The 56,460-nt window shown below is 62.1% G+C and carries 56 protein-coding genes and 1 other RNA gene (2 of these 57 cut by a window edge); 27 read left to right on the forward strand and 30 right to left on the reverse strand.

Going from position 1 to position 56,460, the window contains the following annotated elements; all coding sequences use genetic code 11:
- Positions 1-473, reverse strand: partial view of an ATP-dependent RecD-like DNA helicase gene (locus GVL52_RS17640; protein ID WP_160009457.1) — the 5' portion only. 655 nt of this gene lie to the left of the window's left edge; 473 of the gene's 1,128 nt are visible here — the first part of the coding sequence; its start codon is at positions 471-473; its stop codon lies beyond the left edge, outside the window.
- Between the two features lie 164 nt (positions 474-637).
- On the opposite strand from GVL52_RS17640, the gene GVL52_RS17645 reads away from it, so the two are divergent.
- Positions 638-1,336 carry a pentapeptide repeat-containing protein gene (locus GVL52_RS17645; RefSeq protein WP_160009459.1) on the forward strand — a complete coding sequence of 233 codons (699 nt, stop codon included), beginning with the start codon at positions 638-640 and terminating at the stop codon, positions 1,334-1,336.
- A 16-nt stretch (positions 1,337-1,352) separates the two neighbouring features.
- Here the strand turns inward: GVL52_RS17645 and GVL52_RS17650 are convergent, their stop codons facing one another.
- A complete protein-coding gene (locus tag GVL52_RS17650) occupies positions 1,353-2,864 on the reverse strand; it encodes a glycosyltransferase family 39 protein (protein ID WP_160009461.1) in 1,512 nt (503 codons plus the stop codon).
- Positions 2,865-3,210: 346 nt separating this feature from the next.
- On the opposite strand from GVL52_RS17650, the gene GVL52_RS17655 reads away from it, so the two are divergent.
- The 3 genes from GVL52_RS17655 to GVL52_RS17665 are packed head-to-tail and all read left to right on the forward strand — an operon-like array spanning position 3,211 to position 4,907.
- Positions 3,211-3,591, forward strand: coding sequence for a hypothetical protein (locus tag GVL52_RS17655; RefSeq protein ID WP_160009463.1), 381 nt, complete (start codon positions 3,211-3,213; stop codon positions 3,589-3,591).
- A 21-nt stretch (positions 3,592-3,612) separates the two neighbouring features.
- Positions 3,613-4,128, forward strand: coding sequence for an RNA polymerase sigma factor (locus GVL52_RS17660; RefSeq protein ID WP_160009465.1), 516 nt, complete (start codon positions 3,613-3,615; stop codon positions 4,126-4,128).
- Positions 4,125-4,907, forward strand: coding sequence for an anti-sigma factor (locus GVL52_RS17665; RefSeq protein ID WP_160009467.1), 783 nt, complete (start codon positions 4,125-4,127; stop codon positions 4,905-4,907). Before GVL52_RS17660 ends, GVL52_RS17665 begins: the two co-directional genes overlap by 4 nt.
- Positions 4,908-4,939: 32 nt before the next feature.
- Here GVL52_RS17665 and GVL52_RS17670 read toward each other — a convergent pair whose 3' ends face one another.
- The 6 genes from GVL52_RS17670 to GVL52_RS17695 all read right to left on the reverse strand — a co-directional run bounded on the left by GVL52_RS17670 (position 4,940) and on the right by GVL52_RS17695 (position 8,079).
- Entirely contained in the window at positions 4,940-5,311 is a 372-nt protein-coding gene (locus GVL52_RS17670; protein WP_160009469.1) for a nitrile hydratase accessory protein, read from the reverse strand.
- Positions 5,298-5,957, reverse strand: coding sequence for a nitrile hydratase subunit beta (gene nthB / locus GVL52_RS17675; RefSeq protein ID WP_160009471.1), 660 nt, complete (start codon positions 5,955-5,957; stop codon positions 5,298-5,300). Before nthB ends, GVL52_RS17670 begins: the two co-directional genes overlap by 14 nt.
- Positions 5,954-6,610, reverse strand: coding sequence for a nitrile hydratase subunit alpha (gene nthA / locus GVL52_RS17680; protein WP_160009473.1), 657 nt, complete (start codon positions 6,608-6,610; stop codon positions 5,954-5,956). The genes nthB and nthA overlap by 4 nt, the downstream gene beginning before the upstream one ends.
- Positions 6,611-6,739: 129 nt before the next feature.
- Positions 6,740-7,333, reverse strand: coding sequence for a LysE family translocator (locus GVL52_RS17685; protein WP_160009475.1), 594 nt, complete (start codon positions 7,331-7,333; stop codon positions 6,740-6,742).
- 124 nt (positions 7,334-7,457) lie between these two features.
- Positions 7,458-7,823 (reverse strand): type II toxin-antitoxin system PemK/MazF family toxin, encoded by a 366-nt coding sequence (locus GVL52_RS17690; RefSeq protein WP_160009477.1) that lies wholly within the window; start codon positions 7,821-7,823, stop codon positions 7,458-7,460.
- Positions 7,810-8,079, reverse strand: a complete 270-nt coding sequence (locus tag GVL52_RS17695) for an AbrB/MazE/SpoVT family DNA-binding domain-containing protein (protein ID WP_160009479.1) — start codon at positions 8,077-8,079, stop codon at positions 7,810-7,812. Before GVL52_RS17695 ends, GVL52_RS17690 begins: the two co-directional genes overlap by 14 nt.
- A 65-nt stretch (positions 8,080-8,144) precedes the next feature.
- On the opposite strand from GVL52_RS17695, the gene GVL52_RS17700 reads away from it, so the two are divergent.
- Entirely contained in the window at positions 8,145-8,993 is an 849-nt protein-coding gene (locus tag GVL52_RS17700; protein WP_160009481.1) for an aldo/keto reductase, read from the forward strand.
- Between the two features lie 36 nt (positions 8,994-9,029).
- Here GVL52_RS17700 and ilvN read toward each other — a convergent pair whose 3' ends face one another.
- Genes ilvN through GVL52_RS17720 form a run of 4 tightly spaced genes read right to left on the reverse strand, consistent with a single transcriptional unit; the run spans position 9,030 to position 12,200 of the window.
- Positions 9,030-9,602: an acetolactate synthase small subunit gene (gene ilvN, locus GVL52_RS17705; protein WP_160009483.1), complete on the reverse strand. Its 573-nt coding sequence runs from the start codon at positions 9,600-9,602 to the stop codon at positions 9,030-9,032.
- Positions 9,603-9,631: 29 nt separating this feature from the next.
- Positions 9,632-10,033, reverse strand: a complete 402-nt coding sequence (locus GVL52_RS17710) for a type II toxin-antitoxin system VapC family toxin (RefSeq protein WP_160009485.1) — start codon at positions 10,031-10,033, stop codon at positions 9,632-9,634.
- The gene (locus GVL52_RS17715; protein ID WP_160009487.1) at positions 10,014-10,352 is read right to left on the reverse strand and encodes an AbrB/MazE/SpoVT family DNA-binding domain-containing protein; all 339 of its coding nucleotides are present in this window, start codon (positions 10,350-10,352) and stop codon (positions 10,014-10,016) included. Before GVL52_RS17715 ends, GVL52_RS17710 begins: the two co-directional genes overlap by 20 nt.
- A 54-nt stretch (positions 10,353-10,406) precedes the next feature.
- Positions 10,407-12,200 carry an acetolactate synthase 3 large subunit gene (locus GVL52_RS17720; RefSeq protein WP_160009489.1) on the reverse strand — a complete coding sequence of 598 codons (1,794 nt, stop codon included), beginning with the start codon at positions 12,198-12,200 and terminating at the stop codon, positions 10,407-10,409.
- Between the two features lie 345 nt (positions 12,201-12,545).
- On the opposite strand from GVL52_RS17720, the gene GVL52_RS17725 reads away from it, so the two are divergent.
- Positions 12,546-14,639 carry an ATP-binding protein gene (locus GVL52_RS17725; protein ID WP_160009491.1) on the forward strand — a complete coding sequence of 698 codons (2,094 nt, stop codon included), beginning with the start codon at positions 12,546-12,548 and terminating at the stop codon, positions 14,637-14,639.
- A 25-nt stretch (positions 14,640-14,664) separates the two neighbouring features.
- On the opposite strand, the gene miaA is transcribed toward GVL52_RS17725, so the two are convergent.
- On the reverse strand, positions 14,665-15,558 hold the full coding sequence (gene miaA, locus GVL52_RS17730) for a tRNA (adenosine(37)-N6)-dimethylallyltransferase MiaA (protein WP_160009493.1): 894 nt from the start codon (positions 15,556-15,558) through the stop codon (positions 14,665-14,667).
- Here miaA and serB point away from each other — a divergent pair.
- Entirely contained in the window at positions 15,557-16,447 is an 891-nt protein-coding gene (gene serB, locus GVL52_RS17735) for a phosphoserine phosphatase SerB (protein ID WP_160009495.1), read from the forward strand. The genes miaA and serB overlap by 2 nt on opposite strands.
- 52 nt (positions 16,448-16,499) lie before the next feature.
- Here the strand turns inward: serB and GVL52_RS17740 are convergent, their stop codons facing one another.
- The 5 genes from GVL52_RS17740 to GVL52_RS17760 form a co-directional block, all read right to left on the reverse strand.
- Positions 16,500-18,095, reverse strand: a complete 1,596-nt coding sequence (locus GVL52_RS17740; protein ID WP_160009497.1) for a DegQ family serine endoprotease — start codon at positions 18,093-18,095, stop codon at positions 16,500-16,502.
- A 201-nt stretch (positions 18,096-18,296) separates the two neighbouring features.
- Entirely contained in the window at positions 18,297-19,241 is a 945-nt protein-coding gene (gene hflC / locus GVL52_RS17745) for a protease modulator HflC (RefSeq protein WP_160009499.1), read from the reverse strand.
- Positions 19,242-19,244: 3 nt separating this feature from the next.
- Entirely contained in the window at positions 19,245-20,339 is a 1,095-nt protein-coding gene (gene hflK, locus GVL52_RS17750) for an FtsH protease activity modulator HflK (RefSeq protein ID WP_160009501.1), read from the reverse strand.
- Between the two features lie 154 nt (positions 20,340-20,493).
- Positions 20,494-21,006: a dihydrofolate reductase gene (locus GVL52_RS17755; protein WP_160009503.1), complete on the reverse strand. Its 513-nt coding sequence runs from the start codon at positions 21,004-21,006 to the stop codon at positions 20,494-20,496.
- 12 nt (positions 21,007-21,018) lie between these two features.
- Entirely contained in the window at positions 21,019-21,813 is a 795-nt protein-coding gene (locus tag GVL52_RS17760; protein ID WP_160009505.1) for a thymidylate synthase, read from the reverse strand.
- Positions 21,814-21,928: 115 nt separating this feature from the next.
- On the opposite strand from GVL52_RS17760, the gene ssrA reads away from it, so the two are divergent.
- The 5 genes from ssrA to GVL52_RS17785 all read left to right on the forward strand — a co-directional run bounded on the left by ssrA (position 21,929) and on the right by GVL52_RS17785 (position 24,056).
- Positions 21,929-22,298: a transfer-messenger RNA gene (ssrA, locus tag GVL52_RS17765) on the forward strand.
- 128 nt (positions 22,299-22,426) lie between these two features.
- Entirely contained in the window at positions 22,427-22,945 is a 519-nt protein-coding gene (locus GVL52_RS17770) for an SspB family protein (RefSeq protein ID WP_160009507.1), read from the forward strand.
- Positions 22,946-23,007: 62 nt separating this feature from the next.
- Positions 23,008-23,202 (forward strand): DUF4169 family protein, encoded by a 195-nt coding sequence (locus GVL52_RS17775; protein WP_160009509.1) that lies wholly within the window; start codon positions 23,008-23,010, stop codon positions 23,200-23,202.
- A gap of 88 nt (positions 23,203-23,290) precedes the next feature.
- Positions 23,291-23,560 (forward strand): ribbon-helix-helix domain-containing protein, encoded by a 270-nt coding sequence (locus GVL52_RS17780; protein ID WP_160009511.1) that lies wholly within the window; start codon positions 23,291-23,293, stop codon positions 23,558-23,560.
- The gene (locus tag GVL52_RS17785; RefSeq protein WP_160009731.1) at positions 23,544-24,056 is read left to right on the forward strand and encodes a GrpB family protein; all 513 of its coding nucleotides are present in this window, start codon (positions 23,544-23,546) and stop codon (positions 24,054-24,056) included. Before GVL52_RS17780 ends, GVL52_RS17785 begins: the two co-directional genes overlap by 17 nt.
- A gap of 31 nt (positions 24,057-24,087) precedes the next feature.
- On the opposite strand, the gene GVL52_RS17790 is transcribed toward GVL52_RS17785, so the two are convergent.
- From GVL52_RS17790 to GVL52_RS17800, 3 genes are all read right to left on the reverse strand, one after another.
- On the reverse strand, positions 24,088-27,882 hold the full coding sequence (locus GVL52_RS17790) for an AsmA-like C-terminal region-containing protein (protein ID WP_160009733.1): 3,795 nt from the start codon (positions 27,880-27,882) through the stop codon (positions 24,088-24,090).
- Between the two features lie 201 nt (positions 27,883-28,083).
- Complete coding sequence (locus GVL52_RS17795; protein WP_160009735.1) at positions 28,084-29,496, reverse strand: FAD-binding oxidoreductase; 1,413 nt, start codon at positions 29,494-29,496, stop codon at positions 28,084-28,086.
- Between the two features lie 105 nt (positions 29,497-29,601).
- Complete coding sequence (locus GVL52_RS17800; RefSeq protein ID WP_160009513.1) at positions 29,602-30,636, reverse strand: aldo/keto reductase; 1,035 nt, start codon at positions 30,634-30,636, stop codon at positions 29,602-29,604.
- Between the two features lie 92 nt (positions 30,637-30,728).
- Here GVL52_RS17800 and GVL52_RS17805 point away from each other — a divergent pair, with 92 nt between their 5' ends.
- Together GVL52_RS17805 and GVL52_RS17810 are read left to right on the forward strand one after the other, a co-directional pair.
- Positions 30,729-31,631: a LysR family transcriptional regulator gene (locus tag GVL52_RS17805; RefSeq protein ID WP_160009514.1), complete on the forward strand. Its 903-nt coding sequence runs from the start codon at positions 30,729-30,731 to the stop codon at positions 31,629-31,631.
- 165 nt (positions 31,632-31,796) lie between these two features.
- Positions 31,797-32,891 carry an AbrB family transcriptional regulator gene (locus tag GVL52_RS17810; protein ID WP_160009515.1) on the forward strand — a complete coding sequence of 365 codons (1,095 nt, stop codon included), beginning with the start codon at positions 31,797-31,799 and terminating at the stop codon, positions 32,889-32,891.
- Here GVL52_RS17810 and GVL52_RS17815 read toward each other — a convergent pair.
- The gene (locus GVL52_RS17815) at positions 32,851-33,753 is read right to left on the reverse strand and encodes an AraC family transcriptional regulator (protein ID WP_160009517.1); all 903 of its coding nucleotides are present in this window, start codon (positions 33,751-33,753) and stop codon (positions 32,851-32,853) included. The two genes, GVL52_RS17810 and GVL52_RS17815, sit on opposite strands and share 41 nt — an antisense overlap.
- 28 nt (positions 33,754-33,781) lie before the next feature.
- On the opposite strand from GVL52_RS17815, the gene GVL52_RS17820 reads away from it, so the two are divergent.
- Positions 33,782-34,189, forward strand: a complete 408-nt coding sequence (locus tag GVL52_RS17820; protein ID WP_160009519.1) for a DUF2000 family protein — start codon at positions 33,782-33,784, stop codon at positions 34,187-34,189.
- A 52-nt stretch (positions 34,190-34,241) separates the two neighbouring features.
- Here GVL52_RS17820 and GVL52_RS17825 read toward each other — a convergent pair whose 3' ends face one another.
- From GVL52_RS17825 to GVL52_RS17835, 3 genes are all read right to left on the reverse strand, one after another.
- Entirely contained in the window at positions 34,242-34,907 is a 666-nt protein-coding gene (locus GVL52_RS17825) for an OmpA family protein (RefSeq protein WP_160009521.1), read from the reverse strand.
- Between the two features lie 284 nt (positions 34,908-35,191).
- Complete coding sequence (locus GVL52_RS17830; protein WP_160009523.1) at positions 35,192-38,347, reverse strand: efflux RND transporter permease subunit; 3,156 nt, start codon at positions 38,345-38,347, stop codon at positions 35,192-35,194.
- Positions 38,347-39,558 carry an efflux RND transporter periplasmic adaptor subunit gene (locus tag GVL52_RS17835; RefSeq protein WP_160009525.1) on the reverse strand — a complete coding sequence of 404 codons (1,212 nt, stop codon included), beginning with the start codon at positions 39,556-39,558 and terminating at the stop codon, positions 38,347-38,349. Before GVL52_RS17835 ends, GVL52_RS17830 begins: the two co-directional genes overlap by 1 nt.
- Before the next feature lie 324 nt (positions 39,559-39,882).
- Between GVL52_RS17835 and GVL52_RS17840 the strand changes: the two genes are divergently transcribed.
- Positions 39,883-40,704, forward strand: coding sequence for an alpha/beta fold hydrolase (locus GVL52_RS17840; RefSeq protein WP_160009527.1), 822 nt, complete (start codon positions 39,883-39,885; stop codon positions 40,702-40,704).
- An 80-nt stretch (positions 40,705-40,784) separates the two neighbouring features.
- Here GVL52_RS17840 and GVL52_RS17845 read toward each other — a convergent pair whose 3' ends face one another.
- Entirely contained in the window at positions 40,785-40,955 is a 171-nt protein-coding gene (locus tag GVL52_RS17845; RefSeq protein ID WP_160009529.1) for a hypothetical protein, read from the reverse strand.
- A gap of 67 nt (positions 40,956-41,022) precedes the next feature.
- Here GVL52_RS17845 and GVL52_RS17850 point away from each other — a divergent pair, with 67 nt between their 5' ends.
- From GVL52_RS17850 to GVL52_RS17860, 3 genes are all read left to right on the forward strand, one after another.
- Positions 41,023-41,706, forward strand: coding sequence for a YoaK family protein (locus tag GVL52_RS17850; RefSeq protein ID WP_160009531.1), 684 nt, complete (start codon positions 41,023-41,025; stop codon positions 41,704-41,706).
- Between the two features lie 86 nt (positions 41,707-41,792).
- Positions 41,793-44,318, forward strand: coding sequence for an ATP-dependent helicase (locus GVL52_RS17855; protein ID WP_160009533.1), 2,526 nt, complete (start codon positions 41,793-41,795; stop codon positions 44,316-44,318).
- 361 nt (positions 44,319-44,679) lie between these two features.
- On the forward strand, positions 44,680-45,543 hold the full coding sequence (locus GVL52_RS17860) for a hypothetical protein (RefSeq protein ID WP_160009535.1): 864 nt from the start codon (positions 44,680-44,682) through the stop codon (positions 45,541-45,543).
- A 5-nt stretch (positions 45,544-45,548) separates the two neighbouring features.
- Here the strand turns inward: GVL52_RS17860 and GVL52_RS17865 are convergent, their stop codons facing one another.
- Entirely contained in the window at positions 45,549-45,896 is a 348-nt protein-coding gene (locus tag GVL52_RS17865; RefSeq protein WP_160009537.1) for a hypothetical protein, read from the reverse strand.
- Positions 45,897-46,176: 280 nt separating this feature from the next.
- Here GVL52_RS17865 and GVL52_RS17870 point away from each other — a divergent pair, with 280 nt between their 5' ends.
- The 5 genes from GVL52_RS17870 to pncA all read left to right on the forward strand — a co-directional run bounded on the left by GVL52_RS17870 (position 46,177) and on the right by pncA (position 52,361).
- A complete protein-coding gene (locus tag GVL52_RS17870; protein WP_160009539.1) occupies positions 46,177-47,001 on the forward strand; it encodes a siderophore-interacting protein in 825 nt (274 codons plus the stop codon).
- Between the two features lie 368 nt (positions 47,002-47,369).
- Positions 47,370-47,882, forward strand: a complete 513-nt coding sequence (locus tag GVL52_RS17875; protein ID WP_160009541.1) for a hypothetical protein — start codon at positions 47,370-47,372, stop codon at positions 47,880-47,882.
- 227 nt (positions 47,883-48,109) lie between these two features.
- Positions 48,110-49,750 (forward strand): Na+/H+ antiporter, encoded by a 1,641-nt coding sequence (locus GVL52_RS17880; protein ID WP_160009543.1) that lies wholly within the window; start codon positions 48,110-48,112, stop codon positions 49,748-49,750.
- A 592-nt stretch (positions 49,751-50,342) separates the two neighbouring features.
- Complete coding sequence (locus tag GVL52_RS17885) at positions 50,343-51,629, forward strand: sugar MFS transporter (RefSeq protein ID WP_160009737.1); 1,287 nt, start codon at positions 50,343-50,345, stop codon at positions 51,627-51,629.
- Positions 51,630-51,734: 105 nt separating this feature from the next.
- Entirely contained in the window at positions 51,735-52,361 is a 627-nt protein-coding gene (gene pncA, locus GVL52_RS17890; protein ID WP_160009545.1) for a bifunctional nicotinamidase/pyrazinamidase, read from the forward strand.
- A 37-nt stretch (positions 52,362-52,398) separates the two neighbouring features.
- Here the strand turns inward: pncA and GVL52_RS17895 are convergent, their stop codons facing one another.
- Positions 52,399-52,647: a DUF2164 domain-containing protein gene (locus tag GVL52_RS17895; RefSeq protein ID WP_160009547.1), complete on the reverse strand. Its 249-nt coding sequence runs from the start codon at positions 52,645-52,647 to the stop codon at positions 52,399-52,401.
- A 132-nt stretch (positions 52,648-52,779) separates the two neighbouring features.
- Here GVL52_RS17895 and GVL52_RS17900 point away from each other — a divergent pair, with 132 nt between their 5' ends.
- Together GVL52_RS17900 and GVL52_RS17905 are read left to right on the forward strand one after the other, a co-directional pair.
- Complete coding sequence (locus GVL52_RS17900) at positions 52,780-53,496, forward strand: AzlC family ABC transporter permease (protein ID WP_160009548.1); 717 nt, start codon at positions 52,780-52,782, stop codon at positions 53,494-53,496.
- A gap of 1 nt (position 53,497) precedes the next feature.
- Positions 53,498-53,806 (forward strand): AzlD family protein, encoded by a 309-nt coding sequence (locus GVL52_RS17905; RefSeq protein ID WP_160009550.1) that lies wholly within the window; start codon positions 53,498-53,500, stop codon positions 53,804-53,806.
- A 47-nt stretch (positions 53,807-53,853) separates the two neighbouring features.
- Here the strand turns inward: GVL52_RS17905 and GVL52_RS17910 are convergent, their stop codons facing one another.
- Positions 53,854-55,689: an aminopeptidase P family protein gene (locus tag GVL52_RS17910; RefSeq protein WP_160009552.1), complete on the reverse strand. Its 1,836-nt coding sequence runs from the start codon at positions 55,687-55,689 to the stop codon at positions 53,854-53,856.
- A gap of 287 nt (positions 55,690-55,976) precedes the next feature.
- On the opposite strand from GVL52_RS17910, the gene GVL52_RS30425 reads away from it, so the two are divergent.
- The gene (locus GVL52_RS30425; protein WP_200847848.1) at positions 55,977-56,150 is read left to right on the forward strand and encodes a hypothetical protein; all 174 of its coding nucleotides are present in this window, start codon (positions 55,977-55,979) and stop codon (positions 56,148-56,150) included.
- A 241-nt stretch (positions 56,151-56,391) separates the two neighbouring features.
- On the opposite strand, the gene GVL52_RS17915 is transcribed toward GVL52_RS30425, so the two are convergent.
- Positions 56,392-56,460: the end of a 50S ribosomal protein L11 methyltransferase gene (locus GVL52_RS17915; RefSeq protein WP_160009554.1), read on the reverse strand. Its footprint extends 810 nt past the window's final position; the window shows 69 of its 879 coding nt (coding positions 811-879); its start codon lies beyond the right edge, outside the window; the stop codon is at positions 56,392-56,394.

The raw sequence follows: 56,460 nt of genomic DNA on the forward strand, positions 1-56,460 counted from the left end.
GTGAAATAGCCCCCACCGGATACCGGCGGCAACTGCCCGGGATCGCCGAGCACCAGGATCGGCGTGCCGAAGCTCATCAGATCCTTGCCCAGCGCCTCATCCACCATCGAGCACTCGTCGACGATGATCAGCGCGGCCTTCGCCACCGGGCTCTGCCGGTTGATGGTAAACATCGGCGCGATCGAGGTCTTGCCGGTCTCTTCGTCCTCGACGGCCTCTTCGCCGCGAGGCCGGTAGATCAGCGAATGCAGCGTGCGGGCATTGCTGGCACCCCGCGTACGCAACACCTGTGCCGCCTTGCCGGTGAACGCCGCAAACAGCACGTCGCCATCGACATGTTCGGCAAAATGCCGCGCAAGGGTGGTCTTGCCCGTACCGGCATAGCCGAACAGGCGGAAAATCGGTGTCTTTCCCTCTTTCAGCCATTTTGCAACGGCTTTCAGGGCTTCGTCTTGTTGCGGAGCAAATTGCATGATCAATCGACTTGGCAGGATTCGCGCGGGATAGGCAACCGCAAAAATCCGGGGTTTGCGGGAGAAAGCCATCCAAACAGGCATGACAGCCGAGATCGGCACGCCTACAAACGGACGAACGCCGCCTCGCCTCACACGGCAGCAACAATTGGATCTCGTCCGACATGACCGACGTGCAAAATGCCAACCCGATCGTCGTCGAAGACCAGCGCCTGGAGCGGCCCGACATCGAGGCGCTATCGGCTAAGAACACCGCGGTCAAACTGTTGCGCTGCGATCTGGAGGAATGCGACCTGTCGCGGCTATCGATGCTCGGCTGGCTGTTCGACGGCTGCATCCTCAAGCGAACGAACCTGATCGGTGCCAAACTCGAGGGCTCACGCTGGGAGGGCTGCCGCGGCGGTTTTGCCGATTTCACCGGCGCCGATCTGTCGGAGACCAGAATAACCGGATGCGACTTCAACAACGCCAACTTCCGCGGCGCCACGATGACCTCTTCGATCATCAAGCGCAGCAAGATGACCGGCGCCAACCTTTCGGAAACCAAGTCGCTGAACGCCAGCTTCGAGGAAGTCCTGTTCGCCGACGCCCGACTGCCGAACTTTTCCTTCCGCAAGATGCGGCTGATCAAGCTCGAGTTCCAGAACGCCGACCTGCGCAAATCCGATTTTCGCCTGGCAGTCTTCGACGGCTGCAGCTTGCGCGATGCCAATCTGGTGGATTGCCGCTTCGAAGGCGCAGACCTGCGCGGCGCCGATCTCGGCGGCATCAGGCTCTTCAACGCCAAGCAGTTCAAGGGCGCAACCATTTCGCGGAGCCAGGCCGGCCAACTGCTGGCCGAGCTTGGCCTGAACGTTCAATAGCTGCGCTCTTTGGTTGCTACTGAAATAAGGTAACCCGGATACCGACTTGCTCAAAGGAATGCTGCAATTTGCGGGAACCGGCTATCTGCTTGGCAACGATACCCTCAGGATCGAAGAGATCAGATCTGAGTTCGACCAGCCAGACGCGCGAATGAACTGCCAAGGCGCGCTGCACGGCCGGTCTATCCTCGCTGCTCACGACCGGAGTAGCGGTAAATCGTCGATGCGTCGGATCGATAACCGGAAACGGCCCCGGCACGACAAGCAGATCAGGCAAGTTGGGCACACCCGGACCATAATAGGCGAATGGAAGATAAACTTCGCTTGAATTGCCGATAATGAGATCACCGGGTTCACTCTGTTCCGCGATCTGCCTGATGATGCCTCGCCAGTCCTCAGTTGACCACGTGTAGTAGGCCCCGGTCGAAAATGCACAAAGAGAGCCAACCAAGACAATCGCCGCCAATCGAAGCAATGGCTGCGTCAGTCCTGCCACAATGCCGAAGGCCACCAGTGCAAGCACCGAAGGCGCCATCCATGCGAATAGCCGGTCAATGAAAATCGGCTTGGCAAGGTAGCTCACCAGCAGCACAGAAGCCCAGGGAAGCAGGAGAACGGTGACAAGCAGCACGGCCAGGGGTGGCGCCAGGCGCCACAAAAGCACCACCCCCGCGACTCCAAAGAATGCGATCAGGATCAGCGATGGAATGGTGCCTGCAATCAGATACCACGCGCTGAGAAGATCATGCGCAGTGAAGACGATCCAGAACGGCGTGCCTGAGAAGCCGGTTACCTGGCGGACATAAGTCGGAATGTAGGGCGACCATATGAGCAGCGCACCAAGACCAGGGAGGATGACGGCAAGCAGTTTATGCCAGCGATTTCCCCCCGGCAGCAAAAGCAGCGACAGACCAAGGCCCACCCATATTCCGAACGCGATGAACAATGCGGTGTTGTGTAGCCAGAGGGTCGCGCCTGTGCCGACCGAAAGCATAACGATGCCGGGCAAAAGCGCGCGAAAATCGGAACGCTGACGGTCACTTTGAAAAAGCAAGAGCCGGACAACCAGAAGCGCGCCCAGCACAGCAAATGACGCCGTCAACGTCTCCAGCGCGTAAGGCCGGGCCTGCTGGGCATATCTGATATTGCCGAAATTGAGCGCAAGAAAAAATGCAGCGAGAAGCGCAACTTTATCGCCGGTCGGCCCTGCCTTCAGAACCCTGCCTGACACCGCGACCAGCACGATGGTCAGTAGGCTGGCCAGCACGGTGGGGCCGCGCAGTGCCACTTCCGATGTTCCAAAGAGCGCCGTCCAGCCTTTCAACAGCGTATAGTAGAGCGGCGGATGCCCCTCATAGGTGGGCACGACCGTCCACAGATCATGTAGCGATCTGGATGCGAACCAGGCGCTGTAGGCCTCATCCAACCACACCGACCGCGTCAGTGACGGTATGCGCAGCGCCAATCCCAATAAGGCGACCAGAGCAACGGCAAGCCAAAATCGGTGCGAGCCGCGTGGGGAACGCATATCAGTGCCACTATCCGTCTGCAGCGCGCTGCTCATAGTGCAATGGCGCGCTTGGTGAGGTGGAGATGCAGCTTGGGGAAATACGCGCATTCACGCTCGACGGGCAGATACAATTCGCAACCTGTTTCCTGCATGCATGCCCCCCTACTTTCCTATGTATGAAAGCTACTCAAGCACGGTAAAATTTGTCCTAAGCGTCAATCGGACAACAGCGCCGAACGACCCGCAATGGATGGACGAAGCTCCGATCCAGAAAATCCTCACGCCCCCGGGAATAAAACCGTCCCCTCTCGTGTCTCATGTCAGGCAACGCAAAAAGTGTCTGCCCAACCCGAGGAGAGAGCCGATGAAATCCGCAAAATTCCTGATCGTCATGGCCGTCGCATCCGCAGCCGCCACCGCAGCCTTCGCAGCCCCGCCGTTGAAGACCGTCGATTCCGCCAAGGGCAAGGTACTGGCCGGCGAGAATGGCATGTCGCTCTACACCTTCAAGAAGGACACCATGGGCGTGTCCAATTGCGATGGCGATTGCGCCAAGGCCTGGCCGCCACTGATGGCCGATGGCAATGCCAAGGCAGAAGGGGCATACTCGATCGTCGACCGCAAGGACGGCAGTAAGCAGTGGGCCAAGGACGGCATGCCCCTCTACTTCTGGATGAAGGACGCCAAGATGGGCGATGTCACCGGCGACGGTTTCAAGGATGTCTGGAATGTCGCAAAGCCATAAGCGGCATACGGGATATCGGGCATGAAGCCACCCGCACACGAAAGCTTCGAGGGCCAGATCCTGGCCCTCCTCCCGGCGCTTAGGCGCTATTCCCGCAGCCTGACCCGCTCCGATACCGACGGCGAGGACCTGCTGCAGGACTGCGTCGAGAAGGTGCTTGCCCGCCGCACTCAATGGCGCGGGCTGAACCTGCGCGGCTGGATCCTGACGATCATGACCAATCTCTACCGCAACCAACGCCGCAGCACCATCCACAGCAATCTCGTCGATCTCGAAGGCGCCGGCGAACTCGCCGCCCCCGAGGTGCCGAACGACCCGCTCGAGCGCGCACGGCTCGAAGCTGCTTTGAATAGCCTGTCGGAAGATCATCGCGCCGTGCTGATGCTCATCGTCATCGAAGGCTACACCTACCAGCAGGTCGCATCGGTGCTCGATATCCCGATCGGCACGGTCATGTCGCGCCTGTCGCGCGCCCGCCAGCAGATCGCCGATCGCCTGAAGGCAGACAACATCATTACGCTTCGGAGACCGAAATGACCGAGATCAACCCCACCGTCACCGAAGCGGACCTGCACGCCTATGCCGACGGCCAGTTGCCGGATGCAGACCACGCCCGCATCGAAGCCTGGCTGCACGACAATGCCGAGGATGTCGCCAAGGTCGAGGCATGGCAGGCACAGAATGCCGGGATCAGGTCGATGTTCGCGGGCTACGAGAAAACCAAGCCTGCAGATGCCGATCTGGTGGGTCAGTCACCCCGCCTCTCCTCGTCGTCGAAGCGCCTCGCCGCTGTCGCGGCAACCATCGCCGTCTTTGCCGCCGGCACCCTCGCCGGCCACTACGGCCCGATCCTGTTCGAACAGCCGGCGCTACAACTGACGGCGTCGGAAACCTTCCCGAAGCAGGCACAGAACGCCTTCCTGGTTTACGCTGGCGAAGTCCGCCATCCCGTCGAGGTATTCGCCAACGAGGAAGCGCATTTGGCCACATGGCTCGGCAAGCGGCTGGCCATCTCGAACCTCAAGGTTCCAGACCTGCAGAGCCTGAATTACCACCTAGTCGGCGGCCGTCTGCTGCCTGTCGATGGCAAGCCGGGGGCGATGTTCATGTACGAGAACCAGACAGGCGAACGCCTGACCGTTCTGGTCGGCCGCAACGCCAGCAACAGGACGACCAGCTTCCGCTTTGCCTCGTCTGATAATGTCGAGACCTTCTACTGGATCGACGGCGAACTCGGCTATGCCGTCACCGGCGAGATCTCGCGGGACGCATTGCAGAAAGTCGCGGAGGAATGCTACCGCCAGTTCCCGTCATGACGTCACCTGGCAGTGACACGCCCTATTGACCGCTAACGCAGCGGATCATTCTCCCGCACGATCGGCTTGCCATGCGGCGTGGCTTCGGCCGCCCGCTGCCAACTTTGCTGCAAGGCGAGGATCGTATCGGCATCGGCCACGCCGCGGCTGACAAGGATCGCCGAAAGTGCTGCCACCCAGCAGTCGAAATAATCGCCGCCGTCTTCAGCCCGGCCGGGCTTGTGCAACTCGGCGGACAGGCTCTCCGCCCACTCGCTCCACGAAAACAATCCGCGCTCGTGCAGATGCACGGTCATCGCAAAGGCTTCCGCCGCCCAGGGCTGCGGAAACACCGGCTCGCCATCTGCAGCGCGCGGCAGCTGCGGCGATTGCGCCAGCGGCGACCGGGTTTCACACGCGCTCAAGATAGCTCTCCCAGGCATCGATGGACACGGTGAGCGAAGGATCAGCCCCCTCGCCCCAGATCTCGCCGCCGTCGAACACGACGGTGTAGACCCATTGCGGGTTCTCGCCCTTGCCATGCGCATTGTCGTCAGGAAACACGAAAGTGCCCTGCACCGCCTCGATCATCCCGACCTTGGCACGCGCGTAGCGCGGCAGCCGCGTGTGTGTCACCGGATTGAAATTCCGCGTCTTCACCCGGTCGCCGACCGCAAACCGCGCCGCAGCCTCCACCGGACGATCGCACGGCCCACCCTTGGCGAGCACCCCTGCCACCATGTCGGCCGTCAGCACCCGCTTCGGTGTCGCCCCGTCGAACTGCTTGTGGCCGGCCTCGATCTCCTCGGCCCTGAGGAACCCGTGCCGCTGGAGCAGCACTTCCAGCGCCCGCGTCCAGATCTCGTAGTAGCTGGCCGAGAGATAGCGCGCTGGCGGAATGCTTTCGCGCGCGTGCCGGCTCTCGTCGATGGTCCAGGCACCGAAGGCACCGCAGGAAAGCGTTAGCCCGAGCGCCCGCTTTTCCCACTCCGCATGAAAATACGGCTCGTCCTTCTCCGGCGCCACCGGCCCAAAGCCCATCTGCCCGCCAAGATCATGCGGCCCGTTCATGCCGCTGCTCCAGGCAGTGCAGCGGCAACACCGGCACCGATCATCGCATCGCGGCTGACCAGATCGGCGAGCTGCTCCTCGCTCCAGCCCTCGGTGCCCGCAGGTCGCTGGGGAATGACCAGATAACGCAACTCCGCCGTCGAATCCCACACCCGGATCTTCTGCCCCTCGGGCAGCGTCACGCCGAATTCGGCAAGCACGCCGCGCGGATCGATCACCGCCCGCGAGCGATAGCTCGGCGCTTTGTACCAGACAGGCGGCAGGCCGAGGACGGACCACGGATAGCAGGAGCACAGCGTGCAGACGACGAGATTGTGCGTCTCGTCGGTGTTGAACACCGCGCGCATGTGCTCGCCCTGCCGTCCGGTATAGCCGAGGCTGGCAATCGCCGCCGTCGCATCCGTCTTCAGCCATCCAGCAAATTCGGGATCGCTCCAGGCCTTGGCCACCACGCGCGCGCCGTTTCGTGGCCCGATCCTGGTCTGATAGGTATCGACGATCACATCGATGGCCTGAGGATCGATCAGCCCCTTCTCGGTCAGCACCGTCTCCAGTGCCTTCACCCGCGCCTGCATGTCGGAATAGTGGTTGTCGTGGTCATGCCCATGGGGATGAACGTGGTCATCGCCGTGATGGTGATCGTCGTCGTGCACGAGAGAACCTCCGCCAGTTGATCACACCATCTTTAGGCGCTTCGAAACGCACCGCCAACCCCTGCCATGCTCATGCGTGTTCTCGACCTGACCACGCTTACGCTGGTGCTGACGAAACCGTCGATCACGCTATTTCAGCATCGGCCAAAGGCTCAGAACCAGAAGCACCGCCATGCTGATATTGAACCATTTCAGCCGCACCGGGTCCGACAACCATTCGCGCAAAGCCGAGCCGAACCCCGCCCAGGTCGATACGCTCGGCACGTTCACGGCAGCGAACACCAACCCGACGACCAGCACGCTAGCGAAATAGACATCCGCGATCGTATAGGTCGCCATCGCCGTCACCGCCATCACCCAGGCCTTGGGATTGACCCACTGGAACGCTGCCGCCGACAGGAACGCCATCGGCTTCACCGCCCCCTCGCCTTCACTGAGCGACCGCGACGTGCCGATCTTCCAGGCGATCCAGACGAGATAGGCACGGCCGGCAAACTTCAGCACGGTGTAGACGATGGGCACGGTATGCAGCACCGCACCAAGCCCCAGCCCGACGCCGAGCAGCAAGGAAAAGAACCCGACGCCAATCCCCAGCATGTGCGGGATCGTCCGGCGGAAGCCGAAATTCACCCCCGACGCAAACAGCATCATATTGTTCGGGCCCGGCGTGATCGATGTGGTGAAGGCAAACAGAACGAGTGCCAGAAATGTATCCAGCGGCATGAGACCTCCCGACCCCGCAATTGATAAAGCGGGCCTTGTTGATTTAGGTCAGTATGCCTGACCTAAATTGGAGGTACTACATCTGCATTGTCACGGTGACAGGATTGGATGAAACAGCAAGCAACTAACCAGCACTATCCGGCAACTCGAGCCCCAGCAGCCTGCCGAGATAGCTGCGAACCTCGCCAAGAAACGCTGGCGACGTTGGCTCGATGAAGCGTAACAACCGCTCCGCCTTGTCGATCGATCGAACCTGATCAACAAGCACCATGCCACGCGTCTCAAGGTGATCAGGCAAAGCAACCTTGGTCATCCACGGCTGCATGTTGCTGGTCACCGGGCAGACGATCACACGCTTCAAGCGACAGTTCATCGTCTGCTCGGAGATTACGATGACGGGACGGACACCAGACTGCTCGCTGCCGCGAATTGAGTTCAAATTGGCAAGATAGATATCGCCGGCCGAAGGTCCAGGTTCAATCGTGCTCATGCAATCGTTCGGAGCCGACATCAGGCCCCCAATCGACCGCATCAGGCTCGTTCTCCCAGCCGACCCGGTCCATCTCGGCGATCATCTCGTCCAAAGATGGCGCTAACCTCCGCGTCGGCTTCTGTAAGGTCACCTTGCCATCGCTGACGTCGAGGTTCACGACGTCGCCAGCACTGAGACGCAGCTCATCAGTCACTGCTTTTGGCAAGCGAATAGCGATGCTATTACCCCACTTGGAAATCGTGACTTTGGTCATATCTCACCCTTGATATCCGATGTTATCACCCATCAGAGACACCGGCAACAAGACGAGGCCGCACCATGCAGGACGATCCGATCCCCACCATCAGCCTGCCCGATGGCACTGAAGTCCCGGTCATCGGACAGGGCACCTGGAACATGGGCGAGAACGCCTCCGAGGCAAAGCGCGAGATTGAAAGCCTGCGTGCCGGCCTCGACCTTGGCATGGTGCTGATCGACACCGCTGAAATGTATGCCGAGGGCGGCGCCGAAAGGATCGTTGGCGAAGCGATCCGCGGCCGCCGCGACGAGGTCTTCCTCGTCAGCAAGGTCTATCCCTGGAACGCCAGCCGCACCGGAACGATCGAGGCCTGCGAAAGCAGCCTGTCGCGCCTGGGCACCGACCGCATCGACCTCTATCTCCTCCACTGGCGCGGCGACCACCCACTGGCCGAAACCGTCGAGGCGTTCGAGACGCTGAAGGCATCCGGCAAGATCCGCGCCTGGGGCGTCTCCAATTTCGACACCGACGATATGGAGGAACTGCTGGCCGTTCCAGCAGGCAAAAAAGTCGCCGCCAATCAAGTGCTCTACAATCTCTCCCGCCGCGGCATCGAGTTCGACCTGCTGCCCTGGTGCCAGAGCCGCAACATCCCAATCATGGCCTATTCCCCAATCGAGCAGGGCCGTATCATCCGCCACCCCGAAATCATCCGCATCGCAAAGGCCAACCAGGCAACGCCGGCCCAGCTTGCGCTGGCCTTCCTGCTGGAGCGTGACGGCGTCATCGTCATCCCGAAGACATCGAGTGCCGCGCGGGCGGCTGAAAACCGCGATGCCGTCTCGCTCGACATCAGCGACGAGGACTGGGCAGCCCTCGACGCCGCCTTCCCGCCGCCGTCACGAAAAAAGCCGCTGGAGATGCTCTGATCCCCAGCGGCTTCGAACGCTTCGAAATCGGTGGATTTACATCCCCTGCGAACCACGGTTCATCGCCGCAATACCGGTGCGGCAAACCTCGACGAGGCCGAGCGGCTTCATGATCGCCACGAACTGGTCGATCTTCGACGACTTGCCGGTCAGTTCCAGAATGAAATGCTCGACGGTGGCATCGACCACCTTTGCGTGGAAGGCATCGGCCAGACGCAGCGTTTCGGCACGCATTTCGCCCTCGCCAACCACCTTGATCAGCGCCACTTCGCGCTCGATCGGCCGCTCCTGCCCGAGTTCGCGGGCGCGCACCGTCAGATCGACGACGCGATGGACGGGCACGATGCGCTCGAGCTGCGCCTTGATCTGTTCCAGCACCTGCGGCGTCCCACGGGTGACGACGGTAATGCGCGACAGATGTGCCTGATGCTCGGTCTCCGACACCGTCAGGCTCTCGATGTTGTAGCCGCGACCGGAAAACAGGCCGATGACGCGGGCAAGCACGCCCGGCTCGTTATCGACCAGAACCGAAAGCGTATGGTTCTCGCTCGCCGCCGTTTCCGGCGAAATGAAGTAGGCAGAGCCCGTCGGCTGTAGATGTGCGTTCATGTCTTCGGTTCCGTTTCCTCAGATTTTTTTCAGGACGCCAGCTCGACGCTGACGGTATTGATATGCTTTTGCGCCAGCTTGACGAGATCACGGTCGAACGTGACGAAGGTTTCGCCATCACCGGTGAGACTGATATGCAGAGCGTCGGCGAAATCCATGCCAGCTTCGAAACATTCCAGCGACCGCGCTATGCGTTCCCTCTCAGCCACGATAATCGCGTCGGAATTCAGCATTCCGCGAAAGAGCTCAAGGATATAGCTACGCTGAAGCTTGAACTTGCTACGAAGTACCCATTCGGTTTCGAGAATGACGGTCGGCAGCACGATTAGATGAAAGCTTTTCGAAAGCGCAGCGGCTGTCGCCCATTGGTCACTGTCATCGTTCGCCAGCAAACGAACAAGAAAATTGGTATCAATCGTTCTTGTCTTCATTCCACTGACGCTCCAGTCGCTCCCAATCTTCAATAGCCTCTTGGTCGATAGCTTCTCGGATCGCCTCGCTCGTAAGCTCGATCGGAGGCCCCTTGTATTTCGGAATGCTGTCCAGGAACTCCTGAGCCGTCAGCTTCTTCACAGGCGTATCAGCGTCAGCGAGCGTGCCCGCATGAGCCGGCGTCTCGACCGGCCGCAACGTGATGACGCCACCGCCGTCGATCACCTCGAACTCGACTCCCGGCTCAAAACCATGCGCATCGCGAACTGCCTTTGGCAGCACGATCGCACCTGTCTTGGACATCTTCGTCGTGTTCATCTGTTCGCTCCGGTGACTGGGACGCGGCAACTCTACCGCGTCCCCTCTGTTCGATCAAACGAGCGCGCGGCCCTTGGCATCGATCGCGTTGGCAACAGCCTCGTCGGTGGCCTCATCCGGCAGCAGCATCTCGTTATGTGCCTTGCCCGATGGGATCATCGGAAAGCAGTTGGCGAGATTGGCGACACGGCAATCGAAGATCACCGGCTTCTTGACATCGATCATCTCCTGGATGGTCGCATCGAGATCGGCTGGCTTTTCGCAACGCAGGCCGACGGCGCCATAGGCTTCCGCCAGCTTGACGAAATCGGGCATCGCCTCGGTGTAGGAGTTCGACAGCCGGTTGCCGTGGAGCAGCTGCTGCCACTGGCGCACCATGCCCATATACTGGTTGTTCATGATGAAGATCTTGATCGGCGCATCATGCTGGATCGCTGCCGACATTTCCTGGATGCACATCTGGATCGATGCGTCGCCGGCAATGTCGATGACCAGGCTCTCCGGATGGGCGATCTGCACGCCGAGTGCCGCCGGCAGGCCGTAACCCATGGTGCCGAGGCCACCCGATGTCATCCAGCGGTTCGGCTGCTCGAAGCCGAAGAACTGCGCTGCCCACATCTGGTGCTGGCCGACTTCTGTCGTGATGTAGGTGTCGCGATCCTTGGTCAGCGCAAACAGGCGCTCCAGCGCATATTGCGGCATGATCACGTCTTTGCTCATCGTGTAGGCAAAAGAGTTGCGCGCTCGCCAGCGAGTGATGTCAGCCCACCACTCGGCAGTCTGGCTCTTCTCAGGCTTCTTCGGCAGCGCCCGCCACAGGCGAACCATGTCTTCGAGGACGTTGCCGACATCGCCACGGATCGGAACATCGACGCGCACGTTCTTGTTGATCGACGACGGATCGATGTCGATGTGGATCTTCTTCGAGTTCGGCGAGAACGCGTTCAGCCGGCCGGTGATGCGGTCGTCGAAGCGGGCACCGATGCAGACCATGACGTCGCAATCATGCATCGCCATGTTGGCTTCGTAGGAGCCGTGCATGCCGAGCATCTTCAGCCAGTTCGGGCCGGATGCCGGATAGGCACCGAGACCCATCAGCGTCGAGGTGATCGGGAAGTTGGTCAGCGAAACCAGCTCGCGCAGCAGCTTGGAAGCCTCCGGCCCCGAGTTGATGACGCCGCCGCCGGAATAGATGATCGGACGGCGCGCACCGGCCATCAGTTCGATCGCCGCATGGATCTGGTTGATATCGCCCTGGACCTGCGGCTGGTAGCTCTTCTGGATCGCATGCGCTGCTGGCGGCGTGTAGGTGCCGGTGGCAAACTGCACGTCCTTCGGAATATCGACCAGAACGGGCCCCGGACGGCCGGACTGGGCAATGCGGAAGGCCTCATGAATGACCGCCGCCAACTCGTTGACATCCTTGACCAGCCAGTTGTGCTTGGTGCACGGCCGGGTGATGCCGATCGTGTCGGCTTCCTGGAAGGCGTCGGAGCCGATCAGCGATGTCGGAACCTGGCCGGTCAGGCAGACCAGCGGGATCGAATCCATCAGCGCGTCCTGCAGCGGCGTGACGGCATTGGTGGCACCCGGACCCGAGGTGACGAGCATGACGCCGACCTTGCCGGTCGAGCGGGCATAGCCTTCGGCCGCATGGCCGGCGCCCTGCTCGTGGCGAACCAGGATGTGCTTGATGTCGTCCTGCTGGAAGATCTCGTCATAGATCGGCAGCACAGCGCCACCCGGATAACCGAAGAGATGCTCGACACCATTGTCCTTGAGTGCGCGGATGACGATCTCCGCGCCGGTCATACGATTGTCGTCCGTCTGCTTGTCCGTGCCCGTCATGTTTTTTGTTCCGTTTTGACTGCTGGGATTTGAAGGTCTGTAGCCGGGAAGCCTGTGTTTCAGGCATAAAAAAAGGCCCCTTCGGGAGCCTGTTGTCTAGCGCATGGGTGGCTATCGCCGGATGGTTACACCATCCTGCCCATGCGCTGTCCCACCACAATAAGAATTGCTGCTATCTTCATGGCGGCAAGTGATAGACAGAAAATTTCGCAGCGTCAACGCTTAAAGCAATAAAAAGCCGAGCATGCGTTCGGCGTAATAAACGCAGCGGCACAAGCGCTTGTGCGCAAAAGGGTTTGTTAAACGTTCGCTTATATCCTTGCCGCAATCGCAGGGAGTAGCCCTTTGCACGACAACGACTTGCAGACGTCAGGCGACGCAGGCGAGCATGACCGCCGCGACAGCCATGTACCCGGGAACCGTTTCCTCGGCCGCGTCGTCGCGTGCAGCGGGTCGCGCGCCACCATCGCCGCAATCGCCGAAGCCGGCGGCACCGATCTCACCGAACTCTGGTCCGTCGGCCGTCTGATCTCCATCACCGTTGGCCGCAACCGTGTCGTCGCGCTTGTCTATTCCATGAACACCGGCAGCCATGCCTGGGGCGAAGGCGAAGACAACTATTTCAAGATCGAGACCGAGCTGCTCGGCGAAGTCCGCGTCGATGAGGATGGCACCGAGCAATTCTCCACCGGCATTTCCCGCTACCCCTATCTCGGCGCCGTGGCCCACCGCATCCGCTCCGCAGACCTGATGCGCATCTACGATGCCGGCACCGGCACCACGGCCGTCATCGGCAAGCTGACCCAGGACGACAGCATCGACGCATCGATCCACATTCCATCGATGCTATCGAAACACTTCGCCATCGTCGGCTCGACCGGCGTCGGCAAATCGACTGCTGTCTCGCTGCTGCTGCACAAGGCGATCGAGGCCGACCCGAAGCTGCGCGTCCTGATCCTCGATCCGCACAACGAATTTGCCGCTGCCTTCCCGCATCACTCGGTCGTCGTCGATACCGACACCCTCGATCTGCCCTTCTGGCTGATGCGGCTGGAGGAATTCGCCGAAGTGGTCTTCCGCGGCAGAACGCCGGTGCCGGAAGAACTCGACATCCTGCGCGACATCCTGCCGGAGGCCAAGCGCGGCTTCCGCGGCAGCGACAATTCGTTGGTCCGCCGCACCACCGAGAAGAGCTCGATCACCGCCGACACGCCGGTTCCCTACCGCATGGCCGACCTGCTGGCGCTGATCGACGAGCGCATCGGCCGGCTGGAAGGCCGCACGGAAAAGCCCTTCCTGCGATCGTTGAAGATGCGCATCATCGCCGCGATCAACGATCCGCGCTACCACTTCATGTTCTCCAACAACACGATCTCGGACACGATCATGGAGACCGTGGCCGAGATCTTCCGCGTCCCCGGCGACAACCGGCCGATCTGCACCTTCCAGCTCTCCGGCATCCCGTCCGAGGTCGTCAATTCGGTCGCTTCGGTCCTCTGCCGCATGGCATTCGAAATCGCGCTTTGGAGCGATGGCGCCATTCACATGCTTGTTGTTTGCGAGGAAGCCCACCGCTATATCCCGTCGGACCCGAACCTCGGCTTCGTCCCGACCCGCCAGGCCATCGCCCGCATAGCCAAGGAAGGCCGCAAATACGGCGTCTCGCTCGGCATCATCACCCAGCGCCCCGGTGAACTCGACCAGACCATCCTGTCGCAGTGCTCGACGCTGTTTGCCATGCGCCTGTCCAACGACCGCGACCAGGAAATCATCCGCTCGGCGATCCCGAATTCCTCGATCTCGACCACCAGCTTCATCTCGTCGATCGGCAACGGCGAGGCCATCGCCTTCGGCGAGGCGATCAGCGTGCCGATGCGCATGCGATTCTCGCGCGTCCAGGAAGAACTGCTGCCGAAGGCCAACGGCGCCACGCCGAAACTCACCGAAGACGATCCTGACAATGTCGATCTGCGCAAGATCGTCTCGCGCATGCGCGCCGTCAGCGGTCCTGACATCTCCGCCTTCCAGCAGAGCTACAAGAGCGCCGGCCTCGACTTGTCCGAGGAAGAGGACGCCGAATACGATCAGATCTTTGCGGCCGACGTCTATCCGCCGATCATCCCCGCGCCGATGCCCAGCACACCGCCGCTGGCCCCGATCGAACCCTATCGGCAGGACATGTTGCCCCGCACGTCCTACCCGCCGCGCGAGCCCCTCGCTCCGCCCACCTCATCGCGCGAATCCTTCGGCGTCGCGGCCGATACCTCGATCGACAGCCGGCTTGAAGCGCTGCGACGCGAGATGCGCGGCGAACAGAGGCCTGCACCGAGACCGGCTGAGCCACAGGCACAGCCGACGAGTATTCGCCGCGAGCCAAACGTGTCGCTGCGCGACAGCATCCTCAGGAAGCCGCTGAGCAGTCTCTACGACAAGGATTGAGAAAACCCCTCGGGCGCCATCTCGTCTAACTCCGTCGTTCCCAGCTCTCGTCCATCTGGTTGCGAAACCAGGTCATCTGCCGCTTGGCATATTGCCGCGTCGCCGCCGCGCCCTTTTCGAGCACGTCCTTGCGCGTCATCGTGCCCCCAAGCATCGCCGAAATCTGCGACACCCCGATCGCCTTCATCACCGGCATCTCGGCCGGCAGCGACAGATCAAGCAGCGCCCTCACCTCATCCTCCGCGCCCTGCTCAAGCATCGCCTCGAAACGACCGTTGATGCGCGCGTGCAGGATATCACGCTGCGGCAGTACCACGATCTTCTGCGCCCTCTCCGGATTGACGATCACTGGCCCGGCCTGCCCCTGCAACTCGGCGATCGATCGGCCCGTCGCCTCCAGCACCTCCAGCGCCCGCACGATCCGCTGCCCGTCCTGCGGATTGAGCGTCGCCGCCATATCCGGATCAAGCGCGCCCAATTCCCCATGCAGCACCGCTCCGCCCTCGCTGAGCAGGCGCGCACGCAACCGCGTGCGAATCTCCTCCGGAATAGCGGGCATATCGGACAGTCCGCCGGTCAGCGCCTTGAAATAGAGCCCGGTACCGCCGACGAACACCGGTAGCCGCCCCTCGGCGCGCAGCCGCGGCAACAGCGCCGTCACATCCCGCAGCCAGGCCCCGGTCGAATAGGTACTGCCGGCCGGCACATGGCCGTAGAGACAGTGCGGCACGCCCTGCATGTCCGCGTCGGACGGCCGTGCCGTCAGCACCCGCAGCGTATCGTAGACCTGCATGCTGTCGGCATTGACGACGACGCCGTCGTAACGTTTCGCCAGCTCGACGGCCAGTGCGGACTTGCCGCTGGCGGTCGGCCCGGTTATCAGGATCGCGTCCATTGCGTTCAGAAGGTTTTCCATCATGGCCCTCGTTGCCACGCTTGTTGCCAATCCGTCAAATCCTGTTCTGACACCCGAGATCGCAGAGAAGGCTGCGGACGCCGCAAAAGCCTCCGGTCTCTACTGGCTGGCCGACGGGATCGCCTGCGATATCGCGCTCCGCGACGGCACCGATGCGGACGCTGCGCGAGACGCTATCTCGGCCGTCATCGGCACGGCTGCGATCGATCTGGTGATCCAGGAGCAGGAAACGCGGCGCAAGAAGCTGCTGATCGCCGACATGGATTCGACCATGATCGGCCAGGAATGCATCGACGAGCTGGCCGCCGAAGTTGGCCTCAAGGACAAGGTGGCGACGATCACGGCGCGCGCCATGAACGGCGAGATCGCCTTCGAGCCGGCGCTGCGCGAACGCGTGGCGCTGCTGAAGGGCCTGCCGATCTCCGTGGTCGACGAGGTCATCGCCAAGCGCATCACCCTGACACCAGGCGGCATGGAACTGATCGCCACGATGAAGGCGAAGGGCTATTATACGGCGCTGGTCTCCGGCGGCTTCACCGTCTTCACCAGCCGCATCGCCGAGACGCTCGGCTTCGACGAAAACCGCGCCAACATCCTGCTTAAGGAAAACGGCTATCTGACCGGTTTCGTCGCCGAACCGATCCTCGGCAAGCAAGCCAAGGTCGATGCGCTCGAGGATATCTGCGCAAGGCTTGGTATCTCGCCTTATGAGGCGATGGCCGTCGGCGACGGCGCCAACGATCTCGGCATGCTGCATCTGGCAGGGTCAGGCGTCGCGCTCCACGCCAAGCCGGCAGTCGCGGCCGAAGCCAAGATCGAGATCAACCATTCGGACCTCAGCGCCCTGCTCTACATCCAGGGCTACCGCAAGACGGATTTCGTCACGGTCTGAAAACGAAAACCGGGCCATAAAGGCCCGGTCCCGTGATCCATTGTATGCCGGTCTATTCCATCGGCACCGCGACGAAGCGCAGGTCGCCATTGGCCGAAGCGATCATCATCTGCGCATTGCGCCGACCTTCCTGCTTCAACGACTGCACTTTGGCGACGACCGCATCGGGCGAGCGCATGAATTCCTGCGCCACTTCGACGATCACATCGCCGGCCTTCAGCCCCTTTTCGGCAGCAAGCGATCCGGGCGTCACGTCCGCCACCAGAACACCATCGACGCTCTCGCCGATCCCGAAGGTCTTGCGCGTTTCGGCGCTCAGTGCCGACAGCGAAAGCCCGAGGACATTCTTGGCATCGGCGGCATCCGGGGCCGGCTGGTCCGGCTTGCCCTTGGCATCCGGCATCGGCTGTGCCGGATCGCCGTCCGGCTGGTCCATATCCTGGTTTTCATCCGGATCCGGATTGATGACGCCGCTGTGCTGCTCGCCACCATCAGGGGCAGCGGCAGCCTGATCGCTGTCTTCGAGACGGCCGAGCGTCACCTTGACGGTCTGCTCCTTGCCATCACGCAGAACCAGGACATCGACAGCCTTGCCGACAGGGCTTTCGGCAACGACGCGCGGCAGGTCCCGCATCTCGTTGACGGCCTTGCCGTCGAATTTCAAAATGACATCGCCAGCCTTGATCGAGCCGTCATCGACAGGTCCACCCTTGATGACGCCGGCCACCAGCGCGCCACGGGCGCTCGACAGCCCGAGGCTGTCGGCAATATCGTCGGTGACGGGCTGTATGCGCACGCCGAGCCAGCCGCGACGGGTTTCGCCGAACTCGCGCAACTGCTGCACGACACCCGACGCCAGTTCCGACGGCACCGAGAAGCCGATACCGATCGAACCGCCGCTCGGCGAGATGATCGCCGTGTTGATGCCGATCACTTCGCCCTTCATGTTGAACAGCGGTCCGCCGGAATTACCCTTGTTGATCGCCGCATCGGTCTGGATGAAGTTGTCGTAAGGGCCGGCATTGATGTTGCGCCCGCGCCCGGAAATGATGCCCACCGTCACCGATCCGCCGAAGCCGAACGGATTGCCGATCGCCATCACCCAGTCGCCGATGCGCATGCCGCTGGAATCGCCGAATTTCACGAACTTCAGCGGCGCCTTCGGTTCCACCTTCAGAACGGAAAGATCGGTCTTCGTGTCGGTGCCGATCAGCTTCGCCTTCAGCTTGCTGCCATCGGCGAAATTCACCTCGATATCGTCGGCGCCTTCGATCACATGGTTGTTGGTGACGATAAAGCCCTGCGGGTCGATGACGAAGCCGGAGCCGAGCGAGCTGACATTGTGGTTGCCGCCCTGCTTGCCCTTCTGCTTGTTGAAGAAATCGTTGAAGAACTCCTGGAACGGCGATCCGTCGGGCGCGCGCGGCGCCGGACCGGCCCCCTCGTCGTCCTTGACGTTCTGCGACGTCGAGATGTTCACCACCGCATCGAGCAGCCCCTCGGCCAGATCGGCGACGGATGCCGGTCCGTTGGTCGGCGGCGTGCCCTGTGCCTGGACCAGCCCGGCGAACCCGACATTAGCCAGAAGTGCAGCGCCGGCAACAAGCGCAAGCGATCGTCTGTAGGTCGGGCGGATCGTGGGGGCCATCAAGCATCCTCATGTGTGTCAAAAACGCACTCTGATCACGAGCATAAGGCGTAATGATGGAGGGTGAAATCACCTTTTCGCGAAATCCCGTGCAATCTGCGTGGGACGAACAGGAAGCCCTGAAATGGTCAGCCGTACCGCCAACAGAAAAGGGGCCGGCAAGATGCCGACCCCCATGATCTCAAAGCGTCGCTGCGGCGTTTAGTTGGCCGGAGCAGTCGGTACCGCTGGCAGGTTGAGCGCTGCCGGCGGAACGCCACCCGGCAGGCCGGACGCGCTGTTGAAGTAGCGGAAGAACTCCGAGGTCGGCGACAGCACCAGCGTTGTGTCCTGCGAGGACATCGCCGTGGTGTAGGCTGCCATCGAGCGATAGAACTCGAAGAAGTTCGGGTTCTTGTTGAAGGCGTCGGCGAACAGACGGCTGCGTTCCGCTTCGCCCTGACCGCGCAGGATTTCCGAGTCACGCTGGGCTTCCGCAGTGATCTCGACAACCTGTCTGTCGGCGATGGCGCGACGGCGCTGTCCTTCTTCGCCACCCTGCGCACGCAGAAGCTCGGCTTCGGCAAGTCGCTCGGCGCGCATGCGGTCGTAGGTCTTCGGCGCAACTTCGCGCGTCAGGTCGGTACGACGGATACGGACGTCCTGGATGTTGAGGCCAAGCGCCTCGGCATCCCGGTGCAGATCGTCGCGCACTTCGAGCATCATCGCGACACGCTCTTCGGAAAGAGCCGCATCGAAATCACGCAGACCGTAGACACGGCGCAGCGACGAATCGAGCTGGGTGCGAAGACGGGCTTCGGCCGACTCGCGGTCGCCGGAGACCGTTTCGCGGAAGCGGCGGACGTCCTTGATGTCGTAGATCACGAAAGCATCGACGTCGAAGGTCGCACCACCGCGCACCTGGACGCGAATGTTGTCGAGGTCGAAGCGCAGTGCCTGCTTTTCGACGATCTGGACGCGATCGGCGTCCATGAAGGTGAAGGGCAGCTTGAAGTAGATGCCGGGCTCCGTCTTTACCGACTGGATCTGACCGAAGCGGACGACAATCGCCTGTTCACGCGCATTGACCACGAAGATGGACGAATAGACCGCCACCAGAACGACGGCGAGAGCGATGAGGAAGATCGGAAGTTTGTTCGAAGTCATGGATCAACCTCCCTGCTGCGATGGTTTGCCGATTTCGTTGAGCGGCAGGTAAGGGACAACCCCCTGCTTCTCATCGATGATGACCTTCTTGGAATTCTTCATCACCTGTTCCATGGTTTCCAGGAACAGTCGCTTGCGGGTCACTTCGGGAGCCTTGGTGTATTCGTCGTTGACGGAGTTGAATCGCTGCGCCTCACCTTCCGCTTCCTTGACGACGCGATCCTTGTATGCGGCAGCCGCTTCACGGATCTGCGCCGCGTCACCGCGTGCCTGGCCGAGTTTCTGGTTGGCATACTGGTTCGCTTCTTCGACGAGACGCTGCTTGTCCTGGTCGGCACGCTGTACTTCTTCGAAGGCATCGGCGACTTCACGCGGCGGCGCTACGTCCTGGATCGTGATCGCATTGATCGAGATACCGCTCCTGTAGCGATCCATCGTGCCCTGCACGATAGCAGCCACTTCGGTTTCGATCGGCTGGCGATTGTCGCGGAACGCATCCTGCGCAGGACGACGGCCGACGACTTCGCGCATCGCGCTTTCGGCAACCTGCTGCAGCGTTTCAGCCGGATTTTCGACGTTGAAGAGGAACGCCTTCGGATCTGTCACGGTGAAAAACACCGAGAACTGCACGTTGAGAATGTTCTGGTCGCCCGACAGCATCAGCCCGTTCGACGACGAAGACGACGTCGCGCCAATGTTCTGCTGCTGCACCGTCACCTTGACGATCTCGACAGTCTCCATCGGCCACAGGTGGAAGTGCAGGCCAGGCATCGAGACTTCCTGCTTCGGATTGCCGAAGCGCAGTTCGACGCCGCGCTCGTCCGGCTGGACCATGTAGATGCACTGGAAAAGCCAGAATGCCACGACGATCGCCGCAACAATCAGAAGCACGCCCGTATTGAACCCGCCGGGCACGACGCCGCGCAGCCGGTCCTGACCACGGCGGATGATCTCCTCGAGATCGGGCGGTCCGCCCTTGCCGCCACCGCCGCCGCGTGGACGGTTTGGCCCCTGCCCCCACGGTCCCTGATTATTTCCTCCACCGCCGCCGCCGCCCCAAGGGCCGCCGCCGCCACCATTCTGATTGCTCCAGGGCATCAAAACCTCGTTGTTCGTTACATCATGCGATCGCTTTACCCACGGGGGCGGCGGATATTCGCGTTCGAGACCGTTATAGGTATCGCCGCATCGGCTTTCAACGCGGCATCGGGAAGTTGACGGTATTTCTTGGAAAATAGTTGGTTTTCAGTGCTCAACGCCTGTCATAGACAACGAACCGCGTCGGATAGCTGTCCTTTTCACCGGCAGGAACCTCGACAGTTTCGCCAGCCATCCAGATAGCCGGGTCAATATCGGGAAAAGACGCGTCCCCCTCCACATCGACCTCCACATGGGTGAGGCATATCCGATCGGCGGCATCCATTGCCTGCCGGTAGATCTGGCCGCCCCCGATGATGCAGATTTCGTCCTCGCCCTTTTCAATTGCCAGCGCTTCCCCCACCGAAATCGCCTCGTCGAGCGAGGTGACCGTACGCACATCGGGATGATCGATCACCGTCGAACGGGAAATCACCACATTCGGCCGCCCCGGTAGCGGCCTGCCGATCGAATCATAGGTTTTGCGGCCCATGATGACAGGCTTGCCCGATGTCAGTACCTTGAACCGCTTCAAATCCGTCGAAAGGTGCCACGGCATGTCGCCGTCGCGGCCGATGATGCCGTTGCGCGCCGCGGCAACCACGATCGTCTTGCGAATATCCGACATGAGCTTCCCTGATCAGACGGCGATCGGCGCCTTGATGCTGGCATCGGCTTCATAGCCCACCAGCTCGAAATCCTCGAAGGTGAAGCCGAAGATATCCTTCACATCTGGATTGATGCGCATGAACGGCAAAGGCTTCGGCTGGCGCGTCAGCTGCAGCTTCGCCTGTTCGAAATGATTGTGATAGATATGCGTGTCGCCGAGCGTATGGACGAAATCGCCAAGCTTCAGCCCTGTCACCTGCGCCACCATCATCGTCAGCAGCGCGTATGAGGCAATGTTGAATGGAACGCCCAAAAACACATCCGCGGATCGCTGATAGAGCTGGCACGACAGCTTGCCGTCGGCGACATAGAACTGGAACAGGCAGTGGCAAGGCGGCAGCGCCATGTTGTCCACCTCAGCCGGGTTCCAGGCCGAGACGATATGACGGCGCGAATTCGGGTTTTTGATCAGACCGGACACCAGATTGGCGATCTGGTCGATATGGCCGCCATCGGGCGCCGGCCACGAGCGCCACTGCGCGCCGTAGACCGGGCCGAGATCGCCATTCTCGTCGGCCCACTCGTCCCAGATCGAAACCCCATTGTCCTTGAGGTAGCCGATATTGGTCTCGCCCTTCAGAAACCACAGCAACTCGTGAATAATCGAGCGCAGGTGCAGCTTCTTGGTGGTGAGAACAGGAAAGCCTTCCTGCAGGTCGAAGCGCATCTGATGGCCGAACACCGAGCGCGTACCCGTGCCCGTGCGGTCACCCCGATCGGTTCCGGCTTCCATCACATGGTTCAAGAGATCGAGATATTGCTTCATCGCCCGCCGCCGATTCCATTTTTCCGATGTTTAAGCGCATCAGCCGCCAAAACCAATCACGCTCGATGCTTTTCCCGATAAATCTGCACCCGCCTGCAATGCTTTTATGACGATGGCCCTTCCCAACCGAAACGGAAAACACTATATCAGCCTTGCCAGTCCTCGGATTGGCTATGGTGATAAATGAGCGGTGTAATAAGCCTATTGGACCCGGGGGCGGTACCCGGCGCCTCCACCAAAAACCGGCGGCCTGACAAGGTGTTGGCCGGCTTTTGATGGGGGCGAAACAGGATCGACAAGGGTGTAAAGATCGTCTTTTTGCTCGGCATTGTACCGCCGTTATCGGGCTAAAATTGTAGTTGCAAATGACAACTATGCGGAAGCTCGTCTCGCTGCTTAATCGCAGTGTGACACTTCAAATCAAGTCCTGAAGGTTCGCACCTTAAGGCGGGGTCCGAAGGCACCTGGCAACAGAAGCCTTCACCTTCTCCCCCAAGCGCAAATCATGTATGATTTGCTAAAGCATGACTCGGCTCCGGGCTTTTCCAAGTCTTCCGGGCATGGCATATAGCCTTGGGAAAAGACGTACGGACGAACGAAAGACAGGAAAAGCATGGGGCAGGATCACATCCGTTACGACATTCTGGCACAGGACGCGCTTCGCGGCGTCATCCGCAAAGTATTGTCCGAAGTCGCAGCGACCGGCCGCCTGCCGGGCGAACATCACTTTTTCATCACCTTTCTGACCGGCGCGCCGGGCGTTCGCATCTCCCAGCTCCTGAAGTCCAAATATCCCGAGCAGATGACCATCGTCATCCAGCACCAGTTCTGGGAAATGAAGGTCACTGATTCGCACTTCGAAATCGGCCTGTCCTTCTCCGACATCCCGGAAAAGCTGTTCGTTCCATTCAACGCCATTCGCGGTTTCTACGATCCATCCGTCAATTTCGAACTCGAATTCGACGTTCCGCTGGCCGACAGCGACGAACTGCCGGAAGCCGAGATCACCGCCTATCCGGTTGCGGCTGAAAAGGCTGAGAAGACCGACGACGCCACGGCCAAGCCGGCCGACGGCGAAGAGAAGAAGCCGGGATCGGTCGTCTCTCTCGACGCCTTCCGCAAGAAGCAGTAAAATTCGAAGGGAAGCATCTGCTTCCCTTTTTCATATGGCCGTTATCCATATCGGGGGCACCCGTGAGCGCCGACATCGTCAATCTCCGTCAGTTCAAGAAGAAGCAGGCCCGTTCCGACAAGGAAAAGCAGGCCGAGCAGAACCGCATCTCCTTCGGCCGTACCAAGGTCGAGAAGCAGCTGACCACGGCGCTGAACGACAAAGCCGAAAAGGCCCTTGATCAGGGCCATATCGACAAGAACGACGACGGGAAATGACGCCGCCCGACGGCCAAAACGAATCCGGGTTCAACGGCTTGGCGGCATTTCCGGATTCAGTTTGTGAGCGCCGCGAAATGGCAATGCGATGATCCGCAAGCACTCCACCACCCTGCACGGCCACCGCACCAGCTTTACGCTGGAAGACGAGTTCTGGAATGAACTGACATCAATCGCCGCCGCCCGCGTCATCCCCCTCGCAGCCCTGATTTCCGAAATCGACGACAACAGGGACGCCGACAGCAATCTCTCTTCGGCGCTGCGATTGCATGTACTTGCCTGGCTGAAATCGGGGAAGGATCGGGACAGGCTCGATGAACGGGATGAGGGAGGCCGTGGCGATGCCCGAGCGGGTTGAGATCGCAGCCTATGACCCCGCATGGCCCAACCGGTTCCTGAGGATCGCGGCCGCCTTGCAGGCGTTGCTAGGACAACACGTGCTCGCCATCCACCATGTCGGCAGCACCGCGATCCCCGGCCTTTCGGCAAAACCGCTGATCGATATCGACGTGATCCTGCCCACCGCCGAGCACGTGCTCGCTGCAGGGGCCGCGATGGAGGCAGCGGGCTACGAGCCGCGCGGCAACCGCTACGACCACGACATCTTCGCCTTCATGAAACGACAGGAAAGCCCAGGCCAGCGTGTCTACCTCTGCCCCGATGGCCACGACACCCCACACCGGCGCATGCTCTTCCGGGACTACCTCAGAACCCACGTCGAAACCGCCGCCGCCTATCAGGCGCTGAAAGTGAAACTCTCCGAAGACTACGCGTATGACGGCGATGGATACACGGCGGCAAAAGCCGCCTTCGTCAATTCGACCGTTGAGCGGGCGCGTCTAGCACGGACCTGAAAACCGCCCTCGCCCTTTAGACACCGCCGCCCTACTGCGGCACCTGCACGCCCGGAAGCCCCGGCACCGTGTTGAAATTCAACGAGTTCTGCGGCGGCGTGGCCAGTTGTTCCTGCGCCTTGCGTGCCGCATCGGCAGCAGCCTTCTGGTCGGCCTCGGCCTTTGCTTGGGCAGCAGCATCCGCATCGGCCTTGGCCTTTGCATCGGCGTCCGCCTTGGCCTTTGCGGCCGCTTCGGCTTCCGCCTTCGCCTTCGCCGCAGCGTCGGCCGCTTCGCGCTCGGCCTGCTGCGATGCAATCACGCGCAGGCGTTCTTCCTCGGCCTGTCGCTGCGCCTCGATCGCCGCTGCCTTTTCGCGTTCCTGGTCGTTGAACTTGGCAAGCGACACTTCGCGGCGCAGGCGCTGCTGCTCCAGCACGTTCGACTGCAGCTTCTCCACCCGCCGCCGCTCGCGCTCGAAGGCGCGCAGCGACAGATAGCCGGTGATATCGGTCACATCCATCACCCGGCCGGGCGACCCCAGCACGCCGGAAAAGTCCAGGCGGATGGCCGGGTCAGCCCCGGTCAGCGCGTCGCCCACAGGGTTGAGGCCGATATTGAGCGATGCGGTGATGCGCTCCTGCGGCAGGTCGATCTGGGCATTGCCGGTCAGCTTCGCCTGATCGGTTGCGATGGCGACGTTCTGAACCCGCAGCACGCCATCCGTGACGTTGAAGGGAACCGCCGTCGCCGGCAGCTTGGCTTCGCCATTGTTGAGCAGCGTCTCGACGATCGGATGAACCTTGCCGGCATTCAGCTGATCCTGCATCGGATCGGTCGCCGAGAGCAGCGGCGCCAGCATGCCGAGATTGAGGCCGCGCACGCTGGTCTCGCCGAGCGTCAACTCGCCCGAACCGTTCAGCGAGCTGGCAATCTCCTTCATCGACTTGCCGGATGCTTCCATCGACAGCGACAGCCCGAACTTGCCGTTTGCCACCGGCGCGCCGTCGCGCTGCCAGACGACACCTGCAAGATCCGCATTGGCAAGCGCAAGCTTGGTCTGCAGGAAGCCCGTCCCTTCGGCATTGGTGAATTTCACATTGCCATCGACCGTGCCGCCGTCCCAGGTGCCCTTCATCTCGTTGAGCTGCAACTCGTCGCCCTTGTAGGCGACGTTGGAAGTGAAATCGGTGATCGGGTTCGCCCAGCCCGGCCAGAACTGCTTGGCCGACAGCTTCACGTTGACATCGGTATCCTTGAACACCGGTATGCCGAGCGCGGCAGCCGAAAGATTGCCGTTCGCCGCATCCGTCATCGGCCCGTAGACCGCCTCGCCAAGCCACGTCGCATCGGCCTTGGAAAGTGCCAGGTCGCCGGATGCCGTCGTCTTGTCGGCCTTGCGGTCGAGTGTCATGGCGCCGGTGAATTCATTGTCCGCCGCATGTCCGGCAATGTTGCCGAAAGCGACCTTGTCGCCATCGACAGTCGCGGTCGTCGTCAGCTTGAACGGCAGTCCGGTGCCCATCTGCGGCACGCCGATCCCGTTCATCACAAGATAAGGATCGAGATCCGCGCTCTCCAGCGACAGCGCCAGCTGCCCGTTCATGAAGGTCTGCGGCCGGATATCGACCTTGCCGGTCGCGGTAAACGAGGTGCGGTCGGTGGCAAAGGTCAGCGCAGCGTCGGCAGGATCGGTCCCCTCGGCCTGCACCTTCAGCGTCATGCGGCCATTGGCATCGGCATCGACAGGCAGCGGGTCGAGCCCGGCCTGGCCGAACAGCACCGACGTCACATTGTTCTCGAGCGTCGCCTCGAGGCTGGTCGTCCCCTTGCCGGTCAATGCCAGCAGGTCGGACATCCGGTAGTCGAGGTTCATGCGGCTGCCATTGGCAACGCCTGCGAGCGTCACGGCAAGACCGTCGCCCTGATCGCCGCCGAGTGTCACGGCACCGCGCAGCGCCGTATTGGTGTACCAGGCGGCATTGCGCACCAGCCGGTCCATGACGGGATGATCAGGCAGATGCTGCTTCAGCATCGCGAAGAACGGGCCGGGATCTGCTGCCTTGAAGGTGATTTCGCCGGAGCCCTTGTAGTCGAGCAGCGAACCCTCGGCACGACCCGTCGCCGTAAACTCGGCCCCCGCCAGGTTCTTCACCGCAAGCTCGTCCACGGCAAGCGCACCGTCAGCGATCGTGAAACTGGTCTCGACGTCACCGGCTTCAACGCCGAAAGCCGTGAACTTGGCGGCCTTCAGCTGCGCCTTGATCTTGTGGTCGAGCACATTGTTGCCGGCGTCCTGCCCGGTAAACAGTCCGGTCAGCGCCCGGAGCGCATCGAGATCCAGCGCGTCGCCTGATAGCGCCACGTCGAGCGTCGGCGCCTGGTTGGCCAGGGCCTGGCGATCGAGCTTGCCCTTCAGCGTCGCCGGCCCGACGGCGATCTCCAGATTGTCGAAGGTCTGTCGCTCATGCGTCAGGTTCACATCGGCCGAAAAGCCGGCCTGCTGCAATTGCCGGATGGCCGGATCGACATCGCCCGAAAGCCAGGAGGCAAGCCCGGTCGGCTGCTTCGACGCCACGGTAATCTTGCCGAGAAACGATGGCTGCCCCTGCAGCGTCAACCGCCCGTTGCCCTCCACCAGTGTCCGTCCGGGGAGCGTGCCGAAAGCATTGTCGATCGTCCAGCCGCTTCCGGCCGGTTCGAGATCGAGCTGCACGTCGCGAATGGTGGTGTCGCCGGCCACGATCGCCGGAAGCCGGACGCTGGCCTTGCCGGGCACCTGCGGCACCGGGATCTGCGACACGATCTGGATCAGCGCATTCAGCCGCTGCTTGGCGGAAAGGCTGGGGTCACGGGTGGTCTTGCCGCCGGCGCCCTGATTGCCGATACGGCTGACGTCGATCTGCTGTCCGTCGGCTGTCAGCAGAAACTGCGGCTTCACGCCGGTATCGAGCGTCGCCTCGCCGGTGACCACGTAAGGGTCCTCGGCGGCGCCGATTTCCAGACGGTATTCGGGAATGCGGATGCTCTCATTGGTCAGCTCGAACTTGCCTTTGAGCCGCGGCGGCAGTTCGCTCTTGTCGGTGCCCTTGGCCTGGTTGGTGCTGGCACGTTCGATCTGCGCCGACATCGTGCCCTGATAATTGGGCTTGCGATCGACCAGCTTCAGCTCGCCATCGAGATCGACAGTCACAGGATGCCTGTCCGGCTGCAGCCGGGTGCGCATCCTGAGCACGCCGTTCTCGTCCAGCTGATTGCTGGAGAAGAGGAAATTGCCATGCTCGCCGTCAAGCGCCGCATCGCCCTCGATCCGCCAGGGACCGGCCAGCGACTTCGCCGACATCTCTGCGTTCAGTCCCGTGACATGGCGTGTCCGTCCCGACTGGTCATCGATGAACTGCACATCGCCGCCGCTGACATGAACGTTTTCCAGAACGACGGTCCTGGCCGGAATTTCCGGCTGGCTGCCGCGCGTCCAGTCCAGCGTCCCGTCCTTCAGCAGCCGGAGCTTGACCTTGGGATTGACGACGCGCATGTCGAAAATAAGGGCCTCGCCCGACAGGAATGGCGCCAGTTCCGCATCCATGGAGAATTGCTCGACCTGCACGATCGGCGAACCGTCCTGCTCCTGGCCGACGCGCACGTCATGCATGGTCACCGATGGAAACGGCAGTAGCCGCGCATCGACGGCGCCATGCACCACGACCTTCTTGCCGATGATCCGGCTTGCCTGATCCTCGAAATTCTGTCGGAATCCGGTCCAGTCGATGAACATGGGCGCAAACAGCGCCACGAACAGCGCCACCACAACCAAACCACCCAGTACGACGAGGAACCGGCCTACCAAGTCAATCATTCTCCATTCGGGCTATCACTGCAGACACTAGATCAAGAACCCGAAGAGTGTGAAGCGGCTTTCAGGCAACATCATGCGCAATTCCTTGTTACGGCCACGCTTTTCGGGCCGCACCTCGATTCGCCGAGGCTCTTCTTCGTCTCTATCGGCATTCATGCCGCAAGCAAGCCAAGATCAATAGATTGTTGATTTTCAGGCAGAATGGAAAATCTTCCCCGGATTGAAGATATTGTCGGGATCGAGCGCCTGCTTCACCTGCCGCATCAAGTCCACGGCGCCGCCAAGCTCTTCCTGCAGGAACGCCATCTTGCCCTGACCGATACCATGCTCGCCGGTGCAGGTGCCATCCATCTCCAGCGCCCGCTTGTTGAGCCTGCCGACGAAACTCTCGGCTACCGCAATGCCCTCCTCCGTCTTGTCGTCGAACAACAGCAGCACGTGGAAGTTTCCGTCGCCGGCATGGCCGACGATCATCGCCAGCAGTCCATGCTTCTCGATATCGGCCTGCGTCTCATCGATGCAGTCGGCCAATCGCGAGATCGGCACGCAGACGTCGGTGGACAGCGCCGCCATCTCGGGCGCAAGTGCCCGCGACGCCCAGTAGGCATCGTGGCGCGCCTTCCACAGCCTGTTGCGCTCTTCGGCGTTGACGGTCCAGGCAAACTCGCCGCCGCCGCATTCCGCGGCGATTTCGCCGAACTGCGCCGATTGCAGCGCAACCGTCTCGTCCGTGCCGTGAAACTCCACGAACAGCGTCGGCTTTTCATCATAGTTCAATTTCGAATAGGCATTGCAGGCGCGGATCTGCAGCGCATCGAGCAACTCGATGCGAGCAACCGGCACGCCCATCTGGATGGTCATGATCACCGCATCGCAGGCCGCACGCACGGTCGGAAACGCGCAGACCCCACCGCCGATCTTCTGCGGAATGCCCTGCAGTCTGAGCGTCACCGAGGTCAGGATGCCAAGCGTTCCCTCGGCGCCGACGAACAGCCGCGTCAGGTCGTATCCGGCCGAAGACTTGCGGGCGCGCCGCGCGGTCCGGATCTCCTCGCCGTTGGCGGTGACCGCCGTCACCGCAAGCACATTGTCCTTCATCGTCCCGTAGCGAACGGCATTGGTGCCCGATGCCCGCGTCGAGGCCATGCCGCCGATCGAGGCGTTGGCGCCGGGGTCGATCGGGAAGAACAGGCCGGTATCGCGCAGATAGGTATTGAGATCCTCGCGCGTCACGCCGGGCTCTACGATGCAGTCGAGATCTTCCATATTGACTTCAAGCACCCGGTTCATCCGGCTGAAATCGATCGAGATGCCGCCATTCGGCGCATTGACCTGCCCCTCCAGCGACGATCCTGTGCCAAAGCCGATGACCGGCACCTTGTGCTCGGCGCAGATCTTTACCGCAGCCTTCACATCGTCGGCGCTTTCGGCAAACAGCACGCCGTCGGGAAGCTGCGAGGGAATATAGGTGGTCGTATGCGAATGCTGCTCGCGGAACGACTGGCCGGTCTGGAAGCGCTCGCCAAAGCCCTGTTTGAGGATGCCGAGAACAGTGCCGATGCCTGCCTCGTTGCGTGTGCCGGCCTTTGCGTCTTTGAGCGCCATCTCGTTGATCTCCTTACCGTCGCTGCCCCGGGGCAGGTTGGTATGAGACATGAGACGGCGCCTGTCTAGTGCAAGAATCGCAACGGCGGCTCCGACATACAGCTGTCAGACGAGCGGCGGATTGAGCCGCGCAAAGCCCGCCTGCCGGTGGTAGGGGAAATACGGATAGGCCGCGGTGACGGCACTTGCCCTGTCGAGCTTTTCCACCTGCTCCTTCGACAGCGACCAGCCGACCGCGCCAAGGTTCTGCCGCAACTGCGCCTCGTTGCGCGCCCCGATGATGACGCTCGCCACCGTCGGCCTACCGATCAGCCAGTTGAGGGCGATCTGCGGCACGGTCCTGCCGGTCTCTTCGGCAACGGCATCCAGCGCATCGACGATATCGTAGAGCTTCTCGTCATCCACCGGCGGCCCGTACTCCGCCGTCTGGTGCAAGCGGCTTTCCTCCGGCAGCGGCTGCCCGCGCCTGATCTTCCCCGTCAGCCGTCCCCAGGCCAGCGGGCTCCACACCAGCGCCCCGACACCCTGATCGGCCGCCAGCGGCATCAACTCCCACTCGTAATCGCGGCCGGCCAGCGAATAGTAGACCTGGTGCGCGACATATCGCGAATAGCCATGCCGTTCCGAAGCAGCCAGCGACTTCATCAGTTGCCACCCCGAAAAATTCGACACGCCGACATAGCGGATCTTGCCTGCGGCAATCAGCCCGTCCAGCGTGGAAAGCACCTCTTCGATGGGCGTCGAGGCGTCGAAGGCATGCAGTTGCAGGAGATCGATATAATCCGTCCCGAGCCGCTTCAGCGCTGCATCGGTCGCGCGAAGCAGCCGTGCCCGCGACGTGCCCCAATCGGCAGGACCGTCCCCCATCGGCAGCGCCATCTTGGTCGAGATCAGCACCTGATCACGCCGCCCCCTGATCGCATGGCCGAGCACCTCTTCCGACGCACCGGCGGAATAGACATCAGCACTGTCGAACAGGTTGACGCCGGCCTCGATCGAAATATCCACCATCCGCCGCGCCTCGACCGCATCGGTATTGCCCCAGGCCCCGAACAGCGGCCCCGAACCGCCGAAGGTTCCTGCACCGAAACTCAACACCGGCACCCGCAGGCCGGACGCACCAAGCTGTCTGTATTCCATCATCTGTCTCCTGTTGCTTCCACAGAGATAGACACCCCAGACACGATGAAATAGATTGCCCTCAGGCACACCATCAATGAATTGAACTCATCATGAGCAGGCAGGACATCAATCGCTCCGGGGAGATGGAGGTGTTCGTGCGCGCCGTCGAGCTCGGCGGCTTCACGGCGGCTGCCCGCGCCTGCGGCATGACACCATCGGCCGTCAGCAAGCTGGTCGCACGGCTGGAAACGCGCCTCGGCACCCGCCTCGTCAACCGCTCCACCCGCAAGCTGCAGCTGACGCCGGAGGGCTGCGCCTTCTACGAGCGCAGCATCTCCATCCTCGCCGACATCGCCGAGGCAGAGCGCTACGCCTCGGCTGGAGAGCAGGCGACAGGCCCGATCCGCATCAATACCAGCGCCTCTTTCGGCAACCATGTTCTGGCGCCCCTGCTGCCCAAATTCCTCGCCTCGTACCCAGCCGTTACCCTCGACATCTCCCACACCGACAAGGTGGTCGATCTGCTGGAAGAACGCGCCGACGTCGCCATCCGGGCCGGGCCGCTGAAGAGCTCCAGCCTCATCGCCCGCAAGCTCGGCGCCATCGGCAAGGTCATTGTCGCCTCGCCCGCCTATCTCAAGCGTCACGGCAAGCCGACATCGGCAGCGGAATTACAGGCGCATCGCCGCATCGGCTTTTCCTACGCAAGGAGCGTCGAGGGCTGGCCAGTCGGCCAGGATGGCGAGACCGCTGTCGTGCCGGTCACGCCGGGCGTGCAGGTCGGTGATGGCGAAGCGATGCGGCACATGGCACTGTCAGGCGTCGGCCTCGCCCGGCTCGCCCGCTTCACCGTCCGTGCCGACATCGAAGCCGGCCGGCTGATTCCGGTTCTCGAGGACATCAACCCCGGTGACATCGAGGAATTCTACGCGGTCTATATCGGCCAGGGCGGCCCGCTGCCCGCCCGCGTTCGCGCCCTGCTCGATTTCCTCGCCGAGCACGTCAGGCTCTGAGCAGGCAGCCCGACGGAGGATTTCTCATTTGACCCCCGGCAGCCCCGGAGCCTATATGCCCGCAAGCCATCCGGCCGCCCGCCGGTTTCCTCGCTCAGCCTTTGCAGCTCGTCCTTAACGTCGCATCGACCGCGGTTCCAGCATCGGCAAGACTTGCATGGGATCATGCCGTTGAAAGACGCAAGCCGCCTGTTCAAAACCGCCAGCCTGCCGCGCTGGGCGTTGCTGCTCGGCCTCTCGACCCTCCTCGTCGTCGGCCTGGAATTGCTCGGCCTGCCTGCCTCGCTGCTGATCGGCCCGATGGTGTCAGCCATCGTTCTGGTCGTCTCCGTCGGTCAGGGATCGTTGCGCGTGCCGCGCTGGCCGTTGCTTTTCGGCCAGGCGCTGGTCGGCTTCATGATGGCGCGCTCGATCACCGTCGATATCCTGCAGACGATGGCAACCGACGCGCCGCTGTTCCTGTCGATGATATTCGCGGTCATCATCATGGCCGGCCTGCTCGGCTGGGCATTGACCCGCTGGCAGGTGCTGCCGGGCACCACCGCAGTCTGGGGTTCGTCGCCGGGTGCGGCGTCCGCCATGGTCATCATGTCGGAAGCCTATGGCGCCGATGCCCGCCTCGTCGCCTTCATGCAATATCTGCGCGTCGTCTTCGTCGCCATCGCCGCCTCCGTCGTCTCGCGCCTGTGGGTGGCCGCCGATGGCGGCGAGCCGCCCGCCATCATCATGTTCCCGCCGATCGACTGGCCGGCGCTGGCCGCAACCATCACGCTGACATGCCTGTCCGCCTTCGCGGCCGTCCGCTTCCGCATTCCCGGCGGCACCATCATCGTACCGCTCGTCGCCGGCTCGCTGCTGCAGGGCTTCGGTCTGTTGAAGATCGAGCTGCCGATGTGGCTCCTGGCAATCAGCTACGCGCTGATCGGCTGGAGCATCGGCCTGCGCTTCACCCGTGGTATCATTCGCCATGCCGCCCGCGCCCTGCCGCGCGTCGCCGGCTCCATTCTGCTGCTGATGTCGCTCTGCGGCTGCATGGCCTATGCGCTGCACATATTCGCCGGCGTCGATCCGCTGACCGCCTATCTCGCCACCAGTCCCGGCGGCGCCGATTCGGTCGCCATCATCGCCGCCTCCAGCGATGTCGATGTCCCCTTCGTCATGGCCATGCAGACCGGCCGCTTCCTGATCATCCTGTTCACCGGCCCGATGCTGGCCCGCTTTATCGCCCGCCACTCCGGTCTGGCCGAAAACCCCGCCTGATCCCATCCTGCCGCAATGAGGCCCACTGGCCGGGCGTCACCCCGTATGCCTTCTTGAAATGCCGGTTGAGATGGCTCTGGTCGGCAAAGCCGGTCGCGAAGGCAGCATCCGAGAGTGCCTCGCCCGCCCCGATCATCGCCCGTGCCTGCTGCAGCCGCCGCATCAGCAGATAGCGATGCGGGCTGGTCGCAAACGCCGCCCGAAAGTGCCGCGCCAGCGCAAACCGGTCGAGCCCGGTCACTGCTTCCAGTTCGCCCGATGTGACCGCCCGCGTCACATGCGCCTCGAGATAATCCCGTGCCATCCGCGCCCGCGTCCAGGCGATCGCGCCGATCGGCCGCTGCGGCGCCCGCGCATGACGCGCCAGGCCGCTCGCCACACGGGACACGAAATCATCGACGAACAGCTCGTCCAGCTCGCGATCCAGCTCCGAGAGCGCCGCCAGCAGCGTCCCGGCCAGAACCGGGTCAGAGATCACCGGCTGATCAACGAACGGCAGCCCGATCCGCGCCGCATCAAGACATTCCAGCAGCATAGCCGGCTCCAGATAGAGCATCCGATACTGCAGCCCGTCATCGGTGCCCGCCCCGCCATCATGCTCCTCGTCGGGATGCAGCACGATCACCTGGCCGGGCATGCTGAAGCGCCGCTGGCCGCGGTAGGAAAAGGTCTGCACGCCCTTGATCGTCACCCCCAGCGCATAGGTGTCGTGCCGATGCGGCTCGAACGCATTGCCGGCAAACTGCGCCTCGATCCGCTCGATGCCGGGAAAGGCCGGTGCCGTCAGGATGCCGTCCGCACCCGGTGCCGTGCACAAACGTTCAAGACCCTGATGGGCGTGATGGCTTAGATCCTGGTCCAACGCGAAACCCGCATGAAGAGAGACTGGAATGTTTGATACCAAAATTGCGATCGTGCTGCGCAACAATCTTCAATCCTGGCAGACGCTGAATGTCACCGCCTTCCTGATGAGCGGCATCACCGGCCAGAACCCCGATATAACAGGCGAGGCCTACAAGGATCGCGCCGGCAATCTCTACAACGCGCTGTCGATCCAGCCGATCATCGTGCTGTCGGCCAACGACGAGGCCATATCGACGATCCACCGCCGCACGCTGGAGCGCGGCATAACCGCCTCGCTGTTCATCGAGGAAATGTTTGCCACCGGCCACGACGCCGCCAACCGGGCCGTCTTTGCCGAGTATGCGCCGGATGACGCCAGGGTCGTCGGCATAGCCATCCGCGCCGACAAGAAGATCGTCGACAAGATCACCAAGGGTGCAACCATGCATCGCTGACGCAAAACGGCCGGGCAATGCCCGGCCGCTTGTATCCTGAAACGGAGCGCGATCAGTTCTGGGTGATCGGCGCGATCTGGATTTCGACGCGGCGGTTCTGCGAACGGCCGGCTTCCGATGCGTTGGACGCGACCGGCTGCGACGGACCGAAGCCGACAGCCGACATGCGGCGCTGGTCGACACCCTGGCCACCGAGGTAACCGGCAACCGACTGGGCGCGGCGTTCCGAAAGATCCTGGTTGTGCTGCAGGCTGCCGGTCGAATCGGTGTGACCGTTGACGTCGATCAGCGTCCGGTTGAACTTGCGCAGCACGATCGCGACCGAGTTCAGGGTCGGATAGAAGCCCGGCTTCACCGCATCCTGATCGACGTCGAAGGTGATGTTCGACGGCATGTTGAGGATGATGTTGTCACCGTTGCGGGTAACCGAGATGCCGGTACCCTGCAGCTGTGCGCGCAGTTCCGTTTCCTGCTGGTCCATGTAGTTGCCGATCGCACCGCCGGCGAGCGCGCCGACACCGGCGCCGATCAGCGCCGCATTGCGCCGCCCGACCGGCGAACCGCCGACAGCAAGGCCTGCAAGGGCGCCGACGCCGGCTCCGAGCAGAGCGCCGCCCGACGTGTTCGACATCTTCTGCTGGCCCGTATAGGGGTCGGTTGTCGTACAGGCGCTCAGGTAGGTCGCGACGACGGTCACAAGGATAATTTTCTTGATCATGGACAGGCGTATCTCCAATTCGATGGTGATGCGAGCAGTATTAAGGAATGCGGCAAGAAGATGAAGCGGATGCATTGGTTAGCGGAAAATCGCTGAAATGCACAGCCGTAAGCCGCATCCGCCGAAAATATCGCCGGCCACGGATGCAAACAGCGCCGGTAGCCCTGACAGGCGCCGTCTGAACCGCAGACGCCCGGTTCAGATGTTCTGGAATAGCTGCCGCACCGTGTCGTAGTCATCCTCAGAGCCCCGCCCGCGAAGGCAGGGCATCGGAGACGATATCGTCACTCCGCCGCTTCGAGCTGGCTCGGCTTGGCAACCACCTTCGGCCGCTCGGCATGCTCCATCTCCTGATGCAGCCGCGCCTCTTCATGCGCATGCGGCTTGGCGAAGCGGGCGATCAGCAGATAGGCGACCGGCGTGATGAACAGTGTCACCAGCGTCGCAAAACCGAGACCACCGACGATCACCCAGCCGAGCGCGACCCGCGCTTCGGCACCCGCGCCATGCGCAAACACCAGCGGCACACCGCCGAGGATGGTGGCGATCATCGTCATCATCACCGGGCGCAGACGCAAAGCGCAGGCCTTTTCGATCGACGTCCGGACATCCTCGCCTTCATCGCGCAGCTGGTTGGCGAACTCGACGATCAGGATGCCGTTCTTCGCCATCACCCCGACCAGCAGCACCAGGCCGATCTGGCTGTAGATGTTGAGGCTGGAGCCGGTAATGATGAGTGCGAAGATCGCGCAGGCGAGCCCGAGCGGCACCGTCGACATGATGATGACAGATGACAGCATGCTCTCGAACTGCGCCGCCAGCACCAGGAAGATGATGACGATGGCAAAGCCGAAGGTCAGTGCCATGCCGTTCGAATTTTCCTCAAGCGTCGCCGCTTCGGCAAGCGGCATCAGCCGCGAACCGGCCGACAAGATCGGCACGGCAAGCTCGGTGGCCTCCTTGACGGCATCGCCCAGCGAAATCCCCTCCTTCAGCCCTGCCGTGATCGCCACAGACGCCAGCTGCTGCTCGCGGTTCAGCTGCGGCGCCACCGCACCCTCTTCGAGCGAGGCAATCACCGACATCGGCACGATCTTGCCGTCGCCGGTTTTCAGGAACACGTTTTCCAGATCGGTCGGATCGTCGAGCGGCCGGGTGTTGGAGGTCAGAAGCACAGGATAGGCCTCGCCCTTGACGAACACATCGACCACCGAGCGCCCTTCGAGCAGCGACTGGATGGCCGTCGAAAGACCGGTGATATCGATGCCGAGATCGGACGCCCGTTCGCGGTCGATCGAGATCGACACCTGCGCCTGCGTCGGCTCGTTGGCCAGCCGCGGCGTATCATAACGACCGGTCGCGTCGAGCGCCGCCACCAGCTTGATGGCGGAAGCCGTCAGCGCATCGTAGTCGCTGCCGATCAGCGCCATCTGCAAGCCGTTGCCGGCGCCGCGAATGCGCAGGCTGTTCGACTGGATGGCATTGCCGCGCAGTGCCGGAACCTTCGAAGCCGCCCGGTTGATGTCATCGACGATCTCGCCCTGCGTGCGCTCTCGCTCGCCCCACGGCGCAAGCGTCAGCACCATGAAGCCGCTATTGGCCTGACCACCCTGCCCGGAGACCGAAAAGACGTTGCGGATATCACCGCTATCGACCAGCGGCTGCAGATATTCCTCGACCAGCTGCAGCTTGTCGCGGGTGTATTCGAGGCTCGATCCCTGCGGCGTGGTCAGCCGCATCATCACCATCGCCCGGTCCTCGTTCGGCGTCAGCTCGCTCTTGACGCTGGAGAACGCCAGCACCGCAGCGCCCGCGAAGATCACCGAAAACACCACGACGACGTAAGGCGCATTCAGGCAGCGCTGCAGGCCCCACTGATAGGCACTGGAAAAGCCATTGCCGAACCGGCCGAGCAGGCCGTGATCTTCCTTCATCTCCCTGGTCAGCATCCGCGATGCCAGCATTGGGCAGAGCGTCAGCGCCACCAGCGACGACAGTCCGACCGAAAACGCCAGCACGAACCCGAACTCGCGGAACAGCCCGCCGACCTGCCCCGGCAGGAACGACAGCGGAATGAACACCGCCGCAAGCGTCGCCGTCGTCGCGATCACCGCGAAGAACACCTCGCGCGTGCCGAGCACGGCCGCCGCCCGCGGCCCCATGCCCTGCGCGCGGCGGCGGACGATATTTTCGAGCACCACGATCGCGTCATCGACCACAAGACCGGTCGCCAGCACGATGGCCAGAAGGGTGAGAATGTTGATCGAGAAACCAACCATGTAGATCGCCGCCAGCGTACCGATCAGCGCGACGGGCATGCTGACCGCCGGAATGATGGTCGCCCGCCAGTCGCGCAGGAACAGGTAGATGACGGCCGTGACGATAACCGCCGCCAGTATCAGCGCCAGCACCACCTCATGGATGGCGCCCTGGATGAACACCGCGTCGTCGCTGGTAATGGCGATCTTGGTGCCCTCCGGCAGCGTCTTCGACAGCTGCTCGACGGCAGCCTTGATGCCGTTGGAAATATTCAGCGTGTTCGACTGTGCCTGGCGGATGACACCGAGGCCGATGCCGGGCACGCCATTCGAGCGCAGCGCCGTCTGCCCGTCGCGCGGTCCGAGCGTGATCGTCGCCACATCGCCCAGCCGCACGCGGTCCTGGAGGATGACATTGGCGAAGTCCTCGGGCTTCTGCAGGCTGGCGGTGGCCCGCACCACGATATTCTGCGTCGGGCTCTTCAGCGAACCGGCCGGCACGTCGAGTGCTGCATTCGACAGGGCATTGGTCAGATCGCCGATCGTCAGCCCGCGGCTGGCCAGTTCGCCCTGATCGACATCGACCCTGAATACCTTCTCCTGGTCGCCATAGCTCTCGACATCGGCAACGCCATCGACGGATGCCAGCCGGTCAATCACCTCGTTTTCGACCAGCAGCGTCAGGTCGTCCATGTCGAGCGTGGTCGAGGTCACCGCCAGCCGCATGATCGGCTGCGAATCCGAATCCGCCTTGACGATCTGCGGCGCATCCGCGTCCTCGGGCAGCCGGTCGGTGATCCGCCCGATCGCGTCGCGCACGTCGTTGGCAGCAACCGCCAGATCGACCGTATCGGAAAATTCCAGCGTCACCCGGCTCTGGCCGAACTGCGAGCTCGACGAGATCGATTTCAGCCCGCTGACCCGCGCCGATGCCCCCTCGATGACCTTGGTCACCTCCTGGTCGATCGTCTGCGGCGAGGCCCCGTCGAACACGGTCCGCACCGTCACAACGGGGCGATCCACGTCGGGCAGCTCGCGCACCTCGATGCCAACATAGGCCGCCAGACCGGCGACGATCATCAGCGTATTGAACACCAGCGCCAGGATCGGCCGGCGCACGAACAGCGCCGTGAATGTCTGCTTGCCGGATGGCGGTTTCTCGTGGGTTCCGCTCTCGCTCATCAGGTGACGGGCTCCTTGGCGGCCAGCTCTCCGCCTTCGGACCTGACGGGCCCGCCTTCGCGCACCCGCTGCAGCCCCTGCGTGACGATCAGGTCGCCATGGCTGAGATTGCCCTTCACCAGAACATAATCGGGATTGCGCTGCACGATGCTGACCCGCACCTTGTGCGACTTCTGATCGACCACCCGCCAGACGAACGACCCCTGACTGTCCCACTGCACCGATTGCGGATCGACCGCCGGATATTCGTCGCCGTCAAATCGCATGCCGACGCTGAACGACATGCCGGCACGCAGCTCGTCGGCCGCATTGTTGATCCGCGCCCGCATCCTGAGCGTCCGGCTGGCGGCGTCGACGCGGTTGTCGATCGCCTCTACGGCGCCGGAAAACACCTGCCCCGGCCGCGCCACCGACGTCGCCTCGACCGCCTGCCCGACGGCGACGGAATTGGCAAACCGCTCCGGCACCCAGTAATCCACCAGGATCTCGCTGCGGTCGTCGAGCGTCACGATCGGCGTCGTCGTCGAGACATTGTCGCCGATGTTGATCGGCATGATCCCGACGATCCCGTCGATCGGCGCCAGGATGTTGCGGCGATCGAGGCTGAGCTGCGCCGCCTGCAACTGCAGCCGCGCGCCCTGCTCGGCGATCTCCGAATCGAACACATCCATCCGCGAAACGGTGGATTTGATATTGTTGTAGAGGCTGGTCTTCTCGACCGCGGATTTCAGCGCCACTTCGGCCTGCCCGCGGGCGATCACCTGCTCCTCGCTGTCGAGTTTGGCAAGGATCTGCCCCTGCTTGACCATGTCGCCCGACTTGATGAGGATTTCGCGGACGATGCCGCTCGCCTGCGGCGTCACCACCACCGAGCGGATCGCATCACCGGTGCCGATCGCGCCGAGCCGGTCGTTGACGATACCGGGTACCACCGCCTGCGTGACGACGAGCACGGCGCCGTTGCGCCCCCCGCCATTGCCCCCGCCACCGCCATTGCCACGATTGCCGCCCTGCCGCCTGCTGCCATCAGGCTGACCTGCAGCGGGTGCGGCATCGGCCAGCTTGTCGGGATCGACAGCCTTTCCGACGAACGCTTCAGGAACGCCGGCATTGCGCAGCGTGTCGCGTGCACCGGGCACAAAGAAAGCCCATCCGGCAAAGCCGGCGGCGATAACGCCAAGACAAAGTGCGAACTGCTTCCAAAATGACATTCACGTCTCCAGAGGGACTCGAGGGTGGTCCAGGGTCGATCGAAAGAGGCGTGCGCGGGACAAATTGCCACGCAACTGCGACAATATTGTCTCTTTGCGGATCAGCGGCAAGATGTTTGGCCGCGCATTACAAGATTGTAATGTCAACAGTTGGTGAGCGACAACGATGGCAGCGCCTTGGCGCCCGGCTTGCCCGCTCGCAATATTCCCGCCAGCGCCAAAAAACGCTTTCGTTTCCGGCCATTCCGATGTTTTCTGCGGCAGCATCGGCGCACACGAAGCCGACCAGCTCCATTCACTCAACCGCAAGGAAGGATGACGAGCATGCCCAAGATCACCACGAGGGACGGGACGAAGATTTTCTACAAGGATTGGGGCACCGGCCAGCCGATCCTGTTTTCGCATGGCTGGCCTTTGTCAGGCGACGCCTGGGAAGCGCAGATGCTGTTTTTCGGCCAGAACGGCTTTCGCGTCATCGCCCATGACCGCCGCAGCCACGGCAAGTCGTCGCAGACCTGGGACGGCAACAACATGGACCAGTATGCCGACGATCTCGCCGAACTGATCGAGCATCTCGACCTGAAGAACCTGGTGATGATCGGCCATTCCACCGGCGGCGGCGAAGTCGCCCATTATCTCGGCCGCCACGGCACCAAGCGCGTCGCCAGGGTGGTGCTGGTCGGCGCCGTCCCCCCGCTGATGCTGAAGACCGAAGCCAACCCCGAGGGACTGCCGCTCGACGTCTTCAACGGCATCCGCAAGGGCACGGCACTCGACCGCTCGCAGTTCTTCAAGGACCTGTCGATGCCGTTCTACGGCTTCAACCGCAACAATGCCAGGATCAACGAAGGCCTGCGCGAAAGCTTCTGGCTCGCCGGCATGGCCGGCGGCATCAAGGGCGAATACGACTGCATCCATGAATTTTCCGAGGTCGATTACACCGACGACCTGCGCAAGATCGACAAGCCGACGCTGTTCATCCACGGCGACGACGACCAGATCGTCCCCATCGTGGCGAGCGCCCACAAATCCTCGAAGATCGTCAAGGGCTCGATCCTCAAGGTCTACGAGGGCAGCAGCCACGGCCTGGCGCAGGTCGAGCCGGAACGCTTCAACGCCGACGTCCTGGCGTTCATCAAGGGGTGACCCGCAACGTCACGCCGATGCACCCTTGGCAGATCCTCGGGACAAGGCCGAGGATGCCGTCGATGGAGTTTAAAACGTCTTTATTTCAATTGCTTAACGGCGATAATTCCGCTTTTTTCGTCATCCTCGGGCTTGTCCCGAGGATCTGCCGACAGTGCATCCGCGCGACGTGCTTGGATCTTAAACCCACCTTCGCGCATGCGTCCGCCACCGAACGGAGCGATCCCCGCCACCACAGCATTATTCGACAAGACCGCCATCCCGTTCCGGCATAGACGTCAGCGAAACGCCATCCATCCCGTCACCCCGAAAGTCCCCATGCGCCCATCGCTTCCCGTCCTCCTGAGCTTCACCGCCGGCTATGTCGATACCGCCGGCTTCCTTGCGCTTGGCGGCCTGTTCACCGCCCATGTCACCGGCAATTTCGTCACCCTCGGCGCCGCCCTTGCCCACGGCACCTCGGGCATCATCGCCAAGCTCCTGGCGCTGCCGGTCTTCTGCCTGACGATCTTCGTGCTGCGCTATTTCCACAAGCTGTTCGGCCTCACCGACCAGAACGGCCTGAAAATCCTGCTCGGCTTCAAATTCCTGTTCTTCACGGCCGGCGGCATCTGCGCCATCTCGCTCGCCCCCTTCACCAATCCGGACGGTCTGCCGCTTGTAGTAACCGGCATGCTGCTGGTCATCGCGCTGGCCATCCAGAACGCCGCCCACCGGCTGCATCTGCCCTCCGCACCGCCGAGCACGATGATGACCGGCACGACCACCCAGATCATGCTCGATCTCGGCGATCTCGCCCACGGCAGCTCGCCCGAAACCGCCGCCACCGTGCGCCCGCGGCTGGCCCGCATGGCGCTCGCGGTTGCCGCCTTCGCGCTTGGCTGCGGCTTCGGCGCCCTGCTCAATACCGTGGTCGGCGTCTGGTGCTTTGCGCTGCCGCCGCTGCTGGCGCTCGGCTCGCTCTACCTGACCTTCGAAGCCCCCGCGACGCAAACACCCTGAAGATAGCCACAGGATAGCGCGGGCGCGGGAATGAAAGCAGAACATCTTTTCTGGTCTTTCCGATCCGAATCACTACATTACGCGCCATGAGCAACAGTTTCGACGATATGCCCTTCTTCGACGAAGAGCCGGGTGAAGCGCCGCGCAAGCAGCACTCCCCCGCAGCGCCGGCATCAGGGGCGCCCGCACCTCGGGGCCCTGCATCCACGGGCACCGTCTCCGCAGGCCCGGTCTCCGGCGGCATCGCCGCCCGCGCCATGGCGGCCCGCGGTGGCGGCCAGCGTCCGGATTATCTCGATGGCCTCAATCCCGAGCAGACCGAAGCCGTCGAATCGCTCGAAGGCCCGGTTCTGGTGCTCGCCGGCGCCGGCACCGGCAAGACGCGGGTGCTGACCACCCGCATCGCCCATATCCTCAATACCAACCGCGCCTTCCCCTCGCAGATCCTCGCCGTCACCTTCACCAACAAGGCCGCCCGCGAGATGAAGGAACGCATTGCCGTTCTGGTCGGCGGCGCGGTCGAGGGCATGCCGTGGCTCGGCACCTTCCACTCGATCGGCGTCAAGCTGCTGCGTCGCCATGCCGAGATGGTCAACCTGCGCTCCGACTTCACCATTCTCGACACCGACGACGTCGTCCGCCTCGTCAAGCAGCTGATCCAGGCCGAAGGCCTCGACGACAAGCGCTGGCCGGCAAAACAGTTCGCCGGGATGATCGACACCTGGAAGAACAAGGGGCTCGGCCCCGCCGACATCGCCGAAGGCGACGCACGCGCCTTTGCCAACGGCAAGGGCCGCGAGCTCTACGCCGCCTACCAGCAGCGCCTGTCGACGCTCAACGCCTGCGATTTCGGCGATCTCTTGATGCACCCGATCGCCATCTTCCGCCGGAACCCCGATCTGCTGAAGGACTATCACAGCCGCTTCCGCTATATCCTCGTCGACGAGTACCAGGATACCAACACCGCCCAGTACATGTGGCTGCGCCTGCTCGCCCAGCGCCCCAAGGGCGAGCCGCAGAACGTCTGCTGCGTCGGCGACGACGACCAGTCGATCTATGGCTGGCGCGGCGCCGAAGTCGACAACATCCTGCGCTTCGAGAAGGATTTTCCCGGCGCCAAGGTGATCAAGCTCGAGCGCAACTACCGCTCCACCGAACACATCCTCGGTGCCGCTGCCCACCTGATCGCCCACAATGAAGGCCGCCTCGGCAAGACCCTGTTCACCGATCGCAGCAACCCCGACGATGCCAAGGTGCAGGTCCATGCCTCCTGGGATTCGGAAGAGGAAGCCCGCGCCATCGGCGAGGAGATCGAGCAGTTGCAGCGTAGCGGCCACGCGCTGAACAACATGTCGATCCTGGTGCGCGCCTCCTTCCAGATGCGCGAGTTCGAAGACCGCTTCGTCACGCTCGGCCTCAACTACCGCGTCATCGGCGGCCCGCGCTTTTACGAGCGCCTCGAAATCCGCGATGCGATGGCCTACTTCCGCCTCGTCGCCCAGCCCGCCGACGACCTCGCCTTCGAGCGCATCGTCAACACCCCCAAGCGCGGCCTCGGCGACACCACGGTGCGCGCCCTTCACGATTACGCCCGCGCCCGCGACATCCCGATGCTGGCGGCAGCCGCCGATATCATCGAGACCGACGAGCTGAAGCCGAAGGCCCGCAAAGCGCTGTTCGACGTGATTCAATCTTTCCGCAGATGGCAGGAAAGGCTTGAAAACGCTCCACATACCGAGCTTGCCGAACAGATTCTCGAAGAGTCCGGCTACACCGACATGTGGAAGAACGACAAGTCGGCCGACGCCCCCACCCGGCTCGACAACCTGAAGGAACTGATCCGCTCGATGGAGAGCTTCGAATCCATGCGCGGCTTCCTCGAGCACGTCTCGCTGGTCATGGATGTCGAGCAGAACGCCAACCTCGACGCCGTCTCGATCATGACGCTGCACTCGGCCAAGGGCCTTGAATTCGAAACCGTGTTTCTGCCCGGCTGGGAAGAAGGCCTGTTCCCGCACCAGCGCTCGCTCGACGAAACCGGCCGCGCCGGCCTCGAGGAAGAGCGCCGGCTCGCCTATGTCGGGCTGACACGCGCCAAGCGCCGCTGCCACATCTGGTTCGTCTCCAACCGCCGCATCCACGGCCTCTGGCAATCGACCATCCCGTCACGCTTCCTCGACGAACTGCCGGAAGCCCATGTGGCGGTTGCCGAAGTCGAGCAGAGCTATGGTGGCTACGGCCGCGGCGGCTACGGCCAGTCGCGCTTCGACAAGGCCGAGCCCTTTACCAACAGCTATTCCACCCCTGGCTGGAAACGCGCCCAGCAAAACCGCACCGACGCCACCCGCGACAACTGGGGCTCGCGCTCCGGCCATTCGGTCGAGCGCATTGGCTACGGCGAAAGTGGCCCGAAAACCCGCACCATCGACGGCGAACTGGTGGCCAAATCCACCGCCGCCCAGCCCTCGAAATTCAAACTCGGCGACCGCGTCTTCCACATGAAGTTCGGCAACGGCAACATCAAGGGCATCGAAGGCAACAAGCTGACGATCGACTTCGACCAAGCCGGCGAGAAGCGCGTGCTTGATGGGTTTGTGGAGATGGTGGGCTGATAAGAGGCGGCGGCTCCAAGCCGCTGTCACCCCTTCGTGACTTCGCATCAAGGCCTACCTGCCGCATACTCCCTTTGCCCGCACCATAAACACGGGCCCAAATAAGAGGATGCCATGAAACGCTACTCGCTACCCCTGATCGCAATGTCCCTTGCGCTGGCCGTCGCGGGTAACCCCGCGATCGCGCTCGCTTGTAACAAGATCATCGGGACGTGATCAGCTGAATGAATAAGATGAGCGGGTACGAGCCCGCTCATTTCTGAGAGACAAGATTTTGGCTATCCTTGAAGTAGCTCCTCTTGTGAAGGCCTCAAATATAAAATACTCGTTTTAGTAGAATCAAGACGAGGGATGTGAGGCCTTGGAGTTTACTTTATCATTTGAAGGCAGCGTCGCAGATCAGCACTTGCTTGATTTTTATGACGCAGCAACCGCATTGTCCGCATTTCAGCGATCTCTAGCGCTAACCGCACACCTCGTTCTTAATGGCGAAATAATAACTCAAGCTCCTGCGCTCAAGGGAGCGCAGATACTATCTTATCCAATAGAACAAGGCAGCTGGAAATCCGTTGCAGTTGTTACGGGAACCCTTTTGCTATCGGGCGCTGTAGCGTCGAAAGACTCGGTCCTTGGAAACATATTCACGTCTGCCTATGACTATATAATCAGCGAATCTTTGGGTTTTCACGTTGATTTCGATAAGACTTTGGGAGAGCAGATTGAAGAGTCACGGCGGCAAAGCGACATGGTGCCCAAGGGCCTTGATGAAGGAAAATTTCAGGCATTAGTCGAGAAAACAGAGAACTCGATTAAAGAGCTTCATCGTCCGATCAGCCACTCCGGCACCGCTACAACTGCGGAAATCGGGCGGAGCAGCACCGGGAGAATTTTTCGCAAGACCGGCCCGACATTAGACATCGATACTTTCGAATACATCAATGTTACGAAACTTTCCGACCGGGCAAAATTCGTTATCGGCAAAGTATCTAGTTATAATTCGAATACTTACAAAGGACGGATATATGTTGAGTCAGATGGGCGACCAATACCGTTCACACTAGCGGAAACGACCAGAGATGCGCGAAGCGTCACCAAAATAGTTAGAAGCCTCTCCTCCAATGCCATCAACCGCTTCGACGTGGGCGCGGACATCGAGTTCGATGCCTTGACTTACGAAAGCAAGAATGGGCGCTTGAAAGGCTATCTAGTGACCAACATCAGATGATCCCCTCACCCCAACATCGGCATCTGCCCCAACCCGAAGATATCATTCACCAGCGCCAGCCCGATCCCGGCCGCCACCACACCGAGCCCGATCAGGAACTGCCGCCGCGCCCGGTCGTATTTCGCAGCCTCCAGCGAATCCCGGGCCAGCAGATCGGCAAACACCTTCACCTGGATGCCGATGCCCGCCACCAGCAGCAGCATCGGCAGGATGTCGATCCGGCTCCAGTCGTTCGGATTGGAAACCCAGTGGCTGACGAAGTTCAGCGAGAAGCCGAGGATGATGCCGGCGGCGGTCAGCGAGCCGTTGCGGAAGGTGGAATCGATCTTTTCCTCGGGGCCGGGCTTTGGCATGGCGGTCGCTTTCAGCTGATCTCATCTGATGCTTGGAGGAAGGCAGAAATCGGTGATAACGGCAAGAGCCATCGAAGATTACAAAACCTTCATTTGAAAATCATGTTTTGACCTTGCCAGTCCTCCGCCCGCACGTTAGGTACTGCTCACATCTGCCGCGCCAGCTGCGCCGCACGTAAGCGTTAACGTCAATCAACGCGCTGATCGAACCCGAACCGGGGTGCGAGCGGCGCGGCGTGCCTGCGTCATACGCATTCCGGCTCCATTGAAGGAACCGATGATGACGGTCAACACCGCCCCCGCCGAGACAGAAAAGCGCCACCTGATCGAACGCGTCCGCCATGAGCTGAAGCGCCGCCTTCTCACCGTCCGCCGCGTCGAATACGTCACGCCGCAGATGCTGCGCGTCACGCTCGAAGGCGCCGATCTCGACGGCTTCGTCAGCCTTGGCCATGACGATCACGTCAAGGTTCTGGTGCCGCGCCCCGGCGAAGACCCCGCCTTTCCCGAAATCGGCCCGGACGGCAAGCCGATGATCGACCCTGCGAACCGCCCGCCCATGCGCGACTACACCCCGCGCCGCTATGATGCCTTGACCGGCGAGCTCGATATCGATTTTGCCCTGCACGAAGCCGGCCCCGCCACCGAATGGGCGGTCAACGCCAAGGTCGGCGACAGGCTCGGCCTCGGCGGCCCGCGCGGCTCCTTCGTCGTCGCCACCGATTTCGACTGGTACCTGCTCGCCGGCGATGAGACGGCACTCCCCGCCATCGGCCGCCGTCTGGAGGAACTGCCTGAGACCGCCAAGGCGCTCGTCGTCGTCGAAGTCTCGGGTCCCGAGGAAGAGCAGATTTTCACCAGCAGGGCCGACGTCTCGACCGTCTGGCTGCACCGCGGCACGGCACCTGCCGGCACCACCGACAGCCTCGAACAGCTGCTGCGCGACATCACGCTTCCATCGGGCGACGGCTATGTCTGGATTGCCTGCGAAACCCTGCTCGCCAAGCGCCTTCGCGCCGTCATGGTCGATGAACGCCACTGGATCAAGGCCGCCGGCTACTGGAAGCGCGGCCAGGCCGATTTCCACGAGACTCACGGCGATTGAGCTGCAAACATCCGCAATGAAGTAACGCGATCAAATCCTCGGCGCAACGCCGAGGATAGCGTCCGCGAACGGAAATCCTATTTATTTCAGAAGGTTGCCCGGAAAGAAAAACTCCCGGGCGCTGTCCTCGGCCGTGTGCCGGGGACCTGCCGTGCCAACGAGACTGCGAAAAGTCCAGGTCGCAAGACAACTGCGAATCGAGGCAGGCAAAGGGATAAACGAAACGTTAACCAGTTTCGGTTGTGTCGGTCAATGGCTCGAAATTGATCACAACTTTCCTGTTTTGACGCCGGCCGCAAATCATCTTAGCCCATTTGCAACCGCCCATGAAAGGCGGCTTTCACGATGAACTCGCAAAGGAGCTTCAAGTGACCAGTGTTTCTTCCCTGGGCAGCAGCAGCGCGTCCCAGTATATTTCCAGCCTCGACAAGAATGGCGATGGCGTCGTATCGGCCGATGAACTCGCCGCCGCCAACACCAGTTCCACATCGACCACCTCGACAACCAAATCCTCGACCGCGACCACGGGCAGCGACAGCGCAAGCGTTACCCAGAAGATCGCCGCCGATATTGCCTCGTTGATGCTGCAGTTGCAGCAGCAATCGAGCAGCGACGACAGCTCCGGCGATGACGGCAGCTCGGACGGCAACAGCCCCAAGGGTATCCTTGCCCTGATGGACTCCAATAGTGACGGCAAGCTGACGACAAGCGAGCTGCTCTCCGCCGATCCGTCGGCGATTGCAAAAAGTGCCGGCAGCAGCGACGATTCCGTGCTGACGCAGGTACTGACCGACATGCAGACCGCCGTCCGCGCCTACCAGACCACCTACGGCGCATCGCCGGCAGCCGATACCGCCAGCGACGAACCGCAGACCCTCTGATTGGCCTGCAGCAAGGCTCCGCCGGGGGAGCCGAAGCAGCCGAATTACGTGGCACCGCCGACCGTGTTCGGGGAAGCGGATCCAGTATCTTCAAGCAATGACCGCAGCGCACGCGCCCATGACGCAGTGTCGCAGCCGGCCTGAAACAGGGCCAGACGCGGTTGCAACCAGCGCCAAAACACCGCAAAACCGAACCTCGGCGATCATGACGAAGGAATCGGTATTTCATGGAAAGCATCAGCATTTCGTTGATCTTGCTGTTTGCAGTGGTCGTCAGCGGAACACTCACCAGGCTCTCTCCGATCCCCATACCCCCGCCACTCGTGCAGATCGCCCTTGGCGCCGTCATCGCCTCCGTGGCCGATCTCGGCGTCACGCTCGATCCGGATCTGTTCTTCCTGCTTTTCCTGCCGCCGCTGCTGTTTCTCGATGGCTGGCGCATCCCCAAGGAAGGCCTGTTGCGCGACAAGGGGGTCATCCTCGAGCTGGCACTCGGTCTCGTCATCTTCACCGTGCTCGGTGTTGGCCTGCTGATCCACCTGCTGCTTCCCTCGATGCCGCTTGCCGTCGCCTTCGCACTTGCCGCCATCGTCTCGCCGACCGATCCGATCGCGGTCTCGGCGATTGCCGCCCGCGTGCCGATCCCCAACCGCCTGATGCACATCCTCGAAGGCGAATCGCTGCTCAACGACGCGTCCGGCCTCGTCTGCATGCGCTTTGCCGTTGCCGCCGCCCTGACCGGCACTTTCTCGCTGTTCGATGCGGTCGGCACCTTCTTCTGGGTGGCAATCGGCGGCATCCTGATCGGCGTCGGCATCACCTGGCTGATCATGCAGGTCCAGCGCTTCCTGACCCGCCGGCTGGGCGAGGAAACCGGCTCGCAGATCCTCATCAGCCTGCTCATCCCATTCGCAGCCTACCTGATCGCCGAACATCTGGAATGCTCCGGCATCCTGGCCGCCGTCGCCGCCGGCATCACCATGAGCTTCGCCGAACAGAGCGGCAAGGCAACGGCGATGACCCGCGTCCGCCGCACCGCCGTCTGGGACACGGTTCAGTTCGCCATGAACGGTGTCATCTTCGTGCTGCTCGGCGAGCAATTGCCAGAGATTGCCGCCGGTGCCATTCATGTCGTCCGCGAAACCGGCCACTACGACCCGCTGTGGCTGATCGTCTATGTCATATCAATCAATCTGGCGCTCGGCCTGCTGCGTTTCGTCTGGGTCTGGATCTCGCTGCGCTTCACGCTCTACCGCGCCGCCCGCAGCGGCGTGCAGTTCACCCGGCCGAGCTGGCGCCTCGTCGCGGCCACCTCGCTGGCCGGCGCCCGCGGTGCGATCACACTCGCCGGTGTTCTCACACTGCCGCTCACCATGGGCGACGGCTCGCCCTTCCCCGGCCGCGATCTGGCGATCTTCCTCGCTGCCGGCGTCATCATCGTCTCGCTGCTCGCCGCCAGCATCGGCCTGCCCTTCCTCCTGAAGAACCTCGAAATCCCCGCCGAACCCTCCCACCAGCAGGAGGAAGACGAGGCCCGCATCAAGGGCGCCGAGGCAGCGATCAAGGCCATCGAAGCCCTCCAGCACGACATGGGCGAAGGCCGCGCCGACGCCGACCTCTACGCCGATGCCGGCGCCCGCCTGATGGACATCTACCGCCAGCGCATCGACGGCCGCTCCAAGACCGGCGACGACGCAACGCTTGCCCGCCGCATCGACGAGATCGAACGCAAGCTGCGCCTCGCCGGTGTCAAGGCCGAACGCGCCGAATTCTTCCGGCTGGCAAAGGGCCGCAAGCTCTCCGAGGATCTGATGAAGAAGCTGGTCCGCGAGGCCGACCTGGCAGAAGCAAGGTTCGCCGGCTCCTGACGGGTTGGGGGAGCTGTAGGGCGGTGGCCGCTGTAGGGCTGCGGGCGCTGTGGCACGACGGAGTTGCCGCAGGCGTGTTGCGATGGCCCGCCAAGGTTGCGATTGAAGTGCCCCCCTCCCTCTCTCCCTACATGCCTGTGCGGCACATAAGGCCCCAGGGGAAGCGCAAGCTTCTCCCCCGGCGAAGTTGGGTGTGGATGCAGAGGGACCTGAGTTGCGGACATAAACCGCTGAACGGGGCGCTGGGACGCGCCACCTAAATTCTACTCGATCGCGGCAATTTCCAGCGCCCCGTCCGCCAGGACAAGGGGGGTGCGCGCCACGGCACGACATGACCGTCCGCAGCAGACGCCAGGCCAGCGCCAACCCTCCCCCCCCTCTTCGCACCTGCAAAACATTTTTCTGCAAAGCACAACAAAATGATTTGAATACTATCGAAATTCCTTGACGAAGGATATATGACACCGCTGTGGCTTGCTGCACGCTCCCTCCCAGAGCGCCCCGCCGAGCCGCCGCCGGCCCGTTTCAGCAACGGCTTTCAAAGGAAAATATCCGGCGTCCACAACAGGAGGTATAAAAAGTGGCTGGTATCATTACGAATAATGCCGCGACGGCACGCTCGGCGTCGTCCCCGTCTTCCCCGGCGGCCAACTATCAATTTGCACTGATTGCACTGACATCGCTGTTCTTCATGTGGGGTTTCATCACCTGCCTGAACGACATCCTCGTTCCGCATCTGAAGAACGTCTTCCAGCTGAACTACACGCAGTCGATGCTCATTCAGCTGTGCTTCTTCGGCGCATACTTCATCGCTTCGCTTCCATCAGGCGCGCTGGTCAAGCGCATCGGCTATAAATGGGGCATCGTGCTCGGCCTGATCATCGCGGCCATCGGTTGCGCGCTGTTCATCCCGGCCGCCAGCTATCGCGTCTACGGCCTGTTCCTCGGCGCGCTGTTCGTTCTGGCAAGCGGCGTCACGCTGCTCCAGGTCGCAGCCAATCCCTACGTCACCGTGCTCGGCCCGCCGGACACCGCCGCCAGCCGCCTGACGCTGACGCAGGCCTTCAACGCCCTCGGCACCACGCTCGCCCCGATGTTCGGCGCCTTCCTGATTCTCTCGGCCACCACAGCAGCGGTTGTCGGCGCCACGCCGGAACAGCTCGACGCCGTCAAGATCGCCGAAGCCGGCGCCGTCAAGTTCCCCTACATGCTGCTTGCCGCCGCCTTCCTGGTGCTTGCCGCAATCTTCGCAGCCCTGAAGCTGCCGCAGGTCGAGAGCGACGATGATCTCGAGCCGATCACCGGTGGTGGCTCGGCCTGGCAGTACCGCCATCTGGTGCTGGGCGCCGTCGGCATCTTCGTCTATGTCGGCGCTGAAGTCAGCATCGGCAGCTTCCTCGTCAACTTCATGAGCCAGCCCGATATCGCCGGCTTCTCCGAAGCCGACGCTGCCCACTACGTCTCCTATTTCTGGGGTGGCGCCATGATCGGCCGCTTCATCGGTGCCGTCGTCATGCGCTACATCGACGATGGCAAGGCACTGGCCTTCAACGCAGCCGCGGTCATCATTCTGCTGCTGGTGACGGTGTTCACGACCGGTCACGTCGCCATGTGGTCGATCCTGGCCGTCGGCCTGTTCAACTCGATCATGTTCCCGACGATCTTCAGCCTCGGTCTCTACGGCCTTGGAAAATACACCAGCCAGGGCTCCGGCATCCTATGCCTCGCCATCGTCGGCGGCGCGCTTCTGCCGGTCATCCAGGGCGTTCTTGCCGATACCATCGGCATTCACCTCGCCTTCCTGATGCCGATCGTCTGCTACGCATACATCGTCTTCTACGGCCTGAAGGGCCACCGCCCTGTTGGATCGCTGGCCTGATCCACAGAATTGCGCTTCGCCGCCCCCGCGGCGAAGCGTTTCCACCCTTGCACCTTCGACCCCGGCTTGGCATGTTGCTATGCAACAATAGGTGGAGAAATAGCCATGAAGGCCTTACTGCTGATCGACATCCAGAATGGATTTTGCCCTGGCGGCAACCTCGCCGTTCCAGATGGCGACAAGGTTGTGCCGATTGCAAACCGGCTGATCCAGAGCGGCAGCTACGATCTGATCGTTGCCTCGCAGGACTGGCATCCCGAAGGCCACGGCAGCTTCGCCTCCTCCCACCCCGGCAAGCAACCCTTCGAACTGCATGTTCTCTCCGGCAAAGAGCAGATGATGTGGCCCGACCATTGCGTCCAGGGCACCAGGGATGCGGAACTGCATCCTGATCTGCGGGTGCAGGAGATCGACCTGATTTTGCAAAAGGGCGAAAATCACCACGTCGATAGCTATTCGGCCTTCCGCGACAACGACCAGCATGCCATCACCGGCCTGTCCGACTTCCTCAAGGAACAGGGCGTCACCGATCTCGACCTCTGCGGCCTTGCGACGGATTACTGCGTCAAGTTTTCGGCGCTCGATGCGCTGCAGATGCTTCCCGGCACCAAGGTGCGCTTCATCGAGGATGCCAGCCGCGGCATCACCCCGGACGGTGTCGCCGCAGCAATCGAGGAGATGCGCGCAAACGGCATCGGCATCGTCAACAGCGCCGACATCATCTCATCCTGATCAGGCATCATCGAGCGCTCCGATCGGCTGCAGCCGATCAATCTGTCGCATCGCGCTGCATTTGATAGACGTCGTCGGAAAAATCGTCGATCCGCCGCGCCAGCGCTGCCTGTGCATCGTCGATGCCTTGCCGGTAGTAGGCAGCTCCCACCTCCCTGGCGAAAAAATCGAGTACCAGCTCCGCTTTCAGCAGCCCGATCGGCTGGTCGAGTTCGCTGTCGAAATGATGCTGGATGCGGGCAATCAGCGCCGCCTTGTCGTCCTTGGAAAATTCGATCGGCTTCATCATCCCCCCTATGTTTCACGCCATTACACCGGGATCGTTCAGCGAAATCGATCGGTCAATCAAGGAAATTCGTTTGCAGCAGACAAGGTCGCCGCCTAGAGGATTTCGAAACTTCCACAAGGATGATCGCCGATGAGTCGCGCGAACTTTATCGACGGGCTGCGCGGCGGTTTTCCCATTGCACTGGCCTCTGCCCCGTTCGGCGCCCTGTTCGGCGCGCTGGCTGCCGATCACGGCATGTCGCTGCTCGAACTGACCTTCATGAGCGCCACGGTCTATGCTGGCGCCAGCCAGATGGTCGGCATCGAGTTGTTCGGCCATGATGTCCAGGCCTGGCTGATCGTCGCCTCGATCCTCGCCGTCAACTTCCGCCACGTGCTCTATTCGGCGGCGATCGCGCCCTACATCAGGCATTTCACCAAGGTGCAGAAGTTCTTCACCTTCTTCCTGCTGGTCGATCCGCAGTTTGCCGAAACGGTCAAGCGCGGCGAGGCCGGCAAGCCGGTGACCTTTGCCTGGTATCTCGGCTTCGGGATCATCATCTATATCCCGTGGACGATCGTCAGCCTGCTCGGCGGCGTGCTCGGCCGCTACATCGGCGACCCCAAGTCGATTGGGCTCGATATCCTGCTGCCGGCCTATTTCCTCGGCATCGTTCTCGATTTCCGCCATCGCGACAATTTCGTGCCGGTTGCAGCCGTCAGCGCCGTCGCCTCGGTCATCGCCTATCACTACGTCGGCTCGCCCTGGCATGTCAGCCTCGGTGCTGCCGCCGGCATCCTGCTTGCCGCCCTGTTCCCGCCGCCGCCAACGGCACAGGAACTCGAATCCGACCTGCACGAGGTGTGATGTGACTTTCGATCTTCACATGATGCTGATCATCCTCGCCGCCGCCGCCGCCACCTACGCGACGCGCATCGGCGGCTACATCCTGATCACCAAGATGAAGCGCATCCCGCCGCGCATGGAGGCAGCGCTCTCGGCCGTTCCTGCCGCTGTTCTGACGACGCTCGTCGCCCCCGCCTTCTTCAACGGCGGCTGGGAAATCAAGCTGGCGCTGGTCGTGGCCCTGCTCGTCGGCCTGCGCATTTCCCACACCTGGATGCTGGTTGCTGCCTGGGCCGTCGTCATGGCGTGGCGCCACACGATCGGCGCCTGACGCGGCGACCGCACACACGGTCGCCGGTCTCTTCGGCTCGAAGCCCTTTAGTATTCCAGCGGCAGCGTCGCATTCTCCAGCCACGCCTTGACGTCGTGGTCGTGGATCAGCGGCATCAGCGCCTCGCGGGTTCTGACGTGGTAATCGTTGAACCAGTGCAGCTCGTCATGATCAAGCAGCTCGGGGATGACGAGATTGCGGTCGATCGGGCAGAAGGTCAGCGTCTCGAAGCTGCGCACCGGCGTATCGCCGCCCTCCACGATTTCAGCATCGCGCACATAGATCAGGTTCTCGATGCGAATCCCGAAGGCGCCCGGCCGGTAGTAACCCGGTTCGTTGGAGAGAATCATCCCCGGCAACAGCTCCTGCGTCGACATCCGCGAGATCCGCTGCGGCCCCTCGTGCACCGAGAGATAGGAGCCGACGCCGTGGCCGGTGCCATGGCCGAAATCGGCCCCTGCCCGCCACAGCGCGATGCGTGCCAAAGGATCGAGATCGCATCCGCGGGTGCCCTTCGGGAAACGCGCGGTGCTGATCTGGATCATGCCCTTGAGAACGAGCGTAAAGAACCGCTTCTGCTCCTCGGACACAGTCCCGACACCGACCGTGCGGGTAATGTCGGTCGTGCCGTTGATGTATTGCGCGCCGGAATCGATCAGGAACAATTCGCCGGCTTGGAGCTTGCGGTTGCTCTCCGTCGTCACCCGGTAATGCATGATTGCCGCATGCTCGCCGGCACCGGAAATCGTGTCGAAGGAAATGTCCTTCAGCGGGTTCTGCATGCTCTGGCCAACCTTGGCGCGCGCCGCTTCCAGCTTCCCCGCCACCTCGATCTCGGTGACCGTCCCGGGCTTGGTCTGCGACAGCCAGCACAGGAACTCGACCATCGCCGCCCCATCCTGCAGGTGTGCCGCAGCCGAACCGTTAATCTCGACATTGTTCTTCACCGCCCGCGGCAGCTTCGCCGGATCATTGCCCTCGACGACAATCCCACCCGCAGTGCGGATGATCGTGGCCAGGCCGTAGGAGGTCAGATCCGGATCGACCAGCACCCGGCCGCCTCCCTTGGAAACTGCGCCAAGCCGCTCCCCGAGCGCCGATGGCGGCAGTTGCGCGCACAGCTGCGCCAGATAGGCTTCCTGCTCGATCCCGGTCTTGCGCTTGTCTAGAAACATATCGGCCTTGCCGTCGGCATAGATGATGGCACGGGCCAGCGGATGCGGCGTATGCGGCACGTCGGCACCGCGAATGTTGAAGATCCAGGCAACGGACGACGGATCGGCGATCAGCACCGCCTTGAGGTTCTTGGCAGCAAGATCGGCGGCAATAGTCGCGATTTTATCCGTAGCAAGCACGCCGGCCTGCGCGACGTTGTGGATCGCCACCTGCCCGAGCGGCTCCTGCGGCCGGTCGCTCCAGAGCTTGTCGAGCGGGTTGTGAGGCAGGATCACCAGCGTCCCGCCGATATCGTCAAGCGCCTTCTCCAGCCGTCTCACCTCTGCGCCGGAATGCAGCCACGGATCAATGCCGAGGCGCAGCCCCTTGCTGCCATGGTGAGCGATCCACAGATGCGCCGGCTCGTTGACCAGATCGCCACCGGTAAACACCGAACCATCGACCTGCTCGGCCAACTGCGTCACGTAACGCCCATCGACGAAAACGATCGCCTCGGACCGCGTCACCAGTGCCATCCCGGCCGAGCCGGTAAAGCCCGTCAGCCACGCCAGGCGCTCGGCGCATGCAGGCACATATTCGCCATTGAACTCGTCCGCCCTGGGGACAAGGAAGGCATCGATGGCCAAATCGTCGAAACTTGCACGCAACGCAGAGGTGCGATCGCGGCCGAAATGTGGCGTGGAGGTGACTTCGAAAGACTGGTACATGCTCAAAAACCTGATGTTTGGCCCAACATTTATACGAATCCGACAGGCCGGATGACCGCTATGTTACCGGAATTTCACGGAAACGGGAGAAAAACGCAGCGCCTGCAAAGGCCGGGAACCGCGTAATAATTGGGCGGAAATGAGGCCTGATTTTCCGGTTTGGCACGCTTTATGCATTGGCTGCATGGCTCCCATGAGACAAACCCTCTGCCTGAACTTTATTCAATCGTTTATAAGGCGATTATCGAATGGTTCGGGATGAACCGGAAGCAAAAAGGATTTTTAAAATGACTGCCTCTCTGTCGCGCTCCGCTTACAGCAGCCCGGTACAGGCTGGCGAGCGCCAGACCGTCCGTCATATCATCGGCTCGCGCCGCCCGCTGAACGTCGATACACTGACGATGCTGGGCAGCGGCAACACCGTTACGCGCCACAAGGGCGCAACCAGCTACGCATTCTGAGCAACTCGCCGCTCCGCTCTCCTCCCCCCTCACCGGAACGGCGGTCAGAATAAGTAGACGCCTGCTCGAGTTCTCCTCCTCATCGGACTCGCAGGCATGACCGGGAAACCGGTCGCAAGGCGGTGCCATCGGCGCCGCCTTTTCTTTTTGTCGTCAACGCAGGCGATCAAAACGAGAAAGCCCCGAGCGTCTGCCGACGCCTCGGGGCTTTGCAAAATTCGATCAGCTTCGATGGAACGCCTCAGGGGCGATCGAGATGGATCGTCACCCAGCCATTGCGCCAGATCGTCCTGACATGCCGCATATGAGC

Source organism: Rhizobium sp. 18055, assembly GCF_902706285.1.
Lineage (GTDB): Bacteria > Pseudomonadota > Alphaproteobacteria > Rhizobiales > Rhizobiaceae > Rhizobium.

Excerpts from the sequence above, each read along its gene's own strand:
- GVL52_RS17865 (WP_160009537.1), bottom strand. The coding sequence starts at position 45,896 with ATGCCAAAGCCCGGCCCCGAGGAAAAGATCGATTCCACCTTCCGCAAC.
- GVL52_RS17685 (WP_160009475.1), bottom strand. The coding sequence starts at position 7,333 with ATGCCGCTGGATACATTTCTGGCACTCGTTCTGTTTGCCTTCACCACA.
- GVL52_RS17715 (WP_160009487.1), bottom strand. The coding sequence starts at position 10,352 with ATGAACACGACGAAGATGTCCAAGACAGGTGCGATCGTGCTGCCAAAG.
- GVL52_RS17690 (WP_160009477.1), bottom strand. The coding sequence starts at position 7,823 with ATGAGCACGATTGAACCTGGACCTTCGGCCGGCGATATCTATCTTGCC.
- GVL52_RS17695 (WP_160009479.1), bottom strand. The coding sequence starts at position 8,079 with ATGACCAAAGTCACGATTTCCAAGTGGGGTAATAGCATCGCTATTCGC.
- GVL52_RS17855 (WP_160009533.1), top strand. The coding sequence starts at position 41,793 with ATGAGCAACAGTTTCGACGATATGCCCTTCTTCGACGAAGAGCCGGGT.
- GVL52_RS17910 (WP_160009552.1), bottom strand. The coding sequence starts at position 55,689 with ATGTACCAGTCTTTCGAAGTCACCTCCACGCCACATTTCGGCCGCGAT.
- miaA (WP_160009493.1), bottom strand. The coding sequence starts at position 15,558 with ATGATGGAAAACCTTCTGAACGCAATGGACGCGATCCTGATAACCGGG.
- hflC (WP_160009499.1), bottom strand. The coding sequence starts at position 19,241 with ATGACTTCGAACAAACTTCCGATCTTCCTCATCGCTCTCGCCGTCGTT.
- GVL52_RS17665 (WP_160009467.1), top strand. The coding sequence starts at position 4,125 with ATGACCGAGATCAACCCCACCGTCACCGAAGCGGACCTGCACGCCTAT.
- GVL52_RS17895 (WP_160009547.1), bottom strand. The coding sequence starts at position 52,647 with ATGAAGCCGATCGAATTTTCCAAGGACGACAAGGCGGCGCTGATTGCC.
- GVL52_RS17880 (WP_160009543.1), top strand. The coding sequence starts at position 48,110 with ATGGAAAGCATCAGCATTTCGTTGATCTTGCTGTTTGCAGTGGTCGTC.
- GVL52_RS17660 (WP_160009465.1), top strand. The coding sequence starts at position 3,613 with ATGAAGCCACCCGCACACGAAAGCTTCGAGGGCCAGATCCTGGCCCTC.
- GVL52_RS17805 (WP_160009514.1), top strand. The coding sequence starts at position 30,729 with ATGAGCAGGCAGGACATCAATCGCTCCGGGGAGATGGAGGTGTTCGTG.
- serB (WP_160009495.1), top strand. The coding sequence starts at position 15,557 with ATGGCCCTCGTTGCCACGCTTGTTGCCAATCCGTCAAATCCTGTTCTG.
- GVL52_RS17900 (WP_160009548.1), top strand. The coding sequence starts at position 52,780 with ATGAGTCGCGCGAACTTTATCGACGGGCTGCGCGGCGGTTTTCCCATT.
- GVL52_RS30425 (WP_200847848.1), top strand. The coding sequence starts at position 55,977 with ATGACTGCCTCTCTGTCGCGCTCCGCTTACAGCAGCCCGGTACAGGCT.
- GVL52_RS17755 (WP_160009503.1), bottom strand. The coding sequence starts at position 21,006 with ATGTCGGATATTCGCAAGACGATCGTGGTTGCCGCGGCGCGCAACGGC.
- GVL52_RS17810 (WP_160009515.1), top strand. The coding sequence starts at position 31,797 with ATGCCGTTGAAAGACGCAAGCCGCCTGTTCAAAACCGCCAGCCTGCCG.
- GVL52_RS17645 (WP_160009459.1), top strand. The coding sequence starts at position 638 with ATGACCGACGTGCAAAATGCCAACCCGATCGTCGTCGAAGACCAGCGC.
- GVL52_RS17800 (WP_160009513.1), bottom strand. The coding sequence starts at position 30,636 with ATGGAATACAGACAGCTTGGTGCGTCCGGCCTGCGGGTGCCGGTGTTG.
- nthB (WP_160009471.1), bottom strand. The coding sequence starts at position 5,957 with ATGAACGGGCCGCATGATCTTGGCGGGCAGATGGGCTTTGGGCCGGTG.
- GVL52_RS17700 (WP_160009481.1), top strand. The coding sequence starts at position 8,145 with ATGCAGGACGATCCGATCCCCACCATCAGCCTGCCCGATGGCACTGAA.
- GVL52_RS17820 (WP_160009519.1), top strand. The coding sequence starts at position 33,782 with ATGTTTGATACCAAAATTGCGATCGTGCTGCGCAACAATCTTCAATCC.
- GVL52_RS17830 (WP_160009523.1), bottom strand. The coding sequence starts at position 38,347 with ATGAGCGAGAGCGGAACCCACGAGAAACCGCCATCCGGCAAGCAGACA.
- GVL52_RS17850 (WP_160009531.1), top strand. The coding sequence starts at position 41,023 with ATGCGCCCATCGCTTCCCGTCCTCCTGAGCTTCACCGCCGGCTATGTC.
- GVL52_RS17760 (WP_160009505.1), bottom strand. The coding sequence starts at position 21,813 with ATGAAGCAATATCTCGATCTCTTGAACCATGTGATGGAAGCCGGAACC.
- GVL52_RS17840 (WP_160009527.1), top strand. The coding sequence starts at position 39,883 with ATGCCCAAGATCACCACGAGGGACGGGACGAAGATTTTCTACAAGGAT.
- pncA (WP_160009545.1), top strand. The coding sequence starts at position 51,735 with ATGAAGGCCTTACTGCTGATCGACATCCAGAATGGATTTTGCCCTGGC.
- ilvN (WP_160009483.1), bottom strand. The coding sequence starts at position 9,602 with ATGAACGCACATCTACAGCCGACGGGCTCTGCCTACTTCATTTCGCCG.
- GVL52_RS17770 (WP_160009507.1), top strand. The coding sequence starts at position 22,427 with ATGGGGCAGGATCACATCCGTTACGACATTCTGGCACAGGACGCGCTT.
- GVL52_RS17795 (WP_160009735.1), bottom strand. The coding sequence starts at position 29,496 with ATGGCGCTCAAAGACGCAAAGGCCGGCACACGCAACGAGGCAGGCATC.
- GVL52_RS17780 (WP_160009511.1), top strand. The coding sequence starts at position 23,291 with ATGATCCGCAAGCACTCCACCACCCTGCACGGCCACCGCACCAGCTTT.
- GVL52_RS17870 (WP_160009539.1), top strand. The coding sequence starts at position 46,177 with ATGACGGTCAACACCGCCCCCGCCGAGACAGAAAAGCGCCACCTGATC.
- GVL52_RS17720 (WP_160009489.1), bottom strand. The coding sequence starts at position 12,200 with ATGACGGGCACGGACAAGCAGACGGACGACAATCGTATGACCGGCGCG.
- GVL52_RS17785 (WP_160009731.1), top strand. The coding sequence starts at position 23,544 with ATGCCCGAGCGGGTTGAGATCGCAGCCTATGACCCCGCATGGCCCAAC.
- GVL52_RS17710 (WP_160009485.1), bottom strand. The coding sequence starts at position 10,033 with ATGAAGACAAGAACGATTGATACCAATTTTCTTGTTCGTTTGCTGGCG.
- GVL52_RS17655 (WP_160009463.1), top strand. The coding sequence starts at position 3,211 with ATGAAATCCGCAAAATTCCTGATCGTCATGGCCGTCGCATCCGCAGCC.
- GVL52_RS17650 (WP_160009461.1), bottom strand. The coding sequence starts at position 2,864 with ATGCGTTCCCCACGCGGCTCGCACCGATTTTGGCTTGCCGTTGCTCTG.
- GVL52_RS17740 (WP_160009497.1), bottom strand. The coding sequence starts at position 18,095 with ATGGCCCCCACGATCCGCCCGACCTACAGACGATCGCTTGCGCTTGTT.
- GVL52_RS17835 (WP_160009525.1), bottom strand. The coding sequence starts at position 39,558 with ATGTCATTTTGGAAGCAGTTCGCACTTTGTCTTGGCGTTATCGCCGCC.
- GVL52_RS17825 (WP_160009521.1), bottom strand. The coding sequence starts at position 34,907 with ATGATCAAGAAAATTATCCTTGTGACCGTCGTCGCGACCTACCTGAGC.
- hflK (WP_160009501.1), bottom strand. The coding sequence starts at position 20,339 with ATGCCCTGGAGCAATCAGAATGGTGGCGGCGGCGGCCCTTGGGGCGGC.